This window comes from Streptomyces sp. NPDC031445 (assembly GCF_055581365.1).
This window is the reverse complement of the sequence record NZ_JBVIJO010000003.1, coordinates 115,344-170,747: the sequence shown is the minus strand read 5'-3', so window position 1 is coordinate 170,747 and position 55,404 is coordinate 115,344. Positions and strand designations below refer to the sequence as shown.

54 protein-coding genes and 2 tRNA genes (1 of these 56 cut by a window edge) are annotated in these 55,404 nt (G+C 72.8%); 32 read left to right on the top strand and 24 right to left on the bottom strand.

Features of this window, described 5'->3' with window-relative positions; genetic code table 11:
• On the bottom strand, positions 1–378 hold the beginning of the coding sequence (locus ACZ5DC_RS11040) for a 3-hydroxyacyl-CoA dehydrogenase (protein ID WP_468651561.1). It extends 1,137 nt beyond the left edge of the window; the window shows 378 of its 1,515 coding nt (coding positions 1–378); the start codon lies at positions 376–378; its stop codon lies beyond the left edge, outside the window.
• A 158-nt stretch (positions 379–536) separates the two neighbouring features.
• On the opposite strand from ACZ5DC_RS11040, the gene paaN reads away from it, so the two are divergent.
• Positions 537–2,228, top strand: coding sequence for a phenylacetic acid degradation protein PaaN (gene paaN, locus ACZ5DC_RS11035; protein ID WP_468651559.1), 1,692 nt, complete (start codon positions 537–539; stop codon positions 2,226–2,228).
• Here paaN and ACZ5DC_RS11030 read toward each other — a convergent pair.
• Genes ACZ5DC_RS11030 through ACZ5DC_RS11020 form a run of 3 tightly spaced genes read right to left on the bottom strand, consistent with a single transcriptional unit; the run spans position 2,225 to position 4,970 of the window.
• Positions 2,225–2,995 (bottom strand): TrmH family RNA methyltransferase, encoded by a 771-nt coding sequence (locus ACZ5DC_RS11030; protein ID WP_468651557.1) that lies wholly within the window; start codon positions 2,993–2,995, stop codon positions 2,225–2,227. The genes paaN and ACZ5DC_RS11030 overlap by 4 nt on opposite strands.
• A complete protein-coding gene (locus ACZ5DC_RS11025; protein ID WP_468651554.1) occupies positions 2,992–4,206 on the bottom strand; it encodes an HTTM domain-containing protein in 1,215 nt (404 codons plus the stop codon). Before ACZ5DC_RS11025 ends, ACZ5DC_RS11030 begins: the two co-directional genes overlap by 4 nt.
• A complete protein-coding gene (locus tag ACZ5DC_RS11020; RefSeq protein ID WP_468651552.1) occupies positions 4,203–4,970 on the bottom strand; it encodes a DUF5819 family protein in 768 nt (255 codons plus the stop codon). Before ACZ5DC_RS11020 ends, ACZ5DC_RS11025 begins: the two co-directional genes overlap by 4 nt.
• A 438-nt stretch (positions 4,971–5,408) precedes the next feature.
• On the opposite strand from ACZ5DC_RS11020, the gene paaA reads away from it, so the two are divergent.
• Genes paaA through ACZ5DC_RS10995 form a run of 5 tightly spaced genes read left to right on the top strand, consistent with a single transcriptional unit; the run spans position 5,409 to position 9,124 of the window.
• Positions 5,409–6,425, top strand: coding sequence for a 1,2-phenylacetyl-CoA epoxidase subunit PaaA (gene paaA / locus ACZ5DC_RS11015; RefSeq protein WP_366749991.1), 1,017 nt, complete (start codon positions 5,409–5,411; stop codon positions 6,423–6,425).
• Positions 6,422–6,709, top strand: a complete 288-nt coding sequence (gene paaB / locus ACZ5DC_RS11010) for a 1,2-phenylacetyl-CoA epoxidase subunit PaaB (protein WP_171154589.1) — start codon at positions 6,422–6,424, stop codon at positions 6,707–6,709. The genes paaA and paaB overlap by 4 nt, the downstream gene beginning before the upstream one ends.
• Entirely contained in the window at positions 6,706–7,461 is a 756-nt protein-coding gene (gene paaC / locus ACZ5DC_RS11005) for a 1,2-phenylacetyl-CoA epoxidase subunit PaaC (protein ID WP_468651549.1), read from the top strand. The genes paaB and paaC overlap by 4 nt, the downstream gene beginning before the upstream one ends.
• Complete coding sequence (paaD, locus tag ACZ5DC_RS11000; protein ID WP_468651547.1) at positions 7,455–8,060, top strand: 1,2-phenylacetyl-CoA epoxidase subunit PaaD; 606 nt, start codon at positions 7,455–7,457, stop codon at positions 8,058–8,060. Before paaC ends, paaD begins: the two co-directional genes overlap by 7 nt.
• Complete coding sequence (locus ACZ5DC_RS10995) at positions 8,060–9,124, top strand: 2Fe-2S iron-sulfur cluster-binding protein (RefSeq protein ID WP_468651545.1); 1,065 nt, start codon at positions 8,060–8,062, stop codon at positions 9,122–9,124. The genes paaD and ACZ5DC_RS10995 overlap by 1 nt, the downstream gene beginning before the upstream one ends.
• An 82-nt stretch (positions 9,125–9,206) precedes the next feature.
• Here the strand turns inward: ACZ5DC_RS10995 and ACZ5DC_RS10990 are convergent, their stop codons facing one another.
• From ACZ5DC_RS10990 to ACZ5DC_RS10970, 5 genes are all read right to left on the bottom strand, one after another.
• Positions 9,207–9,536 carry a rhodanese-like domain-containing protein gene (locus ACZ5DC_RS10990; protein ID WP_366750296.1) on the bottom strand — a complete coding sequence of 110 codons (330 nt, stop codon included), beginning with the start codon at positions 9,534–9,536 and terminating at the stop codon, positions 9,207–9,209.
• 49 nt (positions 9,537–9,585) lie between these two features.
• Positions 9,586–10,398 carry a hypothetical protein gene (locus tag ACZ5DC_RS10985; RefSeq protein WP_468651543.1) on the bottom strand — a complete coding sequence of 271 codons (813 nt, stop codon included), beginning with the start codon at positions 10,396–10,398 and terminating at the stop codon, positions 9,586–9,588.
• Between the two features lie 124 nt (positions 10,399–10,522).
• Entirely contained in the window at positions 10,523–11,953 is a 1,431-nt protein-coding gene (locus ACZ5DC_RS10980; protein ID WP_468651541.1) for a DUF2252 domain-containing protein, read from the bottom strand.
• A gap of 251 nt (positions 11,954–12,204) precedes the next feature.
• A complete protein-coding gene (locus ACZ5DC_RS10975; RefSeq protein WP_468651539.1) occupies positions 12,205–13,218 on the bottom strand; it encodes a quinone oxidoreductase family protein in 1,014 nt (337 codons plus the stop codon).
• Entirely contained in the window at positions 13,215–13,862 is a 648-nt protein-coding gene (locus ACZ5DC_RS10970) for an MBL fold metallo-hydrolase (protein ID WP_468651537.1), read from the bottom strand. Before ACZ5DC_RS10970 ends, ACZ5DC_RS10975 begins: the two co-directional genes overlap by 4 nt.
• 142 nt (positions 13,863–14,004) lie before the next feature.
• Between ACZ5DC_RS10970 and ACZ5DC_RS10965 the strand changes: the two genes are divergently transcribed.
• The 10 genes from ACZ5DC_RS10965 (at position 14,005) to ACZ5DC_RS10920 (ending at position 24,336) form a co-directional block, all read left to right on the top strand.
• Positions 14,005–14,931: an NADP-dependent oxidoreductase gene (locus tag ACZ5DC_RS10965; RefSeq protein ID WP_468651535.1), complete on the top strand. Its 927-nt coding sequence runs from the start codon at positions 14,005–14,007 to the stop codon at positions 14,929–14,931.
• Between the two features lie 901 nt (positions 14,932–15,832).
• On the top strand, positions 15,833–16,843 hold the full coding sequence (locus tag ACZ5DC_RS10960; RefSeq protein ID WP_468651533.1) for a ScbA/BarX family gamma-butyrolactone biosynthesis protein: 1,011 nt from the start codon (positions 15,833–15,835) through the stop codon (positions 16,841–16,843).
• A gap of 6 nt (positions 16,844–16,849) precedes the next feature.
• Positions 16,850–17,884 carry a ketoacyl-ACP synthase III family protein gene (locus ACZ5DC_RS10955; RefSeq protein WP_468651531.1) on the top strand — a complete coding sequence of 345 codons (1,035 nt, stop codon included), beginning with the start codon at positions 16,850–16,852 and terminating at the stop codon, positions 17,882–17,884.
• 72 nt (positions 17,885–17,956) lie between these two features.
• Positions 17,957–18,196: an acyl carrier protein gene (locus ACZ5DC_RS10950; RefSeq protein WP_468651529.1), complete on the top strand. Its 240-nt coding sequence runs from the start codon at positions 17,957–17,959 to the stop codon at positions 18,194–18,196.
• Complete coding sequence (locus tag ACZ5DC_RS10945) at positions 18,196–19,449, top strand: beta-ketoacyl-[acyl-carrier-protein] synthase family protein (RefSeq protein ID WP_468651527.1); 1,254 nt, start codon at positions 18,196–18,198, stop codon at positions 19,447–19,449. The genes ACZ5DC_RS10950 and ACZ5DC_RS10945 overlap by 1 nt, the downstream gene beginning before the upstream one ends.
• Entirely contained in the window at positions 19,446–20,204 is a 759-nt protein-coding gene (locus tag ACZ5DC_RS10940; RefSeq protein ID WP_468651525.1) for an SDR family oxidoreductase, read from the top strand. Before ACZ5DC_RS10945 ends, ACZ5DC_RS10940 begins: the two co-directional genes overlap by 4 nt.
• 53 nt (positions 20,205–20,257) lie before the next feature.
• Positions 20,258–21,244, top strand: a complete 987-nt coding sequence (locus ACZ5DC_RS10935) for a 3-oxoacyl-ACP synthase III family protein (protein WP_468651523.1) — start codon at positions 20,258–20,260, stop codon at positions 21,242–21,244.
• A gap of 46 nt (positions 21,245–21,290) precedes the next feature.
• Positions 21,291–22,049, top strand: coding sequence for an SDR family NAD(P)-dependent oxidoreductase (locus ACZ5DC_RS10930; RefSeq protein ID WP_468651521.1), 759 nt, complete (start codon positions 21,291–21,293; stop codon positions 22,047–22,049).
• The gene (locus tag ACZ5DC_RS10925) at positions 22,046–23,602 is read left to right on the top strand and encodes an FAD-dependent monooxygenase (RefSeq protein WP_468651519.1); all 1,557 of its coding nucleotides are present in this window, start codon (positions 22,046–22,048) and stop codon (positions 23,600–23,602) included. The genes ACZ5DC_RS10930 and ACZ5DC_RS10925 overlap by 4 nt, the downstream gene beginning before the upstream one ends.
• Positions 23,599–24,336, top strand: coding sequence for an HAD family hydrolase (locus ACZ5DC_RS10920; protein ID WP_468651516.1), 738 nt, complete (start codon positions 23,599–23,601; stop codon positions 24,334–24,336). The genes ACZ5DC_RS10925 and ACZ5DC_RS10920 overlap by 4 nt, the downstream gene beginning before the upstream one ends.
• A gap of 63 nt (positions 24,337–24,399) precedes the next feature.
• Here the strand turns inward: ACZ5DC_RS10920 and ACZ5DC_RS10915 are convergent, their stop codons facing one another.
• Positions 24,400–25,356 (bottom strand): aldo/keto reductase, encoded by a 957-nt coding sequence (locus ACZ5DC_RS10915; RefSeq protein ID WP_468651514.1) that lies wholly within the window; start codon positions 25,354–25,356, stop codon positions 24,400–24,402.
• Between the two features lie 202 nt (positions 25,357–25,558).
• Between ACZ5DC_RS10915 and ACZ5DC_RS10910 the strand changes: the two genes are divergently transcribed.
• From ACZ5DC_RS10910 to ACZ5DC_RS10895, 4 genes are all read left to right on the top strand, one after another.
• A complete protein-coding gene (locus ACZ5DC_RS10910) occupies positions 25,559–27,121 on the top strand; it encodes an MFS transporter (protein WP_468651512.1) in 1,563 nt (520 codons plus the stop codon).
• A gap of 14 nt (positions 27,122–27,135) precedes the next feature.
• Positions 27,136–27,567 carry a hotdog fold thioesterase gene (locus ACZ5DC_RS10905; RefSeq protein WP_468651510.1) on the top strand — a complete coding sequence of 144 codons (432 nt, stop codon included), beginning with the start codon at positions 27,136–27,138 and terminating at the stop codon, positions 27,565–27,567.
• Positions 27,568–27,650: 83 nt separating this feature from the next.
• Positions 27,651–28,097 carry a MarR family winged helix-turn-helix transcriptional regulator gene (locus ACZ5DC_RS10900; protein ID WP_366749965.1) on the top strand — a complete coding sequence of 149 codons (447 nt, stop codon included), beginning with the start codon at positions 27,651–27,653 and terminating at the stop codon, positions 28,095–28,097.
• Between the two features lie 291 nt (positions 28,098–28,388).
• Positions 28,389–29,273 carry an AfsR/SARP family transcriptional regulator gene (locus ACZ5DC_RS10895; RefSeq protein WP_366752817.1) on the top strand — a complete coding sequence of 295 codons (885 nt, stop codon included), beginning with the start codon at positions 28,389–28,391 and terminating at the stop codon, positions 29,271–29,273.
• A gap of 420 nt (positions 29,274–29,693) precedes the next feature.
• Here ACZ5DC_RS10895 and ACZ5DC_RS10890 read toward each other — a convergent pair whose 3' ends face one another.
• The 3 genes from ACZ5DC_RS10890 to ACZ5DC_RS10880 all read right to left on the bottom strand — a co-directional run bounded on the left by ACZ5DC_RS10890 (position 29,694) and on the right by ACZ5DC_RS10880 (position 32,310).
• The gene (locus ACZ5DC_RS10890) at positions 29,694–30,737 is read right to left on the bottom strand and encodes a 3-oxoacyl-[acyl-carrier-protein] synthase III C-terminal domain-containing protein (protein WP_468651507.1); all 1,044 of its coding nucleotides are present in this window, start codon (positions 30,735–30,737) and stop codon (positions 29,694–29,696) included.
• Positions 30,737–31,231 carry a cupin domain-containing protein gene (locus tag ACZ5DC_RS10885; protein WP_468651505.1) on the bottom strand — a complete coding sequence of 165 codons (495 nt, stop codon included), beginning with the start codon at positions 31,229–31,231 and terminating at the stop codon, positions 30,737–30,739. Before ACZ5DC_RS10885 ends, ACZ5DC_RS10890 begins: the two co-directional genes overlap by 1 nt.
• 203 nt (positions 31,232–31,434) lie before the next feature.
• On the bottom strand, positions 31,435–32,310 hold the full coding sequence (locus ACZ5DC_RS10880; RefSeq protein ID WP_468651503.1) for a helix-turn-helix transcriptional regulator: 876 nt from the start codon (positions 32,308–32,310) through the stop codon (positions 31,435–31,437).
• A gap of 57 nt (positions 32,311–32,367) precedes the next feature.
• Here ACZ5DC_RS10880 and ACZ5DC_RS10875 point away from each other — a divergent pair, with 57 nt between their 5' ends.
• Positions 32,368–33,837, top strand: coding sequence for an MFS transporter (locus ACZ5DC_RS10875; protein WP_468651501.1), 1,470 nt, complete (start codon positions 32,368–32,370; stop codon positions 33,835–33,837).
• A gap of 37 nt (positions 33,838–33,874) precedes the next feature.
• Positions 33,875–34,909, top strand: coding sequence for an aldo/keto reductase (locus ACZ5DC_RS10870; RefSeq protein WP_468651499.1), 1,035 nt, complete (start codon positions 33,875–33,877; stop codon positions 34,907–34,909).
• Between the two features lie 262 nt (positions 34,910–35,171).
• Here the strand turns inward: ACZ5DC_RS10870 and ACZ5DC_RS10865 are convergent.
• Positions 35,172–35,255: transfer RNA gene (locus tag ACZ5DC_RS10865), tRNA-Leu, on the bottom strand.
• A 447-nt stretch (positions 35,256–35,702) separates the two neighbouring features.
• Here ACZ5DC_RS10865 and ACZ5DC_RS10860 point away from each other — a divergent pair.
• The 6 genes from ACZ5DC_RS10860 to pknB all read left to right on the top strand — a co-directional run bounded on the left by ACZ5DC_RS10860 (position 35,703) and on the right by pknB (position 44,023).
• Positions 35,703–36,572, top strand: coding sequence for a DUF3662 and FHA domain-containing protein (locus ACZ5DC_RS10860; protein ID WP_366752811.1), 870 nt, complete (start codon positions 35,703–35,705; stop codon positions 36,570–36,572).
• 10 nt (positions 36,573–36,582) lie between these two features.
• Positions 36,583–37,113 carry an FHA domain-containing protein FhaB/FipA gene (locus ACZ5DC_RS10855; protein WP_225808661.1) on the top strand — a complete coding sequence of 177 codons (531 nt, stop codon included), beginning with the start codon at positions 36,583–36,585 and terminating at the stop codon, positions 37,111–37,113.
• 140 nt (positions 37,114–37,253) lie between these two features.
• Positions 37,254–38,867 carry a Stp1/IreP family PP2C-type Ser/Thr phosphatase gene (locus tag ACZ5DC_RS10850; RefSeq protein WP_468651496.1) on the top strand — a complete coding sequence of 538 codons (1,614 nt, stop codon included), beginning with the start codon at positions 37,254–37,256 and terminating at the stop codon, positions 38,865–38,867.
• A 27-nt stretch (positions 38,868–38,894) separates the two neighbouring features.
• Positions 38,895–40,340, top strand: a complete 1,446-nt coding sequence (locus ACZ5DC_RS10845; protein WP_468651494.1) for an FtsW/RodA/SpoVE family cell cycle protein — start codon at positions 38,895–38,897, stop codon at positions 40,338–40,340.
• On the top strand, positions 40,337–41,824 hold the full coding sequence (locus ACZ5DC_RS10840) for a peptidoglycan D,D-transpeptidase FtsI family protein (protein WP_468651492.1): 1,488 nt from the start codon (positions 40,337–40,339) through the stop codon (positions 41,822–41,824). Before ACZ5DC_RS10845 ends, ACZ5DC_RS10840 begins: the two co-directional genes overlap by 4 nt.
• Before the next feature lie 195 nt (positions 41,825–42,019).
• Positions 42,020–44,023, top strand: coding sequence for a Stk1 family PASTA domain-containing Ser/Thr kinase (pknB, locus tag ACZ5DC_RS10835; RefSeq protein ID WP_468651490.1), 2,004 nt, complete (start codon positions 42,020–42,022; stop codon positions 44,021–44,023).
• A 60-nt stretch (positions 44,024–44,083) separates the two neighbouring features.
• On the opposite strand, the gene ACZ5DC_RS10830 is transcribed toward pknB, so the two are convergent.
• The 5 genes from ACZ5DC_RS10830 to ACZ5DC_RS10810 form a co-directional block, all read right to left on the bottom strand.
• The gene (locus ACZ5DC_RS10830; protein ID WP_468651488.1) at positions 44,084–44,839 is read right to left on the bottom strand and encodes a class E sortase; all 756 of its coding nucleotides are present in this window, start codon (positions 44,837–44,839) and stop codon (positions 44,084–44,086) included.
• Between the two features lie 45 nt (positions 44,840–44,884).
• Positions 44,885–46,057 carry a class E sortase gene (locus ACZ5DC_RS10825; RefSeq protein ID WP_468651486.1) on the bottom strand — a complete coding sequence of 391 codons (1,173 nt, stop codon included), beginning with the start codon at positions 46,055–46,057 and terminating at the stop codon, positions 44,885–44,887.
• The gene (locus ACZ5DC_RS10820) at positions 46,054–46,692 is read right to left on the bottom strand and encodes an aminodeoxychorismate/anthranilate synthase component II (RefSeq protein WP_468651484.1); all 639 of its coding nucleotides are present in this window, start codon (positions 46,690–46,692) and stop codon (positions 46,054–46,056) included. Before ACZ5DC_RS10820 ends, ACZ5DC_RS10825 begins: the two co-directional genes overlap by 4 nt.
• The gene (locus ACZ5DC_RS10815; RefSeq protein WP_103813562.1) at positions 46,689–46,850 is read right to left on the bottom strand and encodes a hypothetical protein; all 162 of its coding nucleotides are present in this window, start codon (positions 46,848–46,850) and stop codon (positions 46,689–46,691) included. Before ACZ5DC_RS10815 ends, ACZ5DC_RS10820 begins: the two co-directional genes overlap by 4 nt.
• Before the next feature lie 219 nt (positions 46,851–47,069).
• Positions 47,070–47,858, bottom strand: coding sequence for a DUF881 domain-containing protein (locus tag ACZ5DC_RS10810; RefSeq protein ID WP_468651482.1), 789 nt, complete (start codon positions 47,856–47,858; stop codon positions 47,070–47,072).
• Between the two features lie 152 nt (positions 47,859–48,010).
• On the opposite strand from ACZ5DC_RS10810, the gene crgA reads away from it, so the two are divergent.
• Positions 48,011–48,265 (top strand): cell division protein CrgA, encoded by a 255-nt coding sequence (crgA, locus tag ACZ5DC_RS10805; RefSeq protein WP_014673794.1) that lies wholly within the window; start codon positions 48,011–48,013, stop codon positions 48,263–48,265.
• 248 nt (positions 48,266–48,513) lie between these two features.
• Here crgA and ACZ5DC_RS10800 read toward each other — a convergent pair whose 3' ends face one another.
• Positions 48,514–49,401, bottom strand: a complete 888-nt coding sequence (locus tag ACZ5DC_RS10800; protein WP_366752802.1) for a rhomboid family intramembrane serine protease — start codon at positions 49,399–49,401, stop codon at positions 48,514–48,516.
• Positions 49,402–49,486: 85 nt separating this feature from the next.
• A complete protein-coding gene (locus ACZ5DC_RS10795; protein ID WP_468651479.1) occupies positions 49,487–50,017 on the bottom strand; it encodes a peptidylprolyl isomerase in 531 nt (176 codons plus the stop codon).
• A gap of 288 nt (positions 50,018–50,305) precedes the next feature.
• On the opposite strand from ACZ5DC_RS10795, the gene ACZ5DC_RS10790 reads away from it, so the two are divergent.
• Positions 50,306–51,007: a DUF5324 family protein gene (locus ACZ5DC_RS10790; protein WP_468651477.1), complete on the top strand. Its 702-nt coding sequence runs from the start codon at positions 50,306–50,308 to the stop codon at positions 51,005–51,007.
• Between the two features lie 142 nt (positions 51,008–51,149).
• On the opposite strand, the gene ACZ5DC_RS10785 is transcribed toward ACZ5DC_RS10790, so the two are convergent.
• Positions 51,150–51,222, bottom strand: a tRNA-Ala gene (locus ACZ5DC_RS10785).
• Positions 51,223–51,404: 182 nt separating this feature from the next.
• Between ACZ5DC_RS10785 and ACZ5DC_RS10780 the strand changes: the two genes are divergently transcribed.
• Positions 51,405–51,953, top strand: a complete 549-nt coding sequence (locus ACZ5DC_RS10780) for a helix-turn-helix domain-containing protein (RefSeq protein WP_366752799.1) — start codon at positions 51,405–51,407, stop codon at positions 51,951–51,953.
• Between the two features lie 105 nt (positions 51,954–52,058).
• The gene (locus tag ACZ5DC_RS10775) at positions 52,059–53,411 is read left to right on the top strand and encodes a serine/threonine-protein kinase (RefSeq protein ID WP_468651474.1); all 1,353 of its coding nucleotides are present in this window, start codon (positions 52,059–52,061) and stop codon (positions 53,409–53,411) included.
• Here the strand turns inward: ACZ5DC_RS10775 and ACZ5DC_RS10770 are convergent.
• Complete coding sequence (locus ACZ5DC_RS10770; protein WP_468651472.1) at positions 53,375–54,775, bottom strand: hypothetical protein; 1,401 nt, start codon at positions 54,773–54,775, stop codon at positions 53,375–53,377. The two genes, ACZ5DC_RS10775 and ACZ5DC_RS10770, sit on opposite strands and share 37 nt — an antisense overlap.
• A gap of 259 nt (positions 54,776–55,034) precedes the next feature.
• On the bottom strand, positions 55,035–55,163 hold the full coding sequence (locus ACZ5DC_RS10765; RefSeq protein ID WP_003999697.1) for a DLW-39 family protein: 129 nt from the start codon (positions 55,161–55,163) through the stop codon (positions 55,035–55,037).
• Between the last annotated feature and the right edge of the window lie 241 nt (positions 55,164–55,404).

The window sequence follows — 55,404 nt, the reverse complement described above, 5'->3', positions numbered from 1 at the left end:
CGACAGCGAGGAGGTGTTGGTGGCGAGCAGGCAGTCCTCGGCGACGATCTCCTCCAGCTCGCCGAAGAGCCGCTGCTTGACGTCCAGCCGCTCCAGGACGGCCTCCACCACCAGCCCGCAGCCGGCCAGTTCCGCGAGGCTGTCCACGGGCTCCAGGCGGGCGAGGGCGGCGTCGCGGCCGGCTTCCGTGAGCCGGTCCTTGGCCACGAGCCGGTCGAGCCGGGCGCCGATCGCTCCGGCCGCTTCCCGGGCCCGCCCGGGTGCGGCGTCGTAGAGCCGCACGGGGTGCCCGGCGACCAGCGCGACCTGGGCGATTCCCTGGCCCATGGTGCCGGTGCCGACGACGGCCACGGGGCTGCTGAGGTCGAGTCCTGTCATGTGCGCGATCCTCCCGCACGGGGTTTTCCACAGATGCGGCGGACCCCCTTGTACCGACCGATCGTTCGGTTACTCTAGCTCTGACCGTCCCATCCCGCTGCTCTTTCTGCCAGGTCCGAACTCGACGACGAGTTCTCCAGACGAGGAGTTGGTCCCGCATGGCCGCCGAACTGACCGCGCCCGAGCTGATCGAGAAACACCGGCCGACGCTCGACCAGGCCCTGGAGGCCATCCGCACCCGCGCCTACTGGTCCCCGCACCCCGAGCACCCCAAGGCCTACGGCGAGGGGGGAAGCCTGGACGCCGCGGCGGGCAAGGCCGCCTTCGACGCCGTGCTGGGCACCCGCCTCGACCTCGGCCAGCCCGGCACGGACGACTGGGTGGGCGGCGAGGTCTCGCCGTACGGCGTCGAGCTGGGCGTGACCTACCCGCACGCGGACCTCGACGTGCTGCTCCCGGCCATGCGGGCCGGGCAGCGGGCCTGGCGGGACGCGGGCCCGGAGGTCCGGGCGGTGGTCTGTCTGGAGATCCTCAAGCGGATCAGCGACCGGACGCACGAGTTCGCGCACGCCGTCATGCACACCAGCGGGCAGGCGTTCATGATGGCGTTCCAGGCGGGCGGCCCGCACGCCCAGGACCGCGGCCTGGAGGCGGTGGCGTACGCGTACGCGGAACAGGTCCGCACCCCGGAGACGGCGGAGTGGACCAAGCCGCAGGGCAAGCGCGACCCGCTGGCCCTCACCAAGCGGTTCACCGCGGTCCCGCGCGGCATCGGCCTGGTCATCGGCTGCAACACCTTCCCGACCTGGAACGGCTATCCGGGCCTGTTCGCCTCGCTGGCCACCGGCAACGCGGTCCTGGTCAAGCCGCACCCGCGCGCGGTGCTGCCGCTGGCGCTGACCGTACAGGCCGCCCGGGAGGTGCTGGCCGGGGCGGGCTTCGACCCGAACCTGGTGGCGCTGGCCGCCGAGCGCCCCGGCGAGGGCATCGCGAAGACGCTCGCCACCCGCCCCGAGATCAAGATCATCGACTACACCGGGTCGACGTCCTTCGGCGACTGGCTGGAGGCCAACGCCCGCCAGGCGCAGGTCTACACGGAGAAGGCCGGCGTCAACACGGTGCTCGTGCACTCGACGGACGACTACAAGGGCATGCTGTCCAACCTGGCGTTCTCGCTGTCCCTGTACAGCGGCCAGATGTGCACCACCCCGCAGAACCTGCTCATCCCCCGCGACGGCATCACCACCGACCAGGGCCCCAAGTCGTTCGACGAGGTCACCGCCGACCTCGCCCGCGCGGTCGACGGTCTGCTCGGTGACGACGCGCGGGCCAACGCGCTGCTGGGAGCGATCGTCAACCCGGACGTCAAGGCCCGCCTGGAAGCCGCGGCCGGCCTCGGCGAGGTCGCCCTCGCGTCCCGCGAGATCACCAACCCGGAGTTCCCGGGCGCGGTGGTCCGCACCCCGGTCATCGTCAAGCTGGACGGCGCCAAGCCGGACGCCGAGGCCGCGTACATGAGCGAGTGCTTCGGCCCCGTCTCCTTCGCCGTCGCCGTCGACTCGGTGACGGACGCGGTCGAGCTGCTGCGCCGCACGGTCCGCGAGAAGGGCGCGATGACGGTCGGCGCGTACACCACGGACGCCGGGACCGAGCGCGCCGTCGAGGAGGTCTGCCTGGAGGAGGCGGCCCAGCTCTCCCTCAACCTGACGGGCGGGGTCTACGTCAACCAGACGGCCGCGTTCTCCGACTTCCACGGCTCGGGCGGCAACCCGGCGGCCAACGCGGCCCTCACCGACGGCGCGTTCGTCGCCAGCCGCTTCCGGGTGGTGGAGGTGCGCCGGGAGGCCTAGAGCCTTCCGTCCGGATCACGCCGGGGCGCGGCGCCGGTCGCGCTCCAGTGGTACAGCGTCATCGCCACGCTGGTGGCCAGGTTGTAGCTGGAGACCTGGGGGCGCATCGGCAGGCGCAGCAGATGGTCGGCCCGCGCGCGCAGTTCCGGCGACAGGCCGGAGCGTTCGGAGCCGAAGGCCAGCACGGCGTCGTCGGGCAGCCCGGTGCCGCGGATGTCCTCGCCCTCCGGGTCGAGGGCGAACAGCGGCCCGGCGGGCAGCTCGCCGGCGCCGAGGCGCTCGACGGCGGTGGCGAAGTGCAGGCCCGCGCCGCCTCGCACCACGGTGGGGTGCCAGGGGTCGAGCGTGCCCGTGGTGACCACACCGGTCGCCCCGAAACCGGCGGCCAGCCGGATCACGGCACCGGCGTTGCCCAGGTTGCGGGGGTTGTCCAGGACGACGACGGGCGCGGTACGGGGCGTGCGGGCGAGCGCGCGCAGGTTGGCCTCGCGGGAGGGCCGTACCGCGAGGGCGGCCACACCGGTCGGATGGGGGCGCGGGACGAGCGAGGCGTACGCCTGGCCGGGCACCTCCGCGAGGAGGGCGTCCAGGGCGTCGCGCACGTCCCCGGCCAGTTCCTCGGCGAGGGCCAGGGCGGCCCGCCGGTCCGTGGTGACCGCGACCGGCACCTCGGCCCCGAAGCGCAGCGCGTGCTTCAGGGCGTGGAAGCCGTCGAGCAGCACGGCGGTGTCCGCGTGCGCGCGCCAGCGGCTCAGCGGGTCGCTCATGCGGTGAACCCTACGTGGCCCGCCGCGCTCTCCTCCGGGGAGCGCGGCGCGGGGACCGTACGGCCGTCGCGCCGGGCGAACCGCCCCCGCGCGCGGGCCGCCAGGCCGCCCAGCCGGCGCAGGAAGGACGTCGGCAGGAAGACCGCGTCGGCGGTGATCATCGCCAGCGAGAAGAACGGCAGCCCGAGGACGACCGCGATCACGGCGTGCTCGGTCATCATCAGCACCAGCAGGACGTTCTTGACCCGCCGGTTGAACAGGGTGAACGGGAAGGCGACCTGCACCATGACGGTTCCGTAGGCCACGATCATCATGATCGTGCCGCTGGACGACATCAGGTCGGCGAGACCGTGCCAGGGCGAGAAGTAGTCCAGGTGGAGCGGGTAGTACACGGCGGTGCCGTCCTGCCAGCGCGAGCCCTGGATCTTGTACCAGCCCGCCGTGGCGTAGATCAGACAGGCCTCGGCCATGATCACGACCAGGGCGCCGTTGTGCAGAACGTTCGCGATGACGTCCAGCAGCATCCGCGGCTGCCGCCATGCCTCCCGGCGCCCGGTGACCCACCACAGGCCGAGCACCGCCCAGGCCGTCCACAGCAGCGCCTGGATCAGCCAGCCGTTGTCGAAGAACCGGCCGGTCGCCGTCGCCGTGCCCAGCGCCAGGCCGAGCACCGCCCACAGCACGGGCCCCACCCGGTCGGCGGGCGCCCGCTCGCCCCCCGCGGGCGCCGTCGCGCCGCGGGCCGCGCGCCGCGCGTCGAGGGACCAGACCTGGCCGCAGCGCGTGAACACCAGGTAGACGGCCATCAGGTGCAGGACGTTGTCGCCGCCGTCGCCGACGAACACGCTGCGGTTCTGCAGCGACAGCACACCGACCATGAACAGCACGGACGCCGTCCGGGTGCGCCAGCCGAGCACCAGGGCCGCGCTGGCGAGGACGGCCAGCGCGTAGCAGCACTCGAACCAGAGCTGTCCGTCGGACCACAGCAGCGCCGTGAAGGCGTGGTTGTCGGCGGTCAGCTGCCTGGCGAGGTTGAAGCCCCACGGTCCGGAGGGGCCGTACAGCTCCTGGCGGTGGGGGAACTCACGCAGCAGGAACAGCAGCCAGGTCCCGGCGAAACCGATCCGGATCACGGCGCTCTGGTAGGGCCCGAGGGCCGCCCCGGTGACCCGGGCGATGCCGCGCGACAGCGACAGGGACAGACGGTTCACCGCACACCTCCGGCGGCCTCGTCGGCGGTCACGGACCACCAGGGCAGCAGGCGGAGGGCGGGCTTGTCGGAGACCCGCTCACGGCTCCACGGCGGCGGCTGCACATTGGTGGTGCTGGAACGGATCTGCACGCGCTGTATCACGCCTTCCCGGCTCGTCGGATCGTCCCGGTACAGCCGCATCACCGCGATCCGGCGCAGGTACTGCTCGGACAGGGAGCCGCGCAGGCCGACGGGACGGTTGTCGGAGGCGTGGGTGGCGGTGAAGAAGTCCCAGGCCCGGCGCAGTTCGTTCTGCTGGGTGTGGCTGGGCGCCAGGTTGCCGTCGATGGCGGCGCCGTCCTGGGCGGACAGGTCGGTCCACCCGGTGGTGCGCAGGTCCCCGTCCCGCATCCGCACCTCGGCGCGGACCTGGACGGCGATGTTCTGCTGCAGCGGGTTCGGGGCGAACAGCTTCCAGTTCTGCTCGAACTCCGGGTAGACCCACTCCTCTATCACCTTGCCGTGCTGCTTCGTCACCGTGTTCGCGGGCGCGAGACTGAGGAAGACCATCAGCAGGTGCACGCCGGCGGCCACGGCGACGACGGCGAGCGCCAGCGCGGCAGCGACCCGGTAGCCGGGGGAGAGCGCGGCGACGCCGGTGCGCGGTTCGGGCGCGCCGGCGGACGGCGCGGGCGGCGGCTGCGCGGGTTCTTCCGGGAGACGCGTCCCGGGCGGCCCGTCCGGGCCCTGCGGGCCCCGCGAGTCCTCGTCGTACGCGTCCATCGCGTCCCGTCCCCCGTTTCGGCTCGTGTGGCTGGTCAGTCGTGCGGTCGTGCGGCCCGGTGGCCCGGCCCGGTCGGTCGGCCGAGCGGGGCGCGCGGGAGCGCGACGCGGTCACCTGCGTCGCATGGTGCACGAGCGCCACGTCTCGGCGCTCGCACGGAACGGTACTCAGCCCCGGGCCCCGTGCGCAGCCCCGGGTACGGGCCGGCCGTGGTGGTCCTCGCCACGGGCGGGCCCCGGCCTGGCGGCGCGGCTACGGCCTGCCGCGCCTCGTCCGCGTTGTCCACAGGCTGTGGGCGGGGTTTTCCACAGCGGTTGACACCCACAGCGGCCCGGCACACCATGGACTACGCACGAACCGAACGATCGGTCGGGACGCCGGCCGGGACGTACGGACCGGACAGAGTTCACCGCAGAGCCCGAGGTCAGGGGGACCGCATGGCCACAGCAGCCGCGCAGCGCACGGCCCGCACCGAGGCGGACGGCACGCCGGACACCGCCGGCACGACGGCCCACCAGCGCGCCTTCGACGCGGCCGTGGCCGCCGACGAACGCATCGAACCACGCGACTGGATGCCCGACGCCTACCGCGCCACCCTGGTCCGGCAGATCGCCCAGCACGCGCACTCCGAGATCATCGGCATGCAGCCGGAGGCCAACTGGATCACCCGCGCGCCGTCCCTGCGCCGCAAGGCGATCCTGATGGCCAAGGTCCAGGACGAGGCCGGCCACGGCCTGTACCTGTACAGCGCGGCCGAGACCCTCGGCACCGGCCGCGACGAGCTGCTCGACAAGCTGCACAGCGGCCGCCAGAAGTACTCCTCGATCTTCAACTACCCCACCCTGACCTGGGCCGACGTCGGTGCGATCGGCTGGCTGGTGGACGGCGCCGCGATCACCAACCAGGTCCCCCTGTGCCGCTGCTCCTACGGCCCGTACGCCCGCGCGATGGTGCGGATCTGCAAGGAGGAGTCCTTCCACCAGCGCCAGGGCTACGAGCTGCTGCTGGCGCTCAGCAAGGGCACCCCCGAGCAGCACGCCATGGCGCAGGACGCCGTGGACCGCTGGTGGTGGCCGTCGCTGATGATGTTCGGCCCGCCCGACGACGAGTCCCAGCACTCCGCGCAGTCGATGGAGTGGAAGATCAAGCGCCACTCCAACGACGAACTGCGCCAGCGCTTCGTGGACATCTGCGTCCCGCAGGCCGAGTCCCTGGGCCTCACCCTCCCGGACCCGGAGCTGCGGTGGAACGAGGAGCGGGGGCACTACGACTTCGGTCCGATCGACTGGACGGAGTTCTGGGAGGTCCTCAAGGGCAACGGGCCCTGCAACGAACAGCGGATCACCCAGCGCAGGCGCGCCCACGACGAGGGCGCGTGGGTACGGGAAGCGGCCGCGGCCCACGCGGCCAAGCACACCGGCGGTGCCGGTGGGACAGGAGCGACGCGAGCATGAGCACCACCGACTGGCCCCTGTGGGAGGTCTTCGTGCGCTCCCGGCGCGGCCTCTCCCACACCCACGCCGGCAGCCTGCACGCGCCCGACGCCGAGATGGCCCTGCGCAACGCCCGCGACCTGTACACCCGGCGCGGCGAAGGCGTCTCCATCTGGGTCGTCCCGGCCGCCTCGATCACCGCGTCCTCGCCGGACGAGAAGGACCCGTTCTTCGAGCCGGCCGCCGACAAGCCCTACCGGCACCCGACCTTCTACGAGATCCCGGAAGGGGTGAAGCACCTGTGACCGCCACCGGCCCCGCGGCCCGCCCCGCCACCGGCCCCGGCGTCGTCCCGGTGACCGCCGCGCTCGCCCTCGGCGACGACGCCCTGGTGCTCTCCCACCGCCTGGGGGAGTGGGCCGGGCACGCCCCCGTCCTGGAGGAGGAGGTCGCCCTCGCCAACATCGCGCTGGACCTGCTCGGCCAGGCCCGGGTGCTGCTGTCCCTGGCCGGCGACGAGGACGAGCTGGCCTACCTGCGCGAGGAACGCGCCTTCCGCAACCTTCAGTTGGTCGAGCAGCCGAACGGCGACTTCGCGCACACCATCGCCCGCCAGCTGTACTTCTCCACCTACCAGCAGCTGCTCTACACCGAACTCGCCGCGGGGGAGAGCCCGTTCGCGCCACTGGCCGCCAAGGCGGTGAAGGAGGTCGCCTACCACCGCGACCACGCCGAGCAGTGGACGCTGCGGCTCGGCGACGGCACCGACACCAGCCATGAGCGGATGCGCCGGGCCTGTGACGCGCTGTGGCGGTTCACCGGCGAGATGTTCCAGCCGGTGGAGGGCCTGACCGCCGACTGGGCCCGTCTGGAGGAGAGCTGGCTGGAGTCCGTCACCGACATGCTCGGCCGGGCCACCCTCCCGGTCCCGCAGGGGCCGCGCACCGGAGCCTGGTCGGCGGGCGCCGGCCGGCAGGGCCTGCACACCGAGCCGTTCGGCCGGATGCTCGCCGAGATGCAGCACCTGCACCGCAGCCATCCGGGGGCGTCATGGTGACCGCCACCGCCCTGGAGGAACGGCTGCTGGAGCTGGCCGGCGCGGTGCCCGACCCCGAGCTGCCCGTCCTCACCCTGCGCGAACTGGGCGTGCTCCGCGCGGTGCGGGTCCACGGCGGCGACGGCGGCGACACGTGCGACACGGTGGAGGTCGACCTGACCCCCACCTACACCGGCTGCCCGGCCATCGAGGCGATGAGCCTCGACATCGAGCGGGTGCTGCGCGCCCACGGCATGTGCGAGGTCACCGTCCGCACGGTGCTCAGCCCCGCCTGGTCCACCGACGACATCACTGCCGAAGGGCGCGAGAAGCTGCGGGAGTTCGGCATCGCGCCACCGCGCGCAGTCCACGCTGACGGCCCGGTGCCGCTGACCCTCGGCCCGACGCGCACGCGCGCCCCGCACACCCCGCACGCCGTACCAGCCGCCCAGGACGCCCAGGACGCCCATGCCACGGACGCCGCGGCCGAACCCCTCCGCTGCCCGCACTGCGGATCGGCCGACACCGAACTGCTGAGCCGGTTCTCCTCCACCGCGTGCAAGGCGCTGCGCCGCTGCCTGGCCTGCCGGGAACCGTTCGACCACTTCAAGGAGCTGTGATGGCCCGCTTCCACCCGCTCCCGGTGGCCGCGGTCGACCGGATCACCGACGACTCCGTCGCCCTGACCTTCTCCGTGCCGCCCGCACTGCGCGAGGAGTACCGGCACGCGCCCGGCCAGCATCTCGCGCTGCGCCGCCGGGTCGACGGCACGGACATCCGGCGCACCTACTCGATCTGCTCCCCCGCTCCCGACCCGGACGGCGAGGGCCCGGACAGCCTGCGGGTGGGGGTGCGGCTGGTCGAGGGCGGGGCCTTCTCCGCGTACGCCCTGAAGGAGATCAACGTCGGGGACGAGCTGGAGGTGATGACCCCGGCGGGCCGCTTCACGCTGGAGCCGGCGCCGGGCCTGTACGCGGCGGTCGTCGGCGGCAGCGGCATCACCCCGGTGCTGTCCATCGTCGCCACCCTGCTGGCGCGCGAGCCGGCGGCCCGGTTCTGCCTGATACGCAGCGACCGTACGGCCGCCTCGACGATGTTCCTGGAAGAGGCCGCCGACCTGAAGGACCGCTACCCGGAGCGGTTCCAGCTGGTGACCGTGCTCTCCCGGGAGGAACAGCAGGCGGGCCTGCCGTCCGGCCGGCTCGACCGGGAGCGGCTCACCGGGCTGCTGCCCGCGCTGCTGCCGGTGGACGAGGTGGCGGGCTGGTTCCTGTGCGGGCCGTACGGGCTGGTGCGGGGCGCGGAGCAGGCGCTGCGCGAGCTGGGCGTGGTGCGGGACCGGATCCACCAGGAGATCTTCCACGTGGACGCGGGCTCGGCCCCGGCGGCCACGGCTCAGGCACCCGCGCACAGCACCGTCACCGCGCGGCTCGACGGCCGCGGCGGCACCTGGCCGGTGCGCGAGGGCGAGTCGCTGCTGGAGACGGTGCTGCGCAACCGGCCCGACGCGCCCTACGCCTGCAAGGGCGGGGTGTGCGGGACCTGCCGGGCCTTCCTGGTCGCGGGCGAGGTGCGCATGGACCGCAACTTCGCGCTGGAGACGGAGGAGACGGAGGCCGGGTACGTGCTGGCCTGCCAGTCGCATCCGCTGACGGAGAGGGTGGAGCTGGACTTCGACCGCTGACGTCCGCGGGACCGTTCCCTCGTCCTGGAACGGGCTGAGCGGCGCCCGGGGGGCCGGGCGCCGGGGCCGGTGGGTCCCGGGGCTACAGGACGAAGCCCGGCTTGCCGTCGTCGGTGACGACCGGGCGGCCGGCGGCCTCCCAGTGCTGCATGCCGCCGTCGACGTTCACCGCGTCGACGCCCTGCTGGACCAGGTACATGGTGACCTGGGCGGAGCGACCGCCCGAGCGGCAGATGACGTGCACGCGGCCGTCCTGCGGGGCGGCCTCGGTCAGCTCGCCGTAGCGGGCCACGAACTCGCTGAGGGGGATGTGCAGCGCTCCCCCGGCGTGGCCCGCCTGCCACTCGTCGTCCTCGCGGACGTCCAGCAGGAAGTCGCCGTCCTTGAGGTCCGTCACCTGGACCGTGGGCACACCAGCTCCGAAGTTCATGGCTCTGACGCTACCCGAAGCGGAGGGCGGGTCAGTCCTGGGCCAGCAGGGCGGCCAGATCCGCCTCCCGCCGGGCGATGTCGGCGCGCAGCCGGTCGGCGATCTCTTCGAGCAGCCCGTCGGGGTCGTCCGGCGCGAGGCGGAGCATGCCGGCGATCGCGCCCTCCTCCAGTTCCCGGGCGACCAGGGTGAGCAGCTCCTTGCGCTGGGTGAGCCATTCGAGGCGGGCGTACAGCTCCTCGGCGGGGCTCGGGCGGCGCTCGGGCGGTACCGGACCGGCGGCCCACTCCTCGGCCAGCTCCCTGAGCAGGCCCTCGTCGCCGCGGGCGTAGGCGGCGTTGACCCGGCTGAGGAACTCCTCGCGCCGCTTGCGCTCCGCCTCTTCCTGGGCCAGGTCGGGATGGGCCTTGCGGGCCAGCTCGCGGTAGAGCTTGCGGGCCTCCTCGCTGGGCCGCACCCGCTGCGGGGGCCGTACCGGCTGGTCGGTGAGCATGGCGACGGCCTCGGGGAACAGGCCGTCACCGTCCATCCAGCCGTGCAGCAGCTCCTCCACGCCCGGGATCGGCATCACCTGGGCGCGGGCCTCGGCGGCGCGGCGGATGTCCTCGGGGTCGCCGGTGCGGGCGGCCTTCGCCTCGGCGATCTCCGCGTCCAGCTCCTCGATGCGGCTGTAGAGCGGGCCGAGCCGCTGTTCGTGCAGGCGGGCGAAGTTCTCGACCTCGACGCGGAAGGTCTCCACGGCGATCTCGTACTCGATCAACGCCTGCTCGGCGGCCCGTACGGCCTGTTCCAGCCGTTCCTCGGGGCGGGGGGCCTGGGACTGGCCGGCTTCCGGGGTTGTCACCCGCCCAGCGTAGCCGCTGCCTTCCCCGCGGCCGGGGTGCGGTTCCCGCGCTCCCGGCGCAGCGCCCCCGCGCCCGCTGGGGGCCTGCCTCACAGCCGTCCCCCAGAATCCCCGGGAACCGCCCTCAGACCCCCAGCTCCGCCTCGATCCGGCCCGCCTTGATCCCCGCGACCAGCTCGGCGTGGTCCGCCTCCGTGCGGTCGGCGTAGGCGACGGCGAACGCGGCGATCGCCTCGTCCAGTTCCTCGTTCTTGCCGCAGTAGCCGGCGATCAGCCGGGGGTCGGCGCTGTGGGAGTGGGCGCGGGCCAGCAGGGCGCCGGTCATGCGGCCGTAGTCGTCGATCTGGTCGGCGGCGAGGGCGGCCGGGTCGACGCTGCCCTTGCGGTTGCGGAACTGCCGCACCTGGTACGGGCGCCCCTCGACGGTGGTCCAGCCCAGCAGGATGTCGCTGACGATCTGCATCCGCTTCTGCCCGAGGACCACGCGGCGCCCCTCGTGCGGTACCGCGGGCGCTTCGAAACCGGCCGTGACCAGGTGCGGGACGAGAGCCGAGGGGCGGGCCTCCTTCACCTGGAGGACCAGGGGCTCGCCGCGGTGGTCGAGGAGCAGGACGACGTAGGACCGGGTGCCGACGCTGCCGGTGCCGACCACCCGGAAGGCGACGTCGTGCACGGCGTGCCGGGCGAGCAGCGGGTGGCGGTCCTCGCCGAGGGTGTCGACATACGGCTCCAGGGACGCGGCGACCGCGGCGGCCTCCGCGTCCGGTACGCGGCGCAGCACGGGCGGCGCGGGCACGAACCGGCGTCCGCCGTCCGGCACCGGCTCGGTGGACTTCGCGGCGAACCGGCCGCTGGTGTTGGCCCGGGCCTTCTCCGAGACCCGCTGGAGGGTGCCGAGCAGGTCGTGGGCGTCGGTGTGGGAGACGAGTTCCTCGTCCGCGATGGCGTTCCAGGCGTCGAGCACGGGCAGCCTGGCGAGCAGCCGCATGGTGCGGCGGTAGGCGCCGGCCGCGTCCCGGGCCGCGGCGCGGCAGGTGTCCTCGTCGGCGCCCGCCTCACGTCCGGCGAGCACCAGCGAGGCCGCGAGCCGCTTGAGGTCCCACTCCCAGGGGCCGTGCGCGGTCTCGTCGAAGTCGTTGAGGTCGATCACGAGGCCGCCGCGGGCGTCGCCGTACAGCCCGAAGTTCGCCGCGTGGGCGTCACCGCAGATCTGGGTGCCGATCCCGGTGGCGGGGGTGCGGGCGAGGTCGTACGCCATGAGTCCGGCGGAGCCGCGCAGGAAGGCGAAGGGGGTCGCCGCCATCCGGCCCACGCGCAGCGGGGTCAGTTCGGCGATGCGGCCGGCGTTGGACCCGGCCACCGCGCTCACCGCGTCGGGGCGGGCGGCGTCCACCTCCAGCGTGCGGTGGGCCGAGCGCGGCACGCCCTCCCGGAGCGCCTTGCCCTCCTGCTTCGGCGAGCCCTGCGGCGGCCAGGCGGCGAACCCGCGCACCCTCGGCACGCGGCGCGCGCCCCCGTCCACCACGTCGGTCACTCCCCCGCCGGTTCCGGTCACCGCGACCGCCTCCCCCCACGCCCCGCCCGCCTTCGGACAGGCGGCGGTACGAACATCGACTCGGGAGACCGTACCGCCGGTGGCCGGAACACGTCAGGCCCTGGGACCGCGTCGAGGCGGGGGCCGCCGTGTGGCCGGGGCCGGTGGTCAGGGGCCGTGCCCGGCCGGCCGTCCAGGGCCGTGCGTCCAGGGCCGTGCGTCCAGGGCCGTGCGCGGCCGGCGCGTCGGCGGTACCGGAACGCGCCCGCCGCTCAGGCGCGGACGTCCAGCACGTACTTGCCGGTGGAGGCCCGCGTCTCCAGCAGCTCGTGGGCGTGGGCGACGTCCTTGAGCGGCAGCACGTGGACGTCCACGCGGACCGTTCCCGCGGCGACCTCCGCGAGCGCCCGCTCCAGGTGGGCGCGGAGCAGCCGCGGGGCGCGGCCGGCGACGCCGCCGAGGTTGTAGCCGACGAGCGAACTGTTGGTGTACCAGGGGTGGTTGCCCTCGAAGGTGACGTCCTCGGCCGCCGCGTTGCCGAAGATGACGTGCCGTCCGAACGCCGCGAGCAGGCCGGTCACGGACGACCGGAAGGCGCCGCCGACCGAGTCCAGGACCAGGTCGGCGCCCGCGCCGCCGGTCCGCTCGGCCACCACGCGTTCGAGGTCCTCGTAGGAGACCACGCTGTCGTAGCCGAAGCCGCGCGCGTACGCCGCCTTGGCCGGGCTGCTGGTCACGCCGATGACCGTGCCCGCGCCCAGGGTCCGGGCCAGCTGGGCCGCGGCCGTGCCGACGCCGCCCGCCGCGGCGAGGACGACCACGCTCTCGCCCTCGGCGAGGTGGCCGGCGGAGGTGAGCAGTCCGAGGGCGGTCGTGACGTTGCACAGGGCGCCCGCCGCCCGGGCGCCGTCCAGGCCGGCGAGCGGGCCGTCCAGCCGTACGGCGTGCTCCGCGCCGACGGCGACCACCTCCGCGTTGCCGCCGCCGCCCAGGGTCAGGGCGGCCACGCGCTCGCCGGCCCGGAAGCCGGTGACGCCCTCGCCGACGGCACGGACCGTGCCGACCGCCTCCAGGCCCGGGTGGTGCGGCAGGCCGACCGGGAACTGGCCGCGCCGGAACATGACCTCGGCGAAGTTGACGCCCGCGTGCGTGACGTCGACGGTGATCTGCCCGGGTTCCGGCTCGGGCACCGGGACGTCGGCGACGGTCAGGACGGACGGGCCGCCGAAGGACTCGAAGCGTACGGCGCGCATGAGGCTCCCTGGGGTCTGCTGGGTGTTCGTCATCGGATTCCTGTCTGGCCGAGCGTGCCGGCGGGGCCGTGTCCGGTGAGCAGGCGCGTGCCGCCCGGACAGGTGGCGGCGACCGTGCGCAGGGACGCGTCCAGGCTCGCCGGGCTGGCGCCGGGGGCGTCCGCGCGGCCCCTGCCGCCGGCCAGGAGGGTGTCGCCGGTGGCCAGGACCGGGGCGTCGGCGTCGGCGTCGTCGAAGCGGAACATGACGGACCCACCGGTGTGGCCGGGCGTGTGCAGCACGGTGACCGGCATGGCCGCGAAGTCCAGTCCGCCGCCGTCGGCCGGGATCTCGGCGACCTGCTCCGGCTCCTGGTCGGGGTGGCCGACGAGCAGGTCGCGCGGGAAGGTGTCCGGCAGGCCCTTGGCGGGGGCGCCGAACTGGTAGCGGTCGGCGGGATGGATCCACGCCGGGATGCCGTAGCGCCGGGCGAGCGGCACGGCGTCCCAGGTGTGGTCCATGTGGCCGTGGGTGATCAGGATCGCCTCCGGTTCGAGCCGGTGGGCCCGTACGGCCTCGGCGACCGCGTCGGCGGCGTCGTGCCCCGGATCGACGATGAGGCACGGGGCGCCGGGCCCCGGGGCGACGATGTGGACGTTGGTGCCGAACTTGCCGGTGGCGGCGGACAGAACGAGCATGCCGCGACTCTGTCTTAGCCTTCGGCTATATGTCAATTGGCGTTTGTGAAGCAGAACTCTGGCTCATCGCTGACCTATAGTGCGTGTCGGCACCGGTGCGCCCAGGCCCGGTGCGCGGTCGCGTCGTCAGGGGGTTCGTGGGATGAAGGCCATCGCCGTCCAGCGCTACGGAGGACCGGAGGTCCTCGAGCTGATGGACCTGCCGGAGCCTCGGCTCGGGCCGGACGTGGTGCTGGTCCGGGTGCGCTACGCCGGCGTCAACCCGGCCGACTGGAAGATCCGCGAGGGGTACATCCACGACTGGTTCGAGGCCCACTTCCCCATGGTCATGGGCTGCGACCTGTCCGGTGTGGTCGAGCGCGTCGGCCTGGGCGTCACCGAGTTCGCGCCCGGGGACGAGGTCGTGGGCTACGTACGCGCCGACCACATGCAGCGCGGCACCTACGGCGAACTCGTGGCCGCGCCGGTGCGCACCCTGGCGCGCCGTCCGCGCGCCCTGGACTGGCGGCAGTCCGCCGGTCTGCCGGCCGCCGGCCTCACCGCCTACCAGGCGCTGCGCCGCCATCTCCAGGTCGGCCCCGGTGACGTGCTGCTCGTCCACGCGGCGGCCGGCGGGGTCGGCTCCCTCGCGGTGCAGATCGGGCGGTCCCTCGGCGCCCGCGTCGTCGGCACGGCGAGCGAGCGCAACCACGACTTCCTGCGCTCGCTCGGCGCCGAGCCGGTGACCTACGGCCCCGGTCTGGCCGACCGGGTGCGGGCGCTGGCCCCGCGGGGCGTCGACGCGGTGTTCGACCTGATGGGCGGTGAGACCCTCCTCGGCTCCCCCGCGCTGCTGCGGCCCGGGGGCCGGCTCGCCTCGATCTCCGGCGACGTCACGGGACTCGGCGGCCGCTACGTCTTCGTCCGCCCCGACCCGGCCGACCTCGCCGCCCTGGTGGACCTCGCGGACCGCGGTGAGCTGACGGTGCACGTCAGCGCGGAGTTCCCACTGGCGGACGCGGCCCGGGCACACGAGCTGGTGGCGGGCGGCCACGTACGCGGAAAGGTCGTACTGGCGGTGACACCGTAGGGCCGGAGGCCGGAGGCCGGGGGCCGCAGGCCCTGGGCTGAGGGTCGTGGGCCGAGGGCCGTGGCCCGCAGGGCCGAGGGCCGTGGAGCTGTCGGGCCGAGGGCCGTGGAGCTGTGGGGCCGAGGGCCGTGGAGCTGTCGGGCCGAGGGCCGTGGAGCTGTGGGGCCGAGGGCCGTGGGCCGTGGGCCCGAGAGGCTGTAGGCCCTTGAGCCGGGGCCATGAGCCCGTGGCCCGTGAGTCGTGGCCCGTAGGCCATGGGTTACGAGCCCCGGACCGAAGGCTGAGGGGCCGTAGGGCCATGAGCCCGTGAGCCGGGGCCTGTGAGCCGGGGCCCGTGGCCCGTGGGCTATAAGCCCCGTAGGGTCGTAGGCCGTGGAGCCCTGAGGGCCGCAGGCCATGGGCCATGAGCCCGGTAGGGCCGTGGGGCCAAGGGCCGCAGATCATGGGCTCGTGGGCCGAGTGCCGTAGCCCGTAAGGCCGTAGGCCCGTCAGCTCGAGGGCCGCAGACCATGGGCCCGTGGGCCGAGGACACGGAGGGCCAAGGACCCGTAGGGCGTTGGAACGTGCCGTAAGGCCGGCGGAAGGGACCGGCGGCCGGCGGCGCCGGTGTGTGGCTGGAAAGGGCCGTCCCCTGGGGGCGGCCCTTTTCCCGTGCCCGGGACCGCCCGCCACCCGTTCTCCAGTGAACCTCCAGCGACCGTCGAGCCGTCCCCCACGGAGCCGTCGGCCGGGCTTCCCGGCGCTCTCGGGCGGGCTCACTGGCGCTCTCGGGCGGGCCCCCCGGCGCTCTCAGGCAGGCCCCCCGGCGCTCTCGGCCGAGCCCTCAGAGGTGGCTGCCAGGCTCTTTCCGTGCCCCTCACGGTGGGCCGCCGAAACAAGACCACGGACGAATGGACTGGGCATGACCCTTGCTGAGCAGGAGCGGACGGCAGCCGTCCCGGCCGCCCCCGAACTCGCCTACCAGCGTTCGATGGACCGTGTGCTGGTGCACCGCCGCGCCGTCATGGAGGTCTTCGTCACGGACGCGGCACGGCTCGGTGAGGACCGCTTCGCCGTGGCCGTCCAGGCGCCCCGCGCGCACGGCTACTACAACGACCACACGCAGCGGCCCGCACTGCTCGACCCGTTGTTCCTCCTGGAGGCCGCCCGGCAGGCGGTCACCGTCGTCGCGCACCAGTGGCTGGACGTCCCGTACGACACCTCCTTCCTGATCAGCGACTGGACCACCGAGTTCACCGACCTGCCGGCGCTGCGCACCCGCGGAGACGCGCCGGACGAGCTGGTGATCGAGATCGGCACCCGGGACCTGCGGCGGCGCGGCACCCGGCTGCTGGCCGCCACGCTGGACTGCGCGTTCGTGGCCGGCGGCCGGCGGGCCGGTACGAGCGTCATCGTGGCCGGGTACCTCAGCCGCGACGGCTACCGGGCCCATCGCGCCAAGAGCCGGGGGACCGTGCCGCCGCTCTCCTCCGAACGGCCGGACAGGCGGGCCGGCGTCCCCGTGGCGCCGGCGCTCGTCGGCCGGGAGCGGCCCGGCAACGTGGTGCTGGCCGACGTCGAGTGCCCGGGCGGACCGCTCGCCCTGCGCGCCGTCCTGGACGTCCCGGTGCGGCACCCGGCGATGTACGACCACCCGCTGGACCACGTGCCCGCGATGGCGCTGATGGAGGCCGCCCGGCAGGCGGCCGTGCTCGCCGCCGGGGCACCGGCCGACGAGCGGTACGCGCACGCCTTCCGCGCCACCTTCGGGCGGTTCGTGGAGCTGGACAGTCCGGTGACCGTCACCGTGACGCCCGTCGACGGCGGGCGCCACGCGGTCGACTTCCGGCAGGACGGCGTGTCCGTGTGCACCGCCGAGGTCGGCGTCACCCGGCTCCCGGCGGCGCCGGCCGCGCACCCGGACGGACGGTGACCCGGCGTGCGGCTCACCTCACCCCTCGGGCTGGTCGCCGCGGCCTGGTACCCGCAGCGGCGGCAGACCGTCGAACAGGCCCTCGCAGCCGGTGACATCGACGCCCGCACGGCTCGTGAACTCGGCTACACCTCCCTGCCGGTGAGCGAGGACACCGCGCCGCCGGACATGGCCGTCGAGGCCGCCGGCCAGGTGCTGGCGCTGTCCGGCGTCCAGGCCGACGACCTGTCGATGGTGCTCCACGCGAGCGTCCACCACCAGGGCCACGACGCCTGGTCCGCCCCGCACTACGTCGCCCACCGGCTGGGCGCCCTGCACGCCGTGCCGATCGGGCTGCTCCAGCAGTGCAACGGCGGTGCCGCCGGCATCGAGCTGGCCGCCGGCCGGCTGCAGGGCGACCCGGCGGCCGGGCCGGCGCTGGTGACCACCGCCGACCGCTTCCTGATGCCGAGCTGGCACCGCTGGCTCAGCGACTACGGCATGGCGGCCGGCGACGCCGCCACCGCCGTCCTCGTCCACCGCCTCACCGGGGCGGCACCGGCGCCGGACCTGCTGCTGCGTGCCCTGGTGTCGAAGGCCGCCCCCGAACTCGAGGTGATGCACCGCGGCGACGACGAGTTCAACGCGACCCCCATGGGCCACAGCCCGGTGATCGACGTACGGCGCACCAAGCGCGCCTTCATCAAGACCTACGGCGTGGACTTCTTCCTGAAGACCGCCGCGGACCGCATCCGCGCCGTCGTCGAGGAGTGCCTGGCCGACGCCGGGCTCGCCGCCGACGATCCACGGCTGCGCTACGCGGTGGTACCGCGCCTGGGCAGCAAGGCGATGGCGGAGGCGTACCTGCCGCCGCTGACGGAGGTCACCGCCGCCGAGGTGCTCGACCTCGGCCGGGCGACCGGGCACGTGGGGGCCGGCGACCTCAACGCCTCCCTCGCCGACCTGGCCCGCACGGACCTGCTGGCGCCCGGGCAGTACGCGCTGGTGCTCAACGGCGGCGGCGGGTTCACGTTCACCGCGATGGCGGTCGCCCGTCCCTGAGCCCACCGGTCCTCACCGTTCCATACCGGTCCCCACCGATCGAACCCGTTCACACCACTCAAGGAGACACCCATGTCCGCACAGCAGGACCGCCTCTTCACCCTCGTCGTCGACAAGCTGGGCGTCGACCCCGAGCAGCTGTCCCCCACCGCCACCCTCGACGCCCTCGAACTCGACTCGCTGCTGCTGATCGAGCTGAGCGTCCTCGTGGAGAAGGAGTTCGGCGTCCAGCTCGACGAGACGGCGCTGACCCCCGACTCCACCCTCGGCGACGTCCTCGCCGCCATCGACGCCAAGGTCTCGGTGGCCTGATGGCGGGCGCGGGAGCGGAAGGGCGGCGCACGGAGCGCTTCGACGTCGCCGTCACCGGGGTGGGTCTGGTCACCCCGGCCGGAGTGGGCGTGCGGGCCAACGTCGAACGGGTCTGGTCGGGCGTGTCGACCGCGGCCGCCGACCCGGACCTCGCCGGGCTGCCCGTCGACTTCGCCTGCCGGGTACCGGACTTCGACGCCGGCGCCCTGCTCGGCCGGCGCACGGCGCTCCGCATGGACCCCGTCAGCCACTTCGGCGTGGTGGCGGCCCGGCAGGCGGTCGAGGACGCCGGGCTGGACCCGGCGTCCTGGGACGGTGCCCGGGTCGGCGTGGTCGTCGGCACCTCGCTGGGCGGCTGGTCCACGGTCGAGCGGGAGCACGGCAAGCACCTGGCCGACGGGGCGAGGTTCGTCTCGCCGCTGCTGATGGTGATGGGCCCGGTCAACATGACGGCCGGCTACATCGCCATGGACCTGAAGGCACTCGGCCCCAACCAGGTCGTCTCCACGGCCTGCGCCTCCGGCAACACGGCGATCGGGTACGCCCGCGCCCTGCTGGAGTCCGGGGCCTGCGACATCGTCCTGGCCGGCGGCGCGGAGGCGGCGATGTCCCCGACCGCGATGGCGAGCCTCGCCACGGCCGGGGCGCTCTCCACGCGCACCGACGACCCCGCGTCCGCCTCCCGCCCGTTCGACGCCGACCGGGACGGGTTCGTCGCGGGGGAGGGCGCGGCCATGCTGGTGCTGGAGCGGGTCGAGGACGCGCGGGCACGCGGCGCCCGGGTCCGGGCCCGGGTCTCCGGGTTCGGCGCGTCCGCCGACGGCCACCACGCCTCGGCGCCCGACCCGACGGGCGGCGGTGCCGAACGGGCCGTCCGGGCCGCGCTCGCCGACGCGGTGCTGGAGCCGGGCGACGTCGACCACGTCAACGCGCACGGCACCTCCACCCCGCTCAACGACATCACCGAGGCCACGGTGATCCGCCGGGTGTTCGGCGAGAAGCCCGCCGTCACCTCCACCAAGGGCGTGGTCGGCCATCTGCTGGGCGCGGCCGGCGCGGCCGAGGCCGTCTACACGGTGCTCGCCGTCGAGCAGCGGCTCGTCCCGCCGACCGCCAACCTGACCAGCCTCGACCCGGGCATCGGGGTCGACGTCGTCGCCAAGGACGCCCGGCCGATGGAGATCGGCGCCGCGGTGAACAACTCCTTCGGCTTCGGCGGCCAGAACGCGGTGATCGTGGTGACTCCCGCATGACGGACGCCACCGTGGCCACGGCCACCAGCGACGCCGGCACCGCCGCGCCGGCGGGCCGTTCCGTGCTCGTCACCGGCGGGAACCGCGGTATCGGACTGGCCGTCGCCCGTTCGCTCGCCGCGCGGGGCGACCGGGTGGCGGTCACGTACCGCACCGGCGAACCCCCGGCGGGGTTCCTCGCGGTGCGCTGCGACGTCACCGACGAGGAGCAGGTGGCGCGTGCCTTCAAGGAGGTCGCGGCCGCCCAGGGCCCGGTCGAGGTGCTGGTCGCCAACGCCGGGATCGCCCGGGACGGACTGCTGCCGGCCCTCGCCGACGACGCCGTCGACGCGGTGCTCGACACCAATCTGCGGGCGGTCATGCGGGTCGCCCGGCACGCCTCCCGGGCCATGATCGGGGGCCGCTGGGGCCGGATGGTGCTGATCTCCTCCGCCGTCGCGTTCACCGGCTCGCCGGGCCAGAGCGCCTACACCGCCGCGAAGGCGGGCCTGGTCGGCCTGGCCCGCTCCCTGGCCTGGGAACTCGGCGGCCGCGGCATCACCGTCAACGTCGTCGCCCCCGGCCTCGTGGAGACGGACATGCTGCGCGAGGTGCGCCCGGCCCGGCTGGAGCAGTACCTGTCCATGACCCCGCTCGGCCGCGCCGCGACCCCCGACGAGGTGGCCGCGGCCGTGCGGTTCCTCACCAGCGAGCAGGCCACGTACATCACCGGCGCCGTGCTGCCGGTCAGCGGTGGGCTGGGCATGGGCCACTGACGTCCCGTGCCACCGGAACCCACCACCACGCGCGAGCACAGGAAAGGGAAACCATGCCAGTCGGTGTCCTGTCGATCGGTTCCCACACCCCGGACAGGGTGGTCGACAACCAGCAGATCAGTTCCTGGACGGGAATGCCGGAGTCCTGGGTGACCGAACGCACCGGGGTGCTCCAGCGGCGCTACGCCGGTCCGGGCACGACCACGTCCGACCTCGCCGTGCCGGCCGCGGACGAGGCGCTCGGGGCGCTCGGGCCCGATGCGCGCAGGCGGCTCGGGGCCCTGATCGTGGCGACGAGCACGCCGGACGTGCCGCAGCCGTCCACGGCCGCGATCCTCCAGCACAAGCTGGGCCTGTCCACCCTGCCCGCCTTCGACATCAACGCCGTCTGCAGTGGTTTCCTGTACGGCCTCGCGGTCGCCGAGGGGCTCGTCGCCGCCGGCCGGCACGGCGACCACGTCCTGCTCGTCGGCGCCGACATGTTCTCCACGATCATGGACCGGACGGACCGGCGCACGGTGAGCCTGTTCGGTGACGGCGCGGGGGCCGTCGTCCTCGGCGAGGTGCCCGAGGGGTACGGCCTGCGGTCGGTGCACCTGGTCACGGACGGGGAGTTCCACCACTACGTCGGCGTGGAGGCCGGCGGGACGCGGACCCCGTTGGACGCCGAGGCCCGCGCGGCCGGGAAGCACTACTTCCGCATGGACGGCCGCGCGGTGCGCGACTACGCGCTGTCGGTCCTGGCCAAGCTGACCGCCCAGACGCTCGACGACACGGGGCTCGCCCTGGAGGACGTCGACCGGTTCGTCTTCCACCAGGCGAACACCAGGCTGCTGGAGACCTTCGTGGCCGACGCCGGCATCGACCCCGCACGCGTTGCCTACACGGCACCGCACCTGGGCAACACGGTCGCCGCCTCCGTACCGCTCACGCTGCACGCCACGCACCGCGACCGGCCGCTGCGGCGCGGCGAGCGGGTGCTGCTGGCCTCGGTGGGCGGCGGCATGACGGCGGGCGCGGCCCTGCTCACCTGGTACTGACGCCCCCACCGCACGACAACGACACCCACGCAGCGAAGGAGAAGCCATGAGGCTGGAGGGACGGACCGCCGTCATCACCGGCGGCACGCGGGGCCTGGGCCGGGCGATCGCCGAGGCGTTCCTCGCGGAGGGCGCCTCGGTGGTGGCCGCCGCGCGCAACCCCTACGACATCAAGGAACTCGCGGACGACCACGAGGGCCGCCTGCTGTACCAGTACACCGACGTCACCGACGAGCGGTCGGTGGACGAGCTGATGACCGCCGCCTGCGAGGCGTACGGGGGCGTCGACATCCTGGTCAACAACGCCGGCGTCAGCCGGGACGGCAAGATCGCCCGGCTGTCGGTGGCCGACTGGAACACCACGCTGGCCACCAACCTCACCGGTGTGTTCCTGTGCACCCGGGCGGTGATCGGCCCGATGACCACCGCGGACAAGCCGGCGGGACCGGGCGGACGCATCATCAACGTGTCGTCCTGCGTGGCCGGGCGGGCCGCGGCGGGGGCCGGCGCGTACAGCGCGAGCAAGGCGGCCGTGGAGATGTTCACCCGCACCTCGGCGGTCGAGCTGGCGCCCAGGAACATCCGCGTCAACTGCCTCTCGCCCGGCTACATCGACGAGGGCATGGGCAAGGAGCTGGCCGCCAACGAGCGCGCCTGGGAGAGCTACCGCGGCCGGCTGCTGTCGGACCGGCTGGGCCGTCCGGAGGAGGTGGGCGCCGCTGCCGTCTTCCTGGCCTGCGGCGAGAGCTCGTACGTCAACGGCACGGTCGTCGAGGTCAACGGGGGCCTGCTGTGGGCGGCGTGACGGACCGCCGGGCCGGGGAGCCGGTACTCGTCGTCGGCGCGGGCCCGGTCGGCCTGGTCCTGGCGTGCGAGCTGCTCCAGCAGGGCGTGGCCGTACGGGTCGTGGACGCCGGCCGGCGCGGCGACCCGCGGCACTCCCGGGCCAATGTCGTCTGGCCCCGCAACCTCGAACTGCTGGACCGCGTCGGGGTGACCGGCGACCTGCTGGACATCGGCCACCGGCTGGCGGGGACGGCGTTCTACTCGCGCGGCCGGCGGCTGGCGACGGCCTGGATGAGCAGACTGCCCGACTCCCCGTACCCGTTCGCGCTCACCCTCTCGCAGAACGACACCGAGTCCGTGCTGCGCGCCAGGGTGGCCGCGCTGGGCGGCACCGTCGAGGACGGCGTGCGGCTGACCGCCCTCGACCAGGCGGACGGGGTGCCGTCGGTGAAGCTGGAGCACGACAGCGGCCGGGTCGAGGAGCTCCGGCCGGGCTGGCTCGTCGGCGCGGACGGGGCGCACAGCACCGTCCGCAAGGAACTGGGCATCGCCTACGACGGACCGCCCGTCGACGTGTCGTTCGCCATCACCGACGCCCGGCTGACCACCAGCCTGTCCGAGGACCTGTCCCACTACTGCTACGCCCCGAGCGGCGCGATCGTGCTGGGCCCGATGGGCGGCGGGGTGCACCGCATCGCGCTGAACGTGCCGCACGACGCCTACGACGAGGACGCCCCGCCGCCGCGGGCGCTGTTCCAGGAGGCCGTCGACGACCGGGCGGCCGGCCGGAGCCGGGTCGAGGAACTGCTGTGGAGCGGCTCGTTCCGGGTGCGGGTGCGGATCGCGTCCACGTTCCGCAGCGGCCGCTGCTTCCTGGCCGGCGACGCCGCCCACGTGATCAGCCCGGCCGGCGGCCAGGGCATGAACACCGGCATGCAGGACGCGTTCAACCTGGCGTGGAAGCTGTCCGGGGTGCTCCGCGGCGAGTTCGGGGAGGGCATCCTCGACTCCTACGACAGCGAGCGGCGTGCCGTCTCCCACCAGGTGGCCCGGTCCACCCAGTGGCTGACCAAGGCCGGCCTGGTCGGCACGCCCGCGAAGGTGGCGCTGCGCGACGCGGCCTTCCGCGCGGCGGACCGCACGGGCGTGTTCCAGCGCCGGATCGCCCCCCAGCTCGGCCAGACGGCCGTCAGTTACGGCGAGGACCGGCATCCGAGGCTGCCGGTGAAGGTCGCGGGCCCGGCCCGCGCGAACGCCCCGGCGCTGTCGGCCGAGGGCTGGCCGGTGATCGACCGGGACCGGCACACCGTCCTGCTGTGGCCCGGCACGCGGACCCCGCCGGCCGGCTGGCCGGGCGCCCGCGACCGGGTGCGCGGCGCGCTGCCCGAGGACACGCCCGTGCTGGACCTCACGCGCGCGGTCCCGGCGGCCCTCGCCCGGGCGCTGGGGCCGCGGCCGGCCGTGGCCGTGGTCCGCCCCGACGGCCACCTCCTGGCCCGGCTGGATCCCTCGAGGCCGCAGGAGACCACGCGGCTGCTCGCCCGAGCGGCCCACGCAAGGAGTCAGCCATGACGAACCGTCCCGAGCCCCACCCCCTCGCCGCGGACCACGACCGCCCCGTCGTGGCGTTCTTCGACGCCGACGAGACGCTCATCGCGATGAAGACGCCGTTCTCCCTGCTGCGCTGGCGGTTGCGCCGCCAGGGGGACATCACGGGCGCCGCCTACGAGCGGGCCGTGGAGCCGCTGCGCCGGCTTGCGTCGATGGGCGTCACACCGGTCGAGGTGGTGTCCAGGTTCTACGAGCTGCACGCGGGCATCCCCTGGGACGACGTGGTCGCCGAGGCCCGGGACTGGTACGCCGACCTGCGCGAGCACGGCGCGCCGTTCATCGAGCCGACGGTCGCCCGGCTGCGCCGCCACCAGCAGGCGGGCCACCGCACGGTGGTGGTCTCCGGTTCCTGGCCGGCGACGCTGCACCCCATCACCGACGACCTGGGCATCGACCTGGTCCTGTGCACCGAGCCCGACCTGGACGCGGAAGGCCGGATGACCGGCGCGATCAGGCACGCGATGTTCGGCCCGGCCAAGGCCGACGCGGTCCGCGAGGCGCTGGCGAAGTTCGGCGCGGACCCGGCGGACTGCTACGCGTACGGCGACGACCCGGGCGACCTGACCATGCTCGGCATGGTCGGCCACCCCACGGTGGTCGGCGCGAACCCCCGCATGACCGAACACGCCGCCCAGCACGGCTGGCCCACCCTGCCGGCCACCCTGGCCGCGGGGACCCGCCGCCAGCACGTGTAGCGCGGCTCGCCGCGGCCACCCGGGTGGGCGGCGGCCCCGCGAGGGGGCCGCCCACGGGGGTGGTCAGCGAGGGCCGGCCGGTTCCGGGAGGGCGTCCAGCTCCGCCAGGGCGTCCGGCGGCAGGGTCAGGGAGCCGGCCGCGACGTTGTCCTCCAGGTAGCGCCGGGTCTTCGTGCCCGGGATGACCCCGACGTGCTCGCCCTGGGCCAGCACCCATGCGATGGCCACCTGCGCCACGGTCGCGCCCAGCCGGTCGGCGACGGCCCGAACCCGGTCCACGATGGCCTGGTTCGCGGCGATGGCCTCGGGCTGGAACCGCGGCAGGCGGTGCCGTCCGTCCGCCTTCGGCAGGTCGCCGGGGCCGGCGATCAGACCGGACAGGAAACCCCGGCCCAGGGGCGCGAACGCGATGAAGGCGATGCCCTCCCGTGCGCAGTGGTCGACCACCCCGTCGGTCAGGGCGTCACGGCTCCACAGGGACAGTTCGCTCTGCACCGAGGCGACCGGGTGCACCGCGTGGGCGCGGGCGATCTCGTCCGGTGACGCCTCGGACAGCCCGATCGCGCCGGCCTTGCCCTCCTTCACCAGCTCCGCCAGCGCGCCCCAGCTCTCCTCGACCGGCACCCGCGGGTCGATGCGGTGCAGCTGGTACAGGTCCACGTGGTCCACCCCCAGCCGCCGCAGGCTCGCCTCGAACGCGCCGCGCAGGTACTCCGGCCGGCCGTCCCGGTGGCTGCGGTAGGTGACCGGGTCGTCGACCACCAGTCCGCCCTTGGTGGCGAGCAGCACCTCGTCACGGTGGCCCCGCAGGGCCTTACCCACCAGGACCTCGTTGGTGAAGGGGCCGTACTGGTCGGCCGTGTCGATCAGATCGACGCCGAGTCCGACGGCGCGGCGGATCACCGCGACGGACTCGTTCTCGTCCCGCCCCTCCTCGTCGTACCCCCAGGACATCCCCATGCAGCCGAGTCCCACGGCCGCGAACGACCGTTCCGTGCCGCCCAGTCGGATCCTGCGCATCGCCGTACGCACCACCTTTCCCCGCGTCGCTGTGAAGCGTCGGTCACCGTCACCCGCCGTCGAGTGGCAGGCCAACGTCTTTATACAGAACTCTGGCATACGTCGTTGACAGCGGGTCTGCTGAGTACCCTACTCTGTGCCAGAGTTCTGCTACATAGCTGACGACTACCTGACAACAGACAACAGACAGAGGTGATCCACCATGTCCACCGGCAACCCGCGGGCCACCCTCGCCGCGGCGTGCGTGGTCGGCCCGCTCATGACCCTGGTGGTGACCGGCCCCTCCGTGGCCGTCCCCGACATCGGCGCCGACCTGCACAGTTCCCTTGCCGCCGCCCAGTGGGTGGTCGACGGTTACATGCTGACCGCGTCCAGCAGCCTCGCGGCGATGGGCTCGCTGGCCGACCGCGTCGGCCATCGCCGCATGTTCACCTGGGGCATGGCGTTCTTCGCCTTCTGGATGGCCGTCTCCGGACTGGCGAACAGCATCCTGCTGCTCGACCTGGCCCGTGCGATCGCCGGCTTCGGCAGCGGCGCCGCGCTCGCCTCCATCACCGCGATCCTCGCCCAGGCCTTCGACGGCACGGCACGCGCCAAGGCCTTCGGCCTCTTCGGCACGTTCCTCGGAGCAGGTCTCGCCTTCGGCCCGGCCTTCGGCGGCGCCCTGGTCAACCTGTGGGGCTGGCGCTCGGTCTTCCTGGTCCTGGCCGCCGTCTCCGCGCTCGTCCTGCTGAGCACCCCGCTGCTGCCGCGCTCCGCCCCCGACAAGGGCCCGCGCTTCGACTGGGCCGGCAGCCTGCTCTTCGGCGCCGGCGTCGCCCTGTTCGTGCTCGCGCTGGTCGAGGGCCCCGGCCGGGGCTGGAGCGACCCGATGGTGCTCGCCGCCGCCGTCGGCTGCCTGGTGCTGATCACGGCGTTCGTGACGGTGGAGCGCCGCACGCAGAACCCGATGTTCGACCTCGGCCTGTTCGCCCGGCCGCAGTTCCTCGCCGTCTGCCTGGTGCCGCTGGTGCTGGCCTTCAGCTTCGTCGCCCTCGTCATCGTGCTCCCGCCGTACCTCACCTCCACGAGCGGGATGTCGGCGCTGCGCATCGGCGTGGTCCTGCTGCTGCTCACCGGCCCGTCGCTCGTGATGCCCGCGCTCACCGGCCTGGTGGCGCAGAAGTTCTCCCAGCGCACCCTGTTCGTCGTGCTGCTGGCCTGCTCCGCGGCGGGTGCCGCCTGGCTGACACTGGTCGACCCGGGCGCCTCCGCGCCGGCGCTGGCCGGGCCGCTGCTGCTGCTCGGCATCGGCTACGGCATCTCGCTCGGCATCCTCGACGGCGCGGCGGTCTCGGCCGTCGAGCCGGAGCGGATGGGCATGGCGGCGGGCATGTTCAACACCGTCAGGCTCGCCTCCGACGCGGTGTCCATGGCCGGTCTGGGCACCCTCGTCACCGCGCTGACCAAGGCCGCCCTCGACGGCGACAAGGTCTCCGCCTACCCGGGCGGCGCCGGCGAGCTGACGTCCCGGGCGCTCCAGGGCGGTCTGACCGAGGCCGTCGGGACCCTGCCGGCCGGTGCCGTGCGGGACGGGGTCGCGACCGCGATGTCCGACGCGTACGCCAGCGGTCTGCACACCACGATGTGGTTCGTCGCGGCGGCGTGCGCGGTCAGCGCGGTCGTGGTCGGCGGCCTGCTCTCGGGCAAGCGGCAGGCGCGGGAGGCGGCCGGTGACACCGCCGAGGCGGCCTCCCCGGCACCCGAGCCCGCCTCCACCCACTGACAGGGGACCGTCACATGACCCAGACCGCCCTCGGACCCGTCGAGGTCCTGCCCCCCTACGTCGGACAGCAGCTGGTGGAGCGGCTCGGCATCGAGGTCACCGTCTGCGAGCCGGACCTGGTGGTCGGCACCATGCCGGTGGACGGCAACCGCCAGCCCGTCGGCCTCCTGCACGGCGGCGCCAACGCCGTCCTCGCCGAAACACTCGGGTCGCTCGCGGCCTGGGTGCACGCGGGCGCCGACCGGATCATCGTGGGCCAGGAGCTGTCCTGCACCCACCACGCCGGCGCCCGCACGGGCAAGGTCACCGGTGTCTGCCGTCCGCTGCACGTGGGCACGCACACCGCCACGTACGAGATCGTCGTCTCCGACGAGCGGGGCCGGCGCACCTGCACGGCCAGACTCACCTGCGCGATCCCGCCGGTCCGGCGGCGGAGGCCCCGGTGAGGGCCTCCGCCCCGGCACGGCGGCCCGCCCGTGGTCAGCCTGCGGTCACTCCTTCGTTCTCTGTCGTATGCGAGACTGTTGACATGGCGAACACGACGGAGACGGTCGCCGCAGGCCGGCTCGGGCACACGATCAAGAGGGCTGAGCAGGCCCTCATCGCACGCAAGTCGCACGTGCTGCGGGAATACGACCTGACGGTGCCGCAGTATTCGGTCCTGCTGCTGCTGTCGGTCTCCGACGGCATGTCCGCGGCACAGCTGGCGCGGGAGTGCATGGTCACCCCGCAGACGATGGCCACGGTGCTGACCAACCTGGAGAAGGCCGGACTGGTCGTCCGCGAGCCCTCCGAGCTGCACCAGAAGGTGGTGGTCAACCGGGCGACCCGGGCGGGCCGCGCCGTGGCGAAGAAGGCGGACAAGGCGGCCTTGCGGGTCGAGGGTTCGCTCAGTGCGGAGTTCACGCCGGAGGAACGGGCCCGCCTCGAGGAATACCTGGAGCGGGCAATTGCCGTACTGAATTCACTGGACTGAATTCCCGGCGCCGCGTCCCGAAGGCCGCGTAAAGGCGGCGGTGGTTGTGCTTGTACGAGCACAACCACCGCCGCCTTTCCGTTGCCTCCGTGCGGTGTGACCTGCACAACATCCCATGTAGCCGACTGATTAACTCTGGTTTCACACTCAAATAGGGGGGATGGTTTTCAGCCGGGTCCTGATATACTCGATTCGTCACTCAGGGTCACCGGCACGGCCGGCGTGCCCCTGGGCGGTGAATGAATCCGTCATACCGGTAACCGACGGGATGACGTGTGCCAACAAGGGGGAATGGTGCAGATTCATGTCCTGGGTCCGATGGTCGTCTTCGACGAAGAGTCGGAGCCGGTCGTCCTGGCTCCGAAACCACGGCGGATTCTCGCGATGCTGGCGGTCAACGCCGACCGGGCGATATCCGTCAGCGCGCTCGTACAGGAGCTGTGGGGAAATAACCCGCCCCGCACCGCAACTGCCACGATTCAGACATACGTGGGACATGTCCGGCGCACGCTCGCGGAAGCACTCCGGGTCAGCGTCGCGGAAGTCGCCGACGAAATCCTGGTCACCGAGGGCAGCAGTTACGTGCTGTCCTCGTCGCGGGTCGCGCTCGATATCACCGAGTACGAAATGCTGGCCGAGGAGGGAAATGCCGCGGTCGAACGCGGCGAATTCGCCCGCGGTGCGGATGTGCTCCGCCGGGCGCTGTCCCTGTGGCGCGGGCCGGCCCTCGTCAACGTCGAGGCCGGTGAACTGCTGAGCGCGCGCATCGTCTGCCTGGAGGAGTCCATGCTCTGCGCCGCGGAGCACCGGGTCTACGCGGATCTCCAGCGGGGCGCCCACCGCACGCTGGTACCGGAACTGTCGGAACTCACGGCCCGGCACCCGCTGCACGAGAACTTCCACCGTCATCTGATGCTCGCCCTGTACCGGTGCGGGCGCAGGGCGGAGGCGCTGGCGGTCATGCGGAGGCTGCGCACCCGGCTGGTGGAGGAGCTGGGACTGGAGCCCTCGCCGTTCCTGGTGCAGATGGAGCAGGACATCCTGCGCGGCGAGCCGTCGCTGGACCTGGTCCAGACCGCCGCGCCCTGCCAGGGCCCCACGAGGTCACCGGTCCGCCCGTCGGGTCACCTGCGGCTGCACCCGGCGTCGGCAGCGGTCATGCAGCCCACCGGCTGACGGACACGCACGAGACCGGGGCCGCGGGGCGCACCACCCCGCGGCCCCCGCCGTTTCCAGACGCCCGCGGCCTCCCGCCGCCCCCCGCACGACCGACCACCACGTGGTGCCCCACCAGCCCCGGCGGCAGCCGGACGGAGCCGCGCGGTCCCGGAGCCGCCTCGTCAGCCCCGGCCACCCACCCCGGCGTCACAGCCACCCGACCGCCCGAACGAGCCGCGCACCCCAGAGCCGGCAACGCCGTGCCCCACAGCACCCCTCACCCCGGCCACACCCGCAGAACCCGGCCCCGCGCCACGGCATCCGCCGTACCGGCGAGGGTCGGCCGGGCGCCGTGGGGCCGGCCGGGATGGTTCCCGTGCCGTGCCGGGTGGACGCGCGCTCGTTCCGGCCCGCGTCAGCGCACGCGGCACGGTGTGGTCAGGCCGCGCTCACCAGCAGGCACGACCAGGTGAAGCCGGCGCCGGCGCTGACCACCAGGGCGTACTCGCCGGGCTCCAGCAGCCGGTCCGCGTGCAGTTCCGCCAGGCTGGCGGCCGCGTCCCCGGCGCCGAGGTGGCCGGTGCCGGCGCCGGGGCGCAGGAGTTCCGCACCGGTCAGCTTCGTCAGCAGCGGCGCGTAGGCCAGGTCCACGGTCTTGCGGCCGAGCCGCGGGGCGACCACGTAGCGCAGGGGCTGATCACCGGTCGCCGCCAGGCCCGCCGCCTCCAGGCAGGACTCCACGGCCGACCGCAGGGAGTGGGCGCTGGCCTCCGTGAACGCCTCCAGGCCCTCCGCCGCCAGGAACGCCTTCTTGGTGCGGCGGATGTCCACCCGGGGCCCGAGCGTGCGGGCGGCGGGGCTGAACGGGTCGTCGCCCCGGTGCATCCGCTCCAGCCGCGGCGCGGCCACCGTGGAGATCGAGTGCAGCACGAGGTCGGCGGGCCGTCCGCCCTCGGTGTCCGCCAAATGGTGCAGCACCAGCGCGGTGGCCCCGTCGCCGTATCCGATGCCGTAGTCCCCGCTCCACCGGTCGAAGCCCGGTTCGCGGAACGCGTCGGCCGTGGTGACGAGCGCGCTGCCCAGCCCCGGCTCCACGAACAGCCGTGCGGCGGCCAGTTCCACCGCCGCCGCGCCGCCGTTGCACACCTGCTGCACGCCGACGGGCACGGCGTCCCCGGCACCCAGCCGGTCGGCGATGAAGTGGGCCGGGGACCACAGGTCGTGGCCCTGGTAGTGGATCCACGCGTGCAGGACGGCACCGACGTCCCCGGCCGGCACGCCCGCCGCGGCCAGCGCGCGCCGGCCCGCCTCGCAGGCCATCTCCGGCGGGGCCAGATCGGCCACCGGCAGCCGGTCGTAGCCCAGTTCGTCGGCGGTCTCCGCGTCGAGCAGGCCCAGTGCGACGGCTTCCCGCGCGCTCTGCCGCCGCTCGGGCAGCCACACCGCGGGACCGGAGATGCCCAGCGGGCGGGGCAGCCGCATCACCGGCTCCGGCCGCCGGCCGGGGACGCCGTGCCGCAGCCCGGGTCGGCGACGGGCACCGAGGGTGCCGTGGCGTCCGTGGGGAGGATGTCGACGACGTACAGCTCGACGGGTGTGGTGCCGCGGTTGACGCCCATGTGCACGGTGCGCGGGCCCACCGGCTCCACGAGCGAGTCCCCCGGGCCGTACTGCTTCTCGGAGCAGTCCGAGCCGTCGATCCGCGTGAAGGTCCCGGAGTTGATGACCGCGATCTCCTCGCCCACGTGGTAGTGCCAGCCCGTGGAGGCGCCCGGCTGCACGACGGCCTTGCGGTACAGGACCTTGCGGTCGCCGTCCGCCTTGATCTTGAACGGGGCCGAGGTGAGGCCCTGGCTCAGGGTCACCGAGCTGACGGGCGGCTCTTCCGCCACGGCCGCGGACCGGGTGGCGAATCCGATGCCCAGGGCCACCACCACGACGGCGCCGGCTGTTGCGACCTTGCTTCTGTGGATCACGGACGTGCTCCTCCGCTCGCTGGAAGACGGCAGGCGGGTCACGCCACCGCGCCCCCGCCTGCACCTGTGTAGCAGAGCATTGGCACTCGGAGTACGTCTGTCTTGACGATGAAGGCTGTCTTACGCCGGGCCTTGGGCGGTTCTTCAGCGGACCTCGACCGGACCGCCGGCCGAACCCCCGCCGAGCACTCCGGCCCGCCCCGTCACCCCGCCTCGACCAGCGAGATCCGCCCCTTGCGCGTGTCGCGGTCCAGCAGTTCACGCACCTTCTCGGCGGTGTCCGTCCCGGCCTGCGCCGTGTGCAGCATCAGCCGGACACCGGGGCGGTCCGGGACCTCCAGGACGGAGTGGTCGAAGATCAGGCACCCCGCCCGCGGATGGTCGATCGCCTTCACCCCCTGGTTCGTCGACCTGATCTCGTAGCGCGACCACAGCTCGGCGAACTCCGGGCTGCACCCGGCCAGTTGCTCGCAGATCCGGGCGAACTCCGGGTCGTCGGGATAGCGGGCGGCGTCCCTGCGGAACTCGGAGACCAGCCCCGGCGCGATGTCCGCCCAGTAGCGGTGCCGGGCCCGGAACGCCGGGTTGGTGAAGAAGGCCACCAGGCAGTTGGTGTCGCCTTCCCGGAACCCGAAGACCAGTTCGGCGGCCCGGTTGGTGCCCGCGATGTTCCAGCAGCGGTCGATGGCGTAGGCCGGGGACGGCATCCAGCCCTCCAGCAGCGACGTGAGCCGGGAGATGTCGCCGGGGTCGCCCGCCGTGTGCCGCGGTGGGTTCAGCCCGACCAGCCGGTAGAGGTGGTCGCGTTCCGCCGCGTCCAGCCGCAGCGTCCGGCTGATGGCGTCCAGGACCTGTTCCGACACCTTGATGTCCCGGCCCTGCTCCAGCCACGTGTACCAGGACGCCCCGATGCCGGCCAGCATCGCCACCTCCTCCCGGCGCAGGCCGGGGGTGCGCCGGCGCGCCCCCGGGGGCAGACCCACGTCCTGCGGGGCGAGACGCTCCCGGCGCGTGCGCAGGAAGAGCCTGAGTTCCTCCCGTCGGCGCGCGTCCCCTACCGGTTTCAGACTGGTGGTCATAAACCCAGGATAAGTACGGGCTACCCGGCGTGTACGGACGACGGAGAACCTCGCCTCATGACTTCCGATACCGTCCGTCCGCCCGCCAAGGCGCGTTTCACGACGCGCCAGTGGCTCGTCATCGCCCTTCTGTGCGGCGCCCAGTTCATGCTCGCGCTGGACTTCTCCATCCTCAGCGTCGCCCTCCCGGTCCTCGGCAAGGACCTCGGCTTCGCCCTGAGCGACCTGCAGTGGGTCGTCACCGCCTTCGCCCTGCCCTCCGGCGGCCTGCTGCTGCTCTTCGGCCGCGCCGCCGACCTCTACGGCCGCCGCAACTGGTTCATCGTCGGCATGGCCCTGTTCACCGTCGCCTCCCTGGCCGGCGCCCTGGCCACCACCCCCGGCTTCCTGCTCGCCGCCCGGGCCGTCCAGGGCGTCGCCGCCGCCATGCTGACCCCGGCGGCCATGTCCCTGCTGACCACCAACTTCGCCGAGGGCGCCCAGCGCGACCGCGCACTCGGCATCAACGGCGCCCTGCTCTCCCTCGGCTTCCTGTCCGGCGTCGTCCTCGGCGGCGTCATCACCGAGCTGACCAGCTGGCGCGTGACGCTCTTCATCAGCGTCCCGGTCGGTGTCGCCGCCGTCATCGCCGCCCCGGTCCTGATCAAGGAGAGCCGCAACGAGGAGACGCCCCGCCTGGACGTCCTCGGCGCCCTGACGGTCACCGGCGGCCTGCTGTCGGTCATCTACGGCGTCACCTCCGCCGAGCGCAACGGCTGGGGAGCCGCCACCACCCTGGTCTCCTTCGCGGCCGGCGCGGTGCTGCTGGCCGCGTTCTTCGCCGTCGAGTCCCGCGTCGCCGCCCCGCTCGTCGACCTCGGCGTGCTGCGCCGCCGCACCGTCAGCTGGGGCAACACCACCGGCCTGATCACCTTCGCGATGATGACCGGCATGGTCTTCCTGCTCACCCTGTACATGCAGAAGGTGCGCGGGATGACACCGCTCGACGCCGGCTTCTCCTTCGCCGCGCTGGGGGTCGCGGCCGTCCTCGGCGGCGCCTTCGCGGCGCGCATCATCGGCCGGATCGGCGTCCACCGCGCCCTCGTGTACGGCCTGGTCCTCCAGGCGGCCGCCACGGCGGTGCTGTACCTCCTCGACACCGACGGCGGCATGCCGCTGCTGCTCGTGGCCACCGCGGCCGGGGGCTTCGGCCACCTCCTCGCCGTCGTCGGCTACATGATCACCGCGACGTCCGGGCTGCCGGACCACGAGCAGGGCCTCGCGACCGGCCTCGCCTACACCGGCCAGCAGCTCGGTGTGACGGTGGGCACCCCGATCCTGGCCACGGTCGCCGCGTCCGGCATCGAGTCCGCCGGCGGCAGCGGTCCCGCCGCGGTGCTCCACGGCGTGCAGGGCGGCCTGCTGACCGCCGCGGCCGCCCTGGCCGTCGCCGCCGTCGTCGCCGTCGCCTTCCTGCGCCCGGCCCGCACCACGGCCGCCCCGGTCGCCGCCGGCGCCGCCGAGACGGTCCCGGCCGACGCGCACTGACGGCGCGGACCACGACCACGAGAGGACCACGAACCGTATGCGCATGCGCTACCTGGGCCGCACCGGCCTGCAGGTGTCCGAGATCTGCCTGGGCACCATGACCTTCGGCGGCCGGCACGGCTTCCAGCACATGGGCCGGCTCACCACCGTCGAGGCGCGCCGCCTGGTCCACCGGTGTCTGGACGAGGGCGTGAACTTCTTCGACACCGCCGACATGTACTCCGCGGGACAGTCGGAGGAGGTGCTCGGCGCGGCGCTGTCCGGCCGGCGCGACGACGCGATCATCGCGACCAAGGTGCGCTGGCAGATGCCGGACGGCAGCGGCGGACCCAACGACCGCGGGCTGTCCCGGCACCACATCGTGCGGTCCGTCGAGGCGAGCCTGCGCCGCCTGGGCGTCGACCACATCGACCTCTACCAGACGCACGGCTGGGACGGCCGCACCCCGTGGGAGGAGACGCTGCGGGCCCTGGACGACCTCGTGCGGGCCGGCAAGGTCCGCTACGTCGGCGCGTCCAACCTGACCGGCTGGCAGCTCACCCGGGCGCTGGCCACCAGCGAGCAGCGGGGTCTGGAGCGGTTCGCGTCCCACCAGATCCAGTACAGCCTGGCCGCCCGCGAGGTGGAGTGGGAGCTGATTCCCATGGCCGAGGCGGAGGACGTGGGCGTCATGGTGTGGAGCCCGCTGGCGGGCGGTCTGCTCAGCGGCCGTCAGGAGCGGGGCGCCACACCCCCGCCCGGCACCCGGCGGGCCGTGGGCTGGTTCGAACCGGTCGACCCGGAACGCACCTTCGACACCATCGACGTCCTGCGCGACATCGCCGCCCGACGGGGGGTGTCCGCGGCCCAGGTCGCGCTGCGGTGGGTGCTCGAGCGGCGCGGCGTCACCTCGGTCGTCATCGGCGTCCGCAACGAGGCCCAGCTCACCGACAACCTCGCCGCGACGCGCTGGTCCCTCACGCCCGAGGAGCGCGCGGCCCTGGACGAGGTCAGCGCGCCACCGCTGCCGTACCCGTACTGGCACCAGGAGTACTGCGACGCGGACCGGGTCCGGGAGGGGGAGCCGGCCTGAGCGCGCGGGGCCGTGCGCGGGCCCTCCCCCGGCGCGGGGACGCCGCCGCCGGCCGGTGGCGGCGCCCCGTGCGCGTCGTTCGGGGACGAGGAGTGGCACGCGTCACCCGGGGCCTCGCCGGACGCCACCACCCGACCGCCCTCACCCGGTGCGGTCGTTGACGCCTTGAGAGCTTCCTCACACCCCGGCCGGACGGCGCCCGTGAACGACGCCGCATACGACCGAGGGCCCATCGTTTTCACGATGGGCCCTCGGCCTTCTGTGCGCGAGGGGGGAGTTGAACCCCCACGCCCTTGCGGGCACTGGAACCTGAATCCAGCGCGTCTGCCTATTCCGCCACCCGCGCATTGGGTGTGTCTTCCGGTTCCGGCCCTTGCGGCCCGGCCCCTTCCGACACCCAGAACATTAGCACGTCGTACGGGGTGGATTCACATCGCTTCCCGCCGGCCCGCCCCCGGTCACGACCCCCGCCACGCGCGGCGCGCGCCCCAACGACGCACCCGCCGAACGCCGCACGTATCAGGGAGGCGCGCTTCTCGTATCAACCTCGTACCGGTCCCGGCCATCTGCCGGGAGGCGGGCCGGGTGCACAGCCGGGTGCGGGACACTGGACTTCGCCCGCCTCTACGATCCATGGCAGCAGGACACGCACCCGGGAGTTCGAAGGGGAGCCGCTGGGGGAACCGGCTGATTGGCGGGCGCGTAGATACGATCAGTGAGCAGTACCCGCAGTACCCGGCAAGGCAGCGGCACAGAGCAGGCAAGACGACGGCAGGGACGGAGGAGGTGCCCCATGGGAGTCCTGAAGAAGTTCGAGCAGCGTCTCGAAGGTCTGGTGAACGGCACCTTCGCCAAGGTCTTCAAGTCCGAGGTCCAGCCCGTGGAGATCGCCGGAGCGCTCCAGCGGGAGTGCGACAACAACGCCACGATCTGGAACCGTGACCGGACCGTCGTGCCCAACGACTTCATCGTGGAGCTGAGCGCGCCGGACTACGAGCGCCTCAGCCCCTACTCCGGGCAGCTCGGCGACGAGCTGGCCGGCATGGTGCGCGACTACGCGAAGCAGCAGCGCTACACCTTCATGGGCCCGATCAAGGTCAACCTGGAGAAGGCCGACGACCTGGACACCGGTCTGTACCGGGTGCGCTCGCGCACCCTCGCCTCCTCCAGCGACCAGCAAGGGGCCCCGCAGGCCCCCGGCGCACCGGCGGCCGGGCGCCCCGCGGCGGGCGCCCCCGGCGGCTACGGCTACCCGCAGCCCGCCACGCCCGCCGGCGCGCCCCCGATGCCGTCCGCACCGCCGCCCGGCACCCGCCCCGGCGGGTACGGTTACCCGCAGCCCGCCACGCAGCGGCCGGCCGCGGCCCCGATGAGCGGCGCGCGCACCCGCTACTGGATCGAGATCAACGGCACCCGCCACCAGATCTCCCGCCCGACGCTGGTGCTGGGCCGCAGCACCGACGCCGACGTGCGGATCGACGACCCCGGCGTGTCCCGCCGGCACTGCGAGATCCGGACCGGAACGCCCTCGACGATCCAGGATCTCGGTTCCACCAACGGCATCGTGGTGGACGGGCAGCACACCACCCGCGCTACGCTCCGCGACGGCTCGCGGATCGTCGTGGGCAGCACCACCGTTATCTATAGGCAAGCCGAAGGGTGAAGCGGGGGCAATGTCAGAGCTGACCCTCACGGTCATGCGGCTGGGTTTCCTGGCCGTACTGTGGCTGTTCGTGATCGTGGCCGTGCAGGTCATCCGGAGCGACCTGTTCGGTACGCGCGTCACCCAGCGCGGATCGCGTAGGGAGGCGGCCCGGCCGCAGCAGCCGGGCCGCCAGCAGACCCGGCAGCAGGCCGCGCCCCCGCCGCAGCGCGGCCAGCAGGGCGGCGGCGGCCGGCGCGGCCGCAACGCCCCCACCAAGCTGGTCGTGACCGAGGGCACCCTCACCGGCACCACCGTCGCGCTCCAGGGCCAGACGATCACCCTGGGCCGGGCGCACGACTCGACGATCGTGCTGGACGACGACTACGCCTCCAGCCGCCATGCGAGGATCTACCCGGACCGTGACGGCCAGTGGATCATCGAGGACCTCGGTTCCACCAACGGCACCTACCTGGACCGGTCCCGGCTGACGACCCCCACACCGATCCCGCTGGGCGCGCCGATCCGCATCGGCAAGACCGCGATCGAGCTGCGGAAGTAGTGCTACGTCATGAATGAGCGCGAGCGGAGCGAGCACGCAGCGGCAGGCCGCAACCCGGCCTCCGGCGCGCTCCCGACCGGAGGGTGGGCAGTGTGGCTCGACACGACCGGCTGCATTCGGAGCCGACGGGCGAGGTGCGCATGAGTCTGTCACTGCGCTTCGCCGCCGGATCGCACAAGGGCATGATCCGGGAGGGCAACGAGGACTCCGGTTACGCCGGCCCGCGCCTGCTCGCCATCGCCGACGGCATGGGCGGCCAGGCGGCGGGCGAGGTCGCCTCCTCCGAGGTGATCTCCACCCTGGTCACCCTCGACGACGACGTGCCCGGCTCCGACATCCTCACCTCCCTCGGCGTGGCCGTGCAGCGCGCCAACGACCAGCTGCGCGCCATGGTGGAGGAGGACCCCCAGCTCGAGGGCATGGGGACGACCCTCACCGCGCTGCTGTGGACCGGCCAGCGGCTCGGTCTCGTGCACGTCGGCGACTCCCGCGCGTACCTCCTCCGCGACGGTGTGCTGACCCAGATCACCCAGGACCACACCTGGGTGCAGCGGCTGGTGGACGAGGGCCGGATCACCGAGGAAGAGGCCACGACCCACCCGCAGCGCTCGCTGCTGATGCGCGCCCTCGGCAGCGGCGACCACGTCGAGCCCGACCTGTCGATCCGCGAGGTCCGGGCCGGCGACCGCTACCTGATCTGCTCCGACGGCCTGTCCGGCGTGGTCTCCCACCAGACGATGGAGGAGACCCTCGCCAGCTACCAGGGCCCGCAGGAGACCGTGCAGGAGCTGATCCAGCTCGCGCTGCGCGGCGGCGGCCCCGACAACATCACGGTGATCGTCGCCGACGTGCTCGACCTGGACACCGGTGACACCCTCGCCGGGCAGCTGTCCGACCAGCCCGTCGTCGTCGGCGCCGTCGCCGAGAACCAGCACCACCTGCACGACAACGGCATCATGCAGACCCCGGCGGGCCGCGCCTCTCACCTGGGCCGGCAGGGTCAGGGACACGGCGGCGGCGAGTTCGGCCCGCCCGGCTCCGGCGACACCACCGGCTACATCCCGGCCGACGGCTTCGGCGACTACGCCGACGACGACTTCACCAAGCCGCGCAAGCGGCGCAGATGGCTGAAGACCTCGTTCTACGGCGTCCTCGCCCTCGCCGTCGTCGGCGGCGGCCTGTACGGCGGCTACCGCTGGACGCAGACCCAGTACTACGTCGGCGCCAAGGACGAGCACATCGCGCTGTACCGCGGGATCAGCCAGGACCTGGCCTGGGTGTCGCTGTCGAAGGTGGAGAAGGACCACCCCGAGATCGAACTCAAGTACCTGCCGCCGTACCAGCAGAAGCAGGTGAAGGCGACGATCGCGGAGGACGGCCTGGAAGCGGCCCGGGCGAAGGTCCAGGAGCTGGCCGTACAGGCCTCCGCCTGCCACAAGCAGGCCGAACGCCAGGCGGCCGAGCGCGCGCGGAACGACGCCAGGAACGGCAAGGACAAGACCGGCCAGGACAAGACGGCCGGTACCGGCACGCCCACCGGCGCCGGCGCGTCCACGGGCACCGGCACCACCACGCAGACCGCGTTCGTCAAGGCCTCCCCGACGCCGAACACGACCCCGAACCCGTCGGCCTCGAAGACGTCCCCGACGCCCCCTTCGAAGGCTCCGTCCACGACCCCGTCCGCGACCCCCAGCCCCGGCCCCACTCTCTCGGAGGACGAGCAGAAGGTCGTCTCGCTGTGCGGTAAGCAGTAGGCAAGCCGTGAGAGGCCCTGTCACACGATGAGCAGTACAACGAACTCGCCGACGCACCACACGTCCACGATCGGCGCGATCGGCGCGCCGAGCCGCCGCAACACCGAGCTGGCCCTGCTGGTCTTCGCTGTGGCCATCCCCGTGTTCGCCTACGCGAACGTGGGCCTGGCCATCGACGGCCAGGTCCCCGCGGGCCTGCTGAGCTACGGCCTCGGGCTCGGTCTGCTGGCCGCCGTCGCCCACCTCGTCGTACGGAAGTTCGCCCCGTACGCCGACCCGCTGCTGCTGCCGCTCGCCACCCTGCTCAACGGACTCGGGCTGGTGTGCATCTGGCGGCTGGACCAGTCCAAGCTGCTCCAGCAGATCCACGTCGCGGGGGGCAAGGCGACCAACCAGCTGCTCTACACGGCGATGGGCATCGCGCTGTTCGTGGCGGTGCTGGTCTTCCTCAAGGACCACCGCACGCTCCAGCGCTACACCTACATCTCCATGGTGGCCGCGCTGTTCCTGCTGCTCCTGCCGCTGGTCCCGGGCCTCGGCGCGGACGTGTACGGCGCCAAGATCTGGATCTCGATCGGCAGCTTCACCATCCAGCCCGGTGAGTTCGCCAAGATCGTGCTGGCGGTGTTCTTCGCCGGCTACCTGATGGTCAAGCGGGACGCGCTCGCGCTCGCCAGCCGCCGCTTCATGGGCCTGTACCTGCCGCGCGGCCGCGACCTCGGCCCGATCCTCGTCGTCTGGGCGATCTCGATCCTCATCCTGGTCTTCGAGACCGACCTCGGTACGTCGCTGCTGTTCTTCGGCATGTTCGTGATCATGCTGTACGTCGCCACCGAGCGGACCAGCTGGATCGTCTTCGGTCTGCTGATGTCCGCCGTCGGCGCCATCGGCGTGGCCAGCTTCGAACCGCACATCAAGGTCCGTGTGCAGGCCTGGCTCGACCCGATGCGCGAGTACACGCTCAGCCGCACCCCCGGCGTCGCCGGTGTCCACTCCGACCAGCTCCAGCAGGCGCTGTGGGCGTTCGGCTCCGGCGGCACCCTCGGCACCGGCTGGGGCCAGGGCCACTCCGAGCTGATCCGGTTCGCCGCCAACTCCGACTTCATCCTGGCCACCTTCGGCGAGGAGCTGGGCCTGGCGGGCATCATGGCGATCCTGCTGATCTACGGCCTGATCGTGGAACGCGGCGTGCGCACCGCCCTCGCCGCCCGCGACCCGTTCGGCAAGCTGCTCGCCATCGGCCTGTCCGGCGCCTTCGCGCTCCAGGTCTTCGTCGTGTCCGGCGGTGTGATGGGCCTCATCCCGCTGACCGGTATGACGATGCCGTTCCTCGCCTACGGTGGTTCGTCGGTCATCGCCAACTGGGCGCTGATCGGCGTGCTGATCCGCATCAGCGACACCGCCCGCCGCCCGGCGCCCGCACCCGCCGCCAACCCCGACGCCGAAATGACCCAGGTGGTCCGCCCGTCATGAACAAGCCCCTGCGCCGGATCGCGATCTTCTGCGGCCTTCTCGTCCTCACCCTGCTGCTGCGGGACAACTACCTCCAGTACGTCAGGGCCGACAAGCTCAAGGACGACCCGAACAACCGCCGCGTCACCATCGCCCGCTACGCCACCCCGCGCGGCGACATCATCGTGTCCGGCGGCGACCCGATCACCGGGTCCACCCTGACCAGCAAGACCGGTCTGAACGACCTGAAGTACAAGCGCACCTACAAGAACGGCCCCATGTGGGCGCCGGTCACCGGCTACGCCTCGCAGGCCTTCGGCGCCACCCAGCTGGAGTCCATCGAGGACGGCATCCTGACCGGCAACGACGACCGGCTGTTCTTCCGCAAGACGCTGGACATGATCACCGGCAAGGAGCAGCAGGGCGGCAACGTCGTCACCACGCTCAACGCCGCCGCGCAGAAGGCGGCGTACGACGGTCTGAAGCAGCGCGGCGGCAAGGGCGCGGTCGTCGCCCTCGACCCCTCCACCGGCAAGATACTGGCGCTGGCCTCCTACCCGTCGTACGACCCCTCGTCGTTCGCGGGCAACACCAACGACGACGCCGCGGCCTGGAAGAAGCTCCAGAAGAAGTACAACCCCAACGACCCGATGCTGAACCGGGCGCTGCGCGAGACGTACCCGCCGGGCTCCACCTTCAAGGTGGTCACGGCCGCCGCGGCGCTGGAGAACGGAAAGTACACCTCGGCCGACGAGCGGACCGAGTCGCCGCTGCCGTGGACCATGCCGGGCACCACGACCCAGCTGAAGAACGAGGGCAACATCCCGTGCGAGAACGCGACCATGCGGGTCGCGCTCCAGTACTCCTGCAACACCGTCTTCGGCAAGATCGGTGCCGACCTCGGCAACGACAAGATGCTCGCGGAAGCGAAGAAGTTCGGCTTCGACGCCGAGCAGTTCACTCCCGTCCGCTCCAGCGCCTCGGTGTTCTCGGACGGCATGAACCAGTCGCAGACCGCGCTGTCCTCCATCGGCCAGTACAACACCGCCGCCACCCCGCTGCAGATGGCCATGGTCGCCTCGGCGGTCGCCAACGACGGCAAGCTGATGAAGCCGTACATGGTCGACTCGCTCCAGTCCTCCAACCTGGACCCGGTCGCCACGACCAAGCCGGAGGAGCTGAGCCGGCCGCTGTCGCCGAAGAACGCGCAGATCCTCCAGGACATGATGCAGACGGTCGTCGAGAAGGGCACCGGTACCCGGGCGAAGATCGACGGCGTCACGGTCGGCGGCAAGACCGGCACCGCCCAGCACGGCGTCGAGAACAGCGAGAACCCGTACGCCTGGTTCATCTCCTACGCCAAGCTCAGCGACGGCAGCTCGCCGGTCGCCGTGGCCGTCGTGATCGAGGACGAGAGCGCCAACCGCGACGACATCTCCGGTGGCGGTCTGGCCGCGCCGATCGCGAAGAACGTCATGAAGGCGGTCATCGACTCAAAGAAGTGACCGTCGTCCGCCACCGGGAGTGAGGCCGCTCACAGCTCCTTCACATCGCCGCACGTTGCGATACCGGTCCTGTATCGGGTTACGGGCTTGGCCAGGTCACACAGAACGAGCCGGGTACGGTAGGCCCGGACGGCAGCCTCCGGCCGCGCACAGGGGTGCGCGGCCGAGACCGACGGAGAGGGCTGGTAGGTAGCTATGGAAGAGCCGCGTCGCCTCGGCGGCCGGTACGAGCTGGGCCAGGTGCTCGGCCGCGGTGGCATGGCGGAGGTCTACCTCGCGCATGACACCCGGCTCGGCCGCACCGTGGCGGTGAAGACGCTGCGCGCGGACCTCGCGCGCGACCCGTCCTTCCAGGCCCGGTTCCGCCGGGAGGCCCAGTCGGCCGCCTCGCTCAACCATCCCGCGATCGTCGCGGTCTACGACACGGGCGAGGACTACATCGACGGGGTCTCCATCCCGTACATCGTGATGGAGTACGTCGACGGTTCCACGCTGCGTGAGCTGCTGCACTCCGGCCGCAAGCTGCTGCCCGAGCGCGCCATGGAGATGACCATCGGCATCCTCCAGGGCCTGGAGTACGCCCACCGCAGCGGCATCGTCCACCGCGACATCAAGCCGGCCAACGTCATGCTGACCCGCAACGGCCAGGTCAAGGTGATGGACTTCGGCATCGCCCGCGCGATGGGCGACGCCGGCATGACCATGACCCAGACCGCGGCGGTCATCGGCACCGCCCAGTACCTCTCGCCGGAGCAGGCGAAGGGCGAGCAGGTCGACGCCCGGTCCGACCTCTACTCGACCGGCTGCCTCCTGTACGAGCTGCTGACGGTACGGCCGCCCTTCGTGGGCGACTCCCCGGTCGCCGTGGCCTACCAGCACGTCCGGGAGGAACCCCAGGCCCCGTCGGTCTTCGACCCCGAGATCACGCCCGAGATGGACGCGATCGTCCTCAAGGCGCTGGTCAAGGACCCCAACTACCGCTACCAGTCGGCCGACGAGATGCGCGCCGACATCGAGGCGTGCCTGGACGGCCAGCCGGTCGCGGCCACGGCCGCGATGGGCGCGGTCGGCTACGTCGGCTACCCCGACGACCAGGCGACGACCGCCCTGCGCTCGGAGCCGGCGGGAGCGACCACCATGCTCCCGCCGATGAACCCCGACGACGGCGGCTACGGCTACGACGAGCGTCCGGACCGCCGCCGCCAGCAGAAGAAGTCCAACAGCTCCACGATCCTGCTGGTGGTCGCGGGCCTGCTGGTCCTGGTCGGCGCGATCCTGATCGGCATGTACGCGTTCGGCGGTGACGGCAAGGGCGACGGCAAGGTGCCCGTGCCGTCGTTCGTGGGCCAGCCGGAGAAGACGGCCCGCAAGATGGCCGAGAACGTCGACCTCAAGGTGACCGTCACCAAGAAGGCCTGCGAGAACCAGGCCACGGGCAACGTGTGCTCCCAGAACCCGGACGAGGGCACGAAGGCCGAGAAGAACAGCACCGTCACCCTGGTGGTGTCCACGGGCGCGCCCAAGGTGACCGTGCCCAGCGTCATCGGCCTCAGCCTCGACGACGCCAAGGCGAAGCTGGAGGGGGACGACTACAAGTTCACGGTGAAGACGCAGGCCCGCGTCTCCACGGAGAGCCCGGACACCGTGCTCGACCAGGACCCGATCGGCGGCAAGCAGCGGGAGAAGGGCTCGGAGATCACCCTCACGGTCGCCAAGGCCGAGGAGAAGGTCACCGTCCCCGACGTCGCCGGCAAGTCCTGCGACGAGGCGAAGGCCGAACTCCAGGCCAAGGGGCTCGCCCCGACCTGCAACGACACCCCGGTCTCCGACCCGGCGCAGGACGGCAAGGTCCAGAACACCAACCCGGCGGCGGGCCAGCAGGTCACCAAGAACACCCCCGTCGCGGTCAACGTGGGCAAGGCGCAGAACACCCAGGTGCAGGTGCCCAACGTCCAGGGGCAGAAGCTGAAGGACGCCAGGAAGCTGATCGAACAGGCGGGCCTGGTGGTCGGCAACATCACCGGCTCGCAGGACGACAACGCCACCGTGTTCACGTCGGACCCCGGCCAGGGCAACCCGGTCGACAAGGGCACCGCGATCAACCTGGTCACCGTCGGGGGCCCGGGCGGCAACGGCAACAACGGCGGCGGCAACGGCGACAACAACGGCGGCGGCGGCTTCTTCGGCGGCATCGGCTGACACGCCCCGCACACACGTGGGCCCCTGCCGGGACATCCCGGCAGGGGCCCACGCGCATGCTCAGCGCAGTTCCCTCGGCAACGTCCGCTCGGCGTCCACCTTCTGCACGCGGACCAGTTCGCCCCAGACCACGTACCGGTAGCGGGAGGTGTAGACGGGGGTGCAGGTCGTCAGGGTGATGTAGTGGCCCGGCTTCTTCCTGCCGGACTCCGCGGGGACGGCGGAGAGGACCTTGACGTTGTACTTCGAGGTCTCGGGCAGGACCGAGTAGACCTTGTAGACGTACCAGTCGTCCCGCGTCTCGAAGACGATCGGGTCGCCCTTCCGCAGCTTGTCGATGTTGTGGAACTTCGCGCCGTGCCCGTCCCGGTGGGCGGCGACGGCGAAGTTGCCCGCCTTGCCGGTGGTGGGAAGCGTGGCCTTGACCGGGTCCGTGTAGTAGCCGGCCACACCGTCGTCGAGGACGTCCGTGCCCGTGCCCTTCTCGACCAGCACCTCGCCGTTCCGCATCGCCGGCACGTGCAGGAACCCGATGCCGTCCTTGGTGTCGAGCGCGCCGGGACCGGAGTGCTGCCGCTCGGCCCAGTGCTCGCGCACCTTGTCGGCCTGCCGGTCCGCCTTGCGGTCCGCTATCACGTTCGTCCACCACAGCGAGTAGACGACGAACAGGCCGAGCAGCACGCCCGCCGTGATGAGGAGTTCCCCGAAGACGCTGACCGCGAGGGCGATCCGGCCGGGGCGCCGGCGCGCGGCGGGATCCGGAGCCGGATCGGACGCGTCCGTGGTCTCTTCGGTCTCGTCGGCGGTCGCTGCCACTGTGTCCTCTGCCCTTGGTCGATGAGCGCCCTTGGTCGGTGAGCCCTACTCGATGAGCGCGTCCGGCTTGCCCTTGCTGCGCGGGCGTTCCTGGACCATCTTGCCCCAGACGATCAGCCGGTACTTGCTGGTGAACTCCGGTGTGCAGGTGGTGAGGGTGATGTAGCGGCCGGGCCGGGTGAAGCCGGAGCCCGGCGGTACCGGGTTCAGCACGCTGGTGTTGGACGGCGGCGTCACCGGGAGCATCGAGGTCACCTTGTACACGAAGTAGGTGTCCTGGGTCTCGACCACGACCGCGTCCCCGGCCTTGAGCCTGTTGATGTACCGGAACGGCTCACCGTGCGTGTTGCGGTGCGCGGCGAGACCGAAGTTGCCGGTCCTGGCGTCGGGCATCGCCGTCTTCAGCGGGGCCTCGCCGTAGTGCCCCACCATGCCCTTGTCGAGCACCCTCTTGTTGCTGACGCCCTCCGCGATGGGCGCGACCACGTCCAGTTTGGGGATGTGCAGGATGGCGAAGCCCTGCCCCGGCTCGAAGACGCCCGGATTGCGCTTCCCGTTGGCCCAGTCGTCCTGGAGCTGGTGGGTCTCGCTGCCGGCCTGCGCGTGCGCGCGGACGTTGGTCCACCACAGCTGGTAGGTGACGAACAGCAGCATCAGGACGCCGGTGGTGATGAACACCTCGCCGATCGCCCGGCTCGCAACGGTCGCCGGGCTCGGCTTGCGCAGCCGGGCCTGCCGCCGGGCCTCCACCCGGCTCAGGGGCCGCTGCGGGTCCCGGCCCGTCGGGGCAGCCGCCGGCTCGCGGGCGTCCCGGGGGCCGCCGTGCCGCCCTCCACGCCGCTTGGCGGCCTTTCTGCGGGCCGCACGGCCGCCCGGCGCGGCCCGGGAGGCCGCGGCGGCCGGCAAGGCTCCAGAGGCCCCTGTGCCCGCCCGGGTGGCACCGCCGTCCGCGCCGTACTCCGCCGGCCGCGGAATCCGCAGCGCCATCGTCTCCTCGTCGACGCGGGGCAGGGGCGCCCCGCGGCCCGCACCGGCGGCCGGGGACGCCGTGAGGTCCTCCTCCGTCAGCCGGGGCATCGGGGCCGTCGGCGGATCCTGCCGCCGCCCCGCGGACGGCCGCGTGCCGCGGGAGGACTCGTACGGCCGCGCACCGCCGGAGGACTCGTACGGGCTCCCGCCGTCGTACAAGTCCTCGCGCTCGGGGCGCAGCGCGGTCACGCCGTGGCCCTGCCCACCACCGGGGCGAGCCCCGCCGATCTCGCCACGGCGCCCTGGTCGCCGCACTCCGCCAGCCAGTTGGCCAGCATCCGGTGCCCGTGCTCGGTCAGCACCGACTCGGGGTGGAACTGCACACCCTCCACCGGCAGCTCCCGGTGGCGCAGGCCCATGATGATGCCGTCGTGCGTGCGGGCGGTGACTTCCAGCTCGGCCGGGACCGTGGCCGGTTCGGCGGCCAGGGAGTGGTAGCGGGTCGCCGTGAAGGGCGAGGGCAGGCCCGCGAAGACGCCCCGGCCCCCGTGCTCGACCGGCGAGGTCTTGCCGTGCAGCAGCTCGGGCGCCCGGTCCACCACACCGCCGTACGCCACCTGGATCGACTGCATGCCCAGGCACACGCCGAAGACCGGCACCCCGGTGGCCGCGCAGTGCCGGACCATGTCCACGCACACGCCCGCCTCCTGCGGGGTCCCGGGCCCGGGCGAGAGCAGCACGCCGTCGAAGCCGTCCTGCGCGTGCGAGGTCGACACCTCGTCGTTGCGCAGCACCTCACACTCCGCGCCCAGCTGGTACAGGTACTGGACGAGGTTGAAGACGAAGCTGTCGTAGTTGTCGACGACGAGAATCCGCGCACTCACTGGTTGTCCACCGTCACATCGTTGAAGGGCAGCAGTGGCTCGGCCCACGGGAAGACGTACTGGAACAGGACGTAGACCACGGCCAGGATCAGTACGAGGGAGATCAAGGCCCTCACCCACGCGTTGCCCGGCAGATGCCGCCAGATCCAGCCGTACATGCCGTCCCCTGCCGTCCCTTCCGTATCCGCTACGGCACCAGACCCACGCCGTACGTCACCAGACTAGCGGCGCGGAGCCCCCGGTCCGCCTGCCTCCACAGGCTGTGCGGAGTCCGGGCGTGTACCCGGAGGCACGGAAAACAGGGTCGATCACCTCGGCATCGGCCGGCGCCGTTTTGCAGGGGTCTTTGTCGATCCGATACGCGAACCGGGTGGTCCCTACCCCACCGGCTTCGCGTAGTGCAGATCCACCGTGCCGGAGTAGCCGGGAAGAGTCACCGTCCCGTCGTCGGTGACCTTCCAGCCGAGGCCGTAGACGTTGACGTAGACCATGTACGTCTGGATCGCCTTGCTCGCGGCGAGCGCCTGCTTCAGCCGGCCGGGGTCCCCCACGGCGGTGATCTTGTACGGCGGTGAGTAGACGCGGCCCTGGAGGATCAGGGTGTTGCCGACACAGCGCACCGCGCTGGTGGAGATCAGCCGCTGGTCCATGACCTTGATGCCCCGGGCGCCGCCCTGCCACAGCGCGTTCACCACGGCCTGGAGGTCCTGCTGGTGGATGACCAGGTAGTCCGGCTGCGGCTCGGGATAGCCGGGGAGTTTGGCGGTGGCGCCCGGCGGGGCGTCGTTCAGGGTGACGGTGACGGCCTTGCCGGTCAGCTGCCGGGTGCCCGCGCTCTTCTCCAGCCGGCCCAGGTTCTCGTCCTCGGCCTTGGTGCTGCCGTCGTCGTTCTCGGCCAGCGACTCGACGCTGTGGCGCAGAGTCGCGTTGGACTCGTCCAGCTCCTTGTTCTTGCGGCTGCGCTGCTGGATCAGGTCGGACAGCTTCAGCAGGGAGCCGTCCTGACGGAGGTCGGTGCCCTTGGCCGTGTTGAAGCTGGTGAAGAAGATGAGCCCGGCGAGCGCGAAGACGGCGGCCGTGAGGATCCGCACGGGCCGCACACGCGGCCAGCGGACGGGGCCCGGACCCGTTGATCCCGTCCCGGGGGAGTCAGCAGAATTGCTCAACGTACCCTTATCTCCTTCGACGCCACGGAAGCACTACGCTAACGGACGCCCGGGGGAGCACACAGAGTCGTCATGTTGGCCCCTTGTACGCTGCCCCGAGCCCGACCCAGTTACCTGCGCGGCCACGCAGCGCATCGACAGGAGAGACCCTCGTGCCGAAGTCACGTATCCGCAAGAAGGCCGACTACACGCCGCCGGCGGCGAAGCAGGCACAGGCCATCAAGCTCACCAACCGCGCGTGGGTCGCGCCCGTGATGCTGGCCATGTTCCTGATCGGCCTGGCCTGGATCGTCGTCTTCTACGTGACCGACGGCTCGCTGCCGGTCGACAGCCTGGACAACTGGAACATCGTCGTCGGTTTCGGCTTCATCGCCGCCGGCTTCGGTGTCTCCACGCAGTGGAAGTAGCTCTGCCCAGGGCTATCCGGCGAGTTATCCACAGGCCAGGGGTGCTGTCCACAATCCCCTGGGGAAAAGAAACTACGATCTGTGGATAACTCATCGGGCGTTGACGCCGGTGTGACTGGCCAACCGATCTCCATACATCTGTTCGCCCCCTGTCCGACCTGCGGAAACACATCCGAGCGACAGGGGGCGCAGCTGTGTCCGCACGCCGTGCACAAGATCCGCCACAGCCTGTGGACAACGGTTCGGTATCAGGTGAGCTGAGCGGTCCTGACCAGGGCCAGCGCCACCGCCAGCACCAGGACGACGGCACAGGTGCCGTACTGCACCAGCGCCCGCTTCTCGCGCGGGGCGTGCACCATCGCGTACCCGGTCACGACACCGGCGACGAGTCCGCCGATGTGCGCCTGCCAGGCGATGTTGCTGAACCCGAAGGTGAAGAGCAGGTTGATCACCAGCAGCGCGATGACCGGGCGCATGTCGTAGTTGAGCCGGCGCATCAGCACGGCGGTCGCGCCGAAGAGCCCGAAGATCGCGCCCGAGGCGCCGAGCGAGGCCGTCTGCGGGGAGGCGAGCAGATAGGTCAGCGCGCCGCCGGCCAGCCCGGAGACGAAGTAGACCGCCAGATAGCGGACCCGGCCCAGGGCCGCTTCCAGCGGGCCGCCGATCCACCACAGGCTCAGCATGTTGAAGCCGATGTGCCAGTACTCCTCGTGCGCGAACATCGACGTCACGAAGCGGTACCACTCGCCTCCGGCGACGCCCGAGGTCGGCGCGAACGGCTTCGGCGGCCAGGCGCCATAGAGCACCAGGTGGTCCAGGAGGGAGCGGTCGGCCTGGACGGCGATGAACACCGCGAGGTTGATCCCGATCAGGATCTTGGTGAGCAGGCGGGGGTCGGCCGTGACCGTGCCCCCGGCGACCGTGCGCGGCCGGGACGCCGCCGGCGCGTGCCCCGTGCCCGAGCCCTCGCGGACGCAGTCCGGGCACTGGAAGCCCACCGAGGCGCTGATCATGCACTCCGGGCAGATGGGCCGGTCACAGCGGGTGCAGCGCACGCCGGTCTCGCGGTCCGGGTGCCGGTAGCACACGGGCACGCTCCGGGCGGCGTCCTGCGCGCTCCCTGCGGCCTGGTCCATCAGATCCCCTTGCTTCGTCGTGTCCGTCCTCACGGTACGGTCCTGCTCCGCCCATCCTTACGGACGAGCGGCGCGTTTGGTTCCCTCAGTCCTCGCGCGTCTCCACCACCACCGTCTCCAGGACGACGTCGGTCAGCGGGCGGTCGTTGCGGCCGGTCGGCACGTTCGCGATGGCGTCGACCACCTTCTGGGAGGCCGGGTCGGTGACCTCGCCGAAGATGGTGCGCTTGCCGTTCAGCCAGGTGCTCGGGGTGACGGTGATGAAGAACTGCGAGCCGTTGGTGCCCGGCCCGGCGTTCGCCATGGCCATCAGGTACGGGGTGTCGAAGGCCAGGTCCGGCCGGCACTCGTCCTCGAAGCCGTAACCCGGCCCGCCGAGGCCGTTGCCCAGGGGATCACCGCCCTGGATCATGAACCCGCTGATCACGGAGTGGAAGACCGTGCCGTCGTAGAGCGGGTTCCTGCTCCTTACGCCGGTGCCCGGGTGGGTCCACTCGCGTTCGCCCCGGGCGAGCTCGACGAAGTTCCTGACCGTGACGGGGGCGTGGAGGGGGAAGAGCCGGACCTCGATGTCGCCGAGGGTGGTCTTCAAAGTGGCATACAGCTGCTCGGCCACGATCCGCCTTCCGTCGTCGTCCGCCGCACATCTCCGATCCTTCCACGGTCCCGTCCGCGCGTCGCCGGGCGGCCGTGACTTCCGGCGCGCGGGCGGCGCGCGCCGGTGATTCGTGGCAGTGTCGACCACGAGCCCCCCGGTGCCCCGGATCGTCGCCCCGGATCAGGCCGAAGGGGGCCGATCGGCACCCGTATGCGCGCCCGCACATGCCAGAGCGGCCGCGGGCAGGCATGATCCGTAAAAGGGTGGAAAGTCGAAATACCGTACGCCACCGAGGAGGAGGAACCCGTGACCCGCATCGACAGCGTGCGCGCCGCGACCGGCTCGGCGAAGGACAGCGTGCTGCACGCCGCGGAAGTGGTGGCGCCCTACGCCGACACGGCCAAGGAGCGTGCCGCGTACTACGCGCAGGAGGCACGCGTACGGCTGGCGCCCGTGGTGTCGCAGGCCGCCGAACAGGCCCGCGTGCAGTACGACGCCCGGCTCGCCCCGCGCCTGGAGCAGGCCCGCACGCATGTACCGCCGAAGGTGGACCTGGCCGCGCAGGAAGCCGCCGTCCGCACCCGCAAGGCGGCCCGGCAGGCCGCCGCCTACTCGCGTCCCAGGATCGAACAGGCCGTGGCCGCGACCGCTCCGGTCCGCGACGAGGCGGCCGCGCGCGGTGCCGCCGCACTGGCCGCGCTGCGCGGCCAGGTCTCGGCCCGCGACATCCAGAAGCTGGCCCGGCGCAACGCCCGCCGGTCCCGCACCGGCCGCGCCCTGAAGGCCGTCGCGGTGCTGACCGCCCTGGCGGGCGGCGCCTTCGCCGCCTGGAAGTGGTGGGACAAGCAGGCCAACCCGGACTGGCTGGTCGAGCCGCCCGCGGCGACGGAGGTCACCGACGAGGGGCGCATCACGTCCGTGGACGGCAGCGAGGCCCAGGCCCTGGACCCCGAGGTCCAGGCGAAGCAGGCGGAGGACGACGCCACGGGCCGCGAAGACGAGATCTGAGCGGCCGCACACACATCAGCGGATTCATCAACGGACACCAGCGGACCCTCCGGCCGTGATCGATCGGGCCGGAGGGTCCCCCCATGCACGCGAAAATGCCCCCTGACACTGCGTTCGAGCAGATCAGGGGGCATTTCTCGGGTGGAGCCTAGGGGAGTCGAACCCCTGACATCCGCCATGCAAAGACGGCGCTCTACCAACTGAGCTAAGGCCCCGGGAAGGAGCGACCTGCCGGACGGATCACGTTCCGGCGGGCGCCGCAGACCAGAGTACCGGGTCACCCCCCGTATCCCGCAAAAAGATTGGGGGTCCCCGCGGATGACCACTCTCCGTAAGATGCTCGACGTGGTTCGCTACAGCGAACCGCGGTTTTCAGGGGAAGCGATGGGGAGACGCAATGGACGCCGCACAGCAGGAAGCCACCGCCAGAGCGCGGGAGCTGCAGCGGAACTGGTACGGGGAGCCGTTGGGGGCGCTCTTCCGTAAGCTCATCGACGATCTCGGGCTGAACCAGGCCCGGCTCGCGGCGGTCCTGGGCCTGTCCGCGCCGATGCTCTCGCAGCTGATGAGCGGCCAGCGCGCGAAGATCGGCAATCCGGCGGTGGTCCAGCGGGTGCAGCTGCTCCAGGAACTGTCGTCCCAGGTCGCGGACGGCAGCGTCAGCGCCGCCGAGGCGACCGAGCGGATGGACGAGATCAAGAAGTCGCAAGGGGGCTCCGTGCTCAGCAACACCACTCACACCACGAACAGTTCGGGTGCGCCCACGGTCAAGCGGGTGGTGCGCGAGATCCAGTCGCTGCTCCGCTCGGTGGCCGCCGCGGGTGACATCATCGACGCCGCGGACACCCTCGCCCCGAGCCATCCCGAACTCGCGGAGTTCCTCCGCGTCTACGGCGCCGGCCGCACCTCCGACGCCGTCGCGCACTACCAGTCCCACCAGAACTGACCGCGCGACCGGTCCGGGACGGGGGGTCCGGGCCGGCGGGGCGCGTACGGCAGGGGCGCGGTGGCGCGGGGTCTTCGTCGGACCAGGGGAGGAGCGGCGGCTGCCATGGGTGAGGTCTTCGCCGGCCGGTACGAGCTGGCCGATCCGATCGGGCGCGGCGGCGTGGGCGCCGTGTGGCGTGCCTGGGACCACCGCCGCCGGCGGTACGTGGCCGCCAAGGTCCTCCAGCAGCGCGACGCCCACTCCCTGCTCCGCTTCGTCCGCGAGCAGGCGCTGCGCATCGACCACCCGCACGTCCTCGCCCCGGCGAGCTGGGCCGCCGACGACGACAAGGTGCTGTTCACCATGGACCTGGTCGGCGGCGGCTCCCTGGTGCACCTGGTCGGCGACTACGGCCCCCTGCCGCCGGCGTTCGTGTGCACGCTGCTGGACCAGTTGCTGTCCGGGCTCGCGGCCGTGCACGCCGAGGACGTGGTCCACCGGGACGTCAAGCCCGCCAACGTGCTCCTGGAAGCCACCGGAACCGGCCGGCCCCGGCTGCGGCTGTCCGACTTCGGCATCGCGATGCGGCTCGGCGAACCCCGGCTGACGGAGACCAACCTGGTGGTGGGGACGCCCGGTTACCTCGCCCCCGAGCAGATGCTGGGCGCCGAACCCGACTTCCCGGCCGACCTGTTCGCCGTCGGCCTGGTCGCCCTGTACCTCCTGGAAGGCGCCAGGCCCGATGCCAAGGCGCTGGTGCGGTACTTCCTGGAACACGGAACGCCGGGCCCGCCCAAGGGAGTTCCCGAACCGCTCTGGCAGGTCGTCGCCTCCCTGCTCCAGCCCGATCCGGCGGACCGCTTCCGCACCGCCACGGGAGCGCGCAAGGCACTCGCCGCCGCCGCCGAACTCCTTCCGGAGCCGGGCCCCGGCGACGAACTCATCGAGATCTTCGACCAACTGGGCCCGCTCCCGCCCGGTTTCGGTCCCGACGGCCCCCTCCGGCGGGCCTCCGGTGTGGCGCCGGACCCGGTGCCGGGCGGGGCCGACGAGTCGGACGCGGCATCAGACCCGTTCGGCGGCCGGGCAGTTGGGCGCGCCGGCGGTGGACCGGCCGGTCCCGGCCCGGGACCGTCGGTGCGGGCGCCTTCGACGCCCGCCCACACCGGTTCCCTCTCGGACACGGGCAGCTTCCGCCTGCCACCGCCCCAGCAAGCGCCGGTCCCCCCGGTCCCGGCCCACCCGGCCCCCGTGCCGGCCCCGGACCCCCGGATCGACACCGCCACCGCCGCGTACACCACCCGCGACCCGCAGGCTCCCCCGCCGTCACCGCAGGCCCCGCGAACCGCCACCCGAGGGCGCCGGGCCCGGCGTGCCGCCCGCCGGCCCGGTCCCCCGGCCAGGGCCGCGATCCCGCTCCTGCTGCTGGCCCTCGCCTGCTATGCCGTGGGCTTCTGGGCGCTGGCCCGGGTGTGAGCCCGCCGGGCCGCCACCGTCCACCCGCCCAGGACCAGCAGCAACGCGGTGCCCGTGCCGATCCCGCCGACGGCGACCAGCCGCATCAACCGCGCGTCGGCCCCGCCCCCGGTGTTCCCGGACAGCGCGGCCCGCCGGTCCTCGTCGGTGACCGTGAAGACACCGGCCGGCACGGGCCGGCCGGCGTACGCGGGCCCCGCCTGCTGCCGTCCGCCCACCCGGACCCGCAGGGTCACCTCGAACGGGCCCTGCCCGAAGGTGCCGGCCAGGTGCGCGCTGAGGTGCAGGACCAGGTAGTACGCGCCGGCGAAGCGGACGGAGGTCACCCCGGCGGGAACGGCGTACCGGTTGGTGTACTCCACCGGCGGGAGCGGTGCGAGAGCGGCGGACTTCGGGGCTCCGGTGTAGCCGAGGGAGACGTCGTCGACGTAGCCGCGGACGGGGTTGTAGAGGGAGAGGTTCAGGGCGCCGCCGACGTAGCCGTGGCCCGGGGCGCCGTCCAGGCCGGCGGAGGCGTGCAGGTGCCGGCCCCAGTCCAGCGGCACCTTGTAGAAACGGGTCTCGCCGGGGACGAGACGGGTGCGCCAGACCCCCTGTCCCACCGGGCGCGCCGTGGCGAAACCGGTGCCGCCCGGGCGGTCCCGGGGGGTGCCGGTGAGGGGCTCCGGCGTGGCGGAGTCCCAGGTCCGCGGCGCGGTGGTGGGCCCGGCGGCGGCGAGAGGGGGTTCCGTGGCGGGCGTGATCTCCAGGTCCCACGGCCCGGACGCGGCCGCCGCCCCGGAGCCCTCGGCGTCGAGGCGTTCGACGAGCAGGTAGTACGTCCCCCCGCCCTGGCACAGCGCCTTGCCGGCCTCGCGCTGGGCCACGGCCGTGACCGGGCGCGGGCTGAGCCCGGCGCCGATCCGGGCGGAGGCGTAGGAGCAGGAGGCGCCGTCGGCGTCCCGTAGCGAGACCCGGATGCCGTCGGTGGCGGAGACGGTGGCGTCCGCCGGTGGTACGGCGGTGACGGCGGCGTACGCGCTGTCAGCGGCGGCCAGGCGGAGGCGGTAGTAGAGCCTGCCGTCGCGGGGCAGGGAGCTGCGGTAGGCGTGGCGGGGGTCGAGCAGTCCGGCGTCCGCGGTGCCCTTCGCGCCGGCGACGGTGCGGGCGCCGGGGGCGAAGGCGTACGGCCCCGGGCGCGTGTCGGCGGCCGGCAGGGCGAGGACGGGCGCCGGCGGGGCGAGGGCGGCGGACAGTGCCAGCAGCAGGCCGGTCACGGCGCCCCGGGCGGCGGCCCGCCGCCGTGCCCGCGCCCGTGCCGGACACGCCGCCTGCCACCCGGCCGCCCCGGCCCCCACCGCCGTACCGCCCCCTCGGCCCCGCACGCGCCGCACCCCCCAGTCGTCGGACGGCCGCCGGACCGGCGGACCGTGAGGCCCATCCTGCCCCGGCCGCCGCTGCGCCATCCGGGCAACGCGTACGCCCGTCCGAAACGCCCGGCACCGTCCGGCTCCGCCGTCCCGCGCGTCTACCTCACCCGCCGGGACCCCGCAACACGGAGCAGGGGCCCGCGCGACACGGCCGGGGAACGCGAAACCCCGACCGCGCAGGCGGCCGGGGTCGGTACAGATCGGGTATCGGGACTCACGAACCCGTGGGCACGGAGTCAGTCGCCTCCGTCCACAGATCCTGCTCGGCGCGATCCGCCTGGATCTGGCGGTACACGAGGAGCCCGCCGATGGCGGCCAGTGCGACCAGGAGCAGCTTCTTCACCGCGCGACCTCGTCTTTCCTTGACGTAGGGGACCTCTGGCGCCCGACTATACACACCGACCGATATCGATCGGTGACCTGCGCCGGGGCCCGGCTCCCGCCTCGGCCGCGGCGGGAATTCCCCGCCCCCGTGCACCCGTCCGAGTGGTGTTGATCTGAACATCGACGCGCCACGGGCGTCGGTCCACCACTTCCCGGCCCACATACACATCATGAGCAAAGTACGCAAATCGCCCAACCCG

Coding starts and splice junctions, on each gene's coding strand:
- ACZ5DC_RS10965 (WP_468651535.1), top strand. CDS start 14,005: ATGAAGGCCATCGCCGTCCAGCGCTACGGAGGACCGGAGGTCCTCGAG.
- ACZ5DC_RS10905 (WP_468651510.1), top strand. CDS start 27,136: ATGACCCAGACCGCCCTCGGACCCGTCGAGGTCCTGCCCCCCTACGTC.
- ACZ5DC_RS10800 (WP_366752802.1), bottom strand. CDS start 49,401: ATGGACCAGGCCGCAGGGAGCGCGCAGGACGCCGCCCGGAGCGTGCCC.
- paaB (WP_171154589.1), top strand. CDS start 6,422: ATGAGCACCACCGACTGGCCCCTGTGGGAGGTCTTCGTGCGCTCCCGG.
- ACZ5DC_RS10975 (WP_468651539.1), bottom strand. CDS start 13,218: ATGACGAACACCCAGCAGACCCCAGGGAGCCTCATGCGCGCCGTACGC.
- paaA (WP_366749991.1), top strand. CDS start 5,409: ATGGCCACAGCAGCCGCGCAGCGCACGGCCCGCACCGAGGCGGACGGC.
- ACZ5DC_RS10860 (WP_366752811.1), top strand. CDS start 35,703: ATGGGAGTCCTGAAGAAGTTCGAGCAGCGTCTCGAAGGTCTGGTGAAC.
- ACZ5DC_RS10935 (WP_468651523.1), top strand. CDS start 20,258: ATGCCAGTCGGTGTCCTGTCGATCGGTTCCCACACCCCGGACAGGGTG.
- ACZ5DC_RS10780 (WP_366752799.1), top strand. CDS start 51,405: ATGGACGCCGCACAGCAGGAAGCCACCGCCAGAGCGCGGGAGCTGCAG.
- ACZ5DC_RS10995 (WP_468651545.1), top strand. CDS start 8,060: ATGGCCCGCTTCCACCCGCTCCCGGTGGCCGCGGTCGACCGGATCACC.
- ACZ5DC_RS10920 (WP_468651516.1), top strand. CDS start 23,599: ATGACGAACCGTCCCGAGCCCCACCCCCTCGCCGCGGACCACGACCGC.
- ACZ5DC_RS11020 (WP_468651552.1), bottom strand. CDS start 4,970: ATGGACGCGTACGACGAGGACTCGCGGGGCCCGCAGGGCCCGGACGGG.
- paaN (WP_468651559.1), top strand. CDS start 537: ATGGCCGCCGAACTGACCGCGCCCGAGCTGATCGAGAAACACCGGCCG.
- ACZ5DC_RS10775 (WP_468651474.1), top strand. CDS start 52,059: ATGGGTGAGGTCTTCGCCGGCCGGTACGAGCTGGCCGATCCGATCGGG.
- ACZ5DC_RS10950 (WP_468651529.1), top strand. CDS start 17,957: ATGTCCGCACAGCAGGACCGCCTCTTCACCCTCGTCGTCGACAAGCTG.
- ACZ5DC_RS10900 (WP_366749965.1), top strand. CDS start 27,651: ATGGCGAACACGACGGAGACGGTCGCCGCAGGCCGGCTCGGGCACACG.
- ACZ5DC_RS10815 (WP_103813562.1), bottom strand. CDS start 46,850: ATGTACGGCTGGATCTGGCGGCATCTGCCGGGCAACGCGTGGGTGAGG.
- ACZ5DC_RS10970 (WP_468651537.1), bottom strand. CDS start 13,862: ATGCTCGTTCTGTCCGCCGCCACCGGCAAGTTCGGCACCAACGTCCAC.
- ACZ5DC_RS10915 (WP_468651514.1), bottom strand. CDS start 25,356: ATGCGCAGGATCCGACTGGGCGGCACGGAACGGTCGTTCGCGGCCGTG.
- ACZ5DC_RS10840 (WP_468651492.1), top strand. CDS start 40,337: ATGAACAAGCCCCTGCGCCGGATCGCGATCTTCTGCGGCCTTCTCGTC.
- ACZ5DC_RS10930 (WP_468651521.1), top strand. CDS start 21,291: ATGAGGCTGGAGGGACGGACCGCCGTCATCACCGGCGGCACGCGGGGC.
- ACZ5DC_RS10850 (WP_468651496.1), top strand. CDS start 37,254: ATGAGTCTGTCACTGCGCTTCGCCGCCGGATCGCACAAGGGCATGATC.
- paaD (WP_468651547.1), top strand. CDS start 7,455: ATGGTGACCGCCACCGCCCTGGAGGAACGGCTGCTGGAGCTGGCCGGC.
- ACZ5DC_RS10945 (WP_468651527.1), top strand. CDS start 18,196: ATGGCGGGCGCGGGAGCGGAAGGGCGGCGCACGGAGCGCTTCGACGTC.
- ACZ5DC_RS10855 (WP_225808661.1), top strand. CDS start 36,583: ATGTCAGAGCTGACCCTCACGGTCATGCGGCTGGGTTTCCTGGCCGTA.
- ACZ5DC_RS11030 (WP_468651557.1), bottom strand. CDS start 2,995: ATGAGCGACCCGCTGAGCCGCTGGCGCGCGCACGCGGACACCGCCGTG.
- ACZ5DC_RS10845 (WP_468651494.1), top strand. CDS start 38,895: ATGAGCAGTACAACGAACTCGCCGACGCACCACACGTCCACGATCGGC.
- ACZ5DC_RS10890 (WP_468651507.1), bottom strand. CDS start 30,737: ATGCGGCTGCCCCGCCCGCTGGGCATCTCCGGTCCCGCGGTGTGGCTG.
- ACZ5DC_RS10880 (WP_468651503.1), bottom strand. CDS start 32,310: ATGACCACCAGTCTGAAACCGGTAGGGGACGCGCGCCGACGGGAGGAA.
- ACZ5DC_RS10870 (WP_468651499.1), top strand. CDS start 33,875: ATGCGCATGCGCTACCTGGGCCGCACCGGCCTGCAGGTGTCCGAGATC.
- pknB (WP_468651490.1), top strand. CDS start 42,020: ATGGAAGAGCCGCGTCGCCTCGGCGGCCGGTACGAGCTGGGCCAGGTG.
- ACZ5DC_RS10940 (WP_468651525.1), top strand. CDS start 19,446: ATGACGGACGCCACCGTGGCCACGGCCACCAGCGACGCCGGCACCGCC.
- ACZ5DC_RS10895 (WP_366752817.1), top strand. CDS start 28,389: ATGGTGCAGATTCATGTCCTGGGTCCGATGGTCGTCTTCGACGAAGAG.
- ACZ5DC_RS10960 (WP_468651533.1), top strand. CDS start 15,833: ATGACCCTTGCTGAGCAGGAGCGGACGGCAGCCGTCCCGGCCGCCCCC.
- ACZ5DC_RS10910 (WP_468651512.1), top strand. CDS start 25,559: ATGTCCACCGGCAACCCGCGGGCCACCCTCGCCGCGGCGTGCGTGGTC.
- ACZ5DC_RS10875 (WP_468651501.1), top strand. CDS start 32,368: ATGACTTCCGATACCGTCCGTCCGCCCGCCAAGGCGCGTTTCACGACG.